At 63.9% G+C, this 57,179-nt stretch carries 49 protein-coding genes and 1 tRNA gene (1 of these 50 only partly in view); 18 read left to right on the top strand and 32 right to left on the bottom strand.

The genetic code is table 11. The annotated features are described in order from the left end of the window. The 4 genes from OVA12_RS02010 to OVA12_RS01995 form a co-directional block, all read left to right on the top strand. Window positions 1–1,229, top strand: partial view of a sigma-54-dependent transcriptional regulator gene (locus tag OVA12_RS02010; RefSeq protein WP_268134009.1) — the 3' portion only. 295 nt of this gene lie to the left of the window's left edge; 1,229 of the gene's 1,524 nt are visible here — the last part of the coding sequence; its start codon lies beyond the left edge, outside the window; it ends in the stop codon at window positions 1,227–1,229. Window positions 1,230–1,604: 375 nt separating this feature from the next. Continuing rightward, the gene (locus OVA12_RS02005; protein ID WP_268134007.1) at window positions 1,605–2,876 is read left to right on the top strand and encodes a DUF882 domain-containing protein; all 1,272 of its coding nucleotides are present in this window, start codon (window positions 1,605–1,607) and stop codon (window positions 2,874–2,876) included. Beyond that, a complete protein-coding gene (locus OVA12_RS02000; RefSeq protein WP_268134005.1) occupies window positions 2,855–3,331 on the top strand; it encodes a hypothetical protein in 477 nt (158 codons plus the stop codon). The genes OVA12_RS02005 and OVA12_RS02000 overlap by 22 nt, the downstream gene beginning before the upstream one ends. A gap of 465 nt (window positions 3,332–3,796) precedes the next feature. Next, on the top strand, window positions 3,797–4,756 hold the full coding sequence (locus tag OVA12_RS01995) for an IS110 family transposase (protein WP_268134003.1): 960 nt from the start codon (window positions 3,797–3,799) through the stop codon (window positions 4,754–4,756). 85 nt (window positions 4,757–4,841) lie between these two features. On the opposite strand, the gene OVA12_RS01990 is transcribed toward OVA12_RS01995, so the two are convergent. From OVA12_RS01990 to OVA12_RS01980, 3 genes are all read right to left on the bottom strand, one after another. Continuing rightward, window positions 4,842–5,108 (bottom strand): DUF2312 domain-containing protein, encoded by a 267-nt coding sequence (locus tag OVA12_RS01990; protein ID WP_106751470.1) that lies wholly within the window; start codon window positions 5,106–5,108, stop codon window positions 4,842–4,844. Window positions 5,109–5,227: 119 nt separating this feature from the next. Beyond that, complete coding sequence (locus OVA12_RS01985; protein ID WP_268134000.1) at window positions 5,228–5,530, bottom strand: DUF1244 domain-containing protein; 303 nt, start codon at window positions 5,528–5,530, stop codon at window positions 5,228–5,230. A 38-nt stretch (window positions 5,531–5,568) separates the two neighbouring features. Then, entirely contained in the window at window positions 5,569–6,363 is a 795-nt protein-coding gene (locus tag OVA12_RS01980; RefSeq protein WP_268133998.1) for an N-formylglutamate amidohydrolase, read from the bottom strand. Window positions 6,364–6,466: 103 nt separating this feature from the next. Here OVA12_RS01980 and OVA12_RS01975 point away from each other — a divergent pair, with 103 nt between their 5' ends. From OVA12_RS01975 to pyk, 3 genes are all read left to right on the top strand, one after another. Beyond that, window positions 6,467–7,768, top strand: coding sequence for a glycerate kinase type-2 family protein (locus OVA12_RS01975; protein WP_268133996.1), 1,302 nt, complete (start codon window positions 6,467–6,469; stop codon window positions 7,766–7,768). 136 nt (window positions 7,769–7,904) lie between these two features. Further along, entirely contained in the window at window positions 7,905–8,306 is a 402-nt protein-coding gene (locus tag OVA12_RS01970) for a DUF1036 domain-containing protein (RefSeq protein ID WP_268136964.1), read from the top strand. Then, window positions 8,303–9,739, top strand: a complete 1,437-nt coding sequence (gene pyk, locus OVA12_RS01965) for a pyruvate kinase (protein WP_268133994.1) — start codon at window positions 8,303–8,305, stop codon at window positions 9,737–9,739. Before OVA12_RS01970 ends, pyk begins: the two co-directional genes overlap by 4 nt. Before the next feature lie 135 nt (window positions 9,740–9,874). Here the strand turns inward: pyk and OVA12_RS01960 are convergent, their stop codons facing one another. The 5 genes from OVA12_RS01960 to cpdR form a co-directional block, all read right to left on the bottom strand. Continuing rightward, on the bottom strand, window positions 9,875–10,858 hold the full coding sequence (locus tag OVA12_RS01960) for an alpha/beta fold hydrolase (RefSeq protein ID WP_268133992.1): 984 nt from the start codon (window positions 10,856–10,858) through the stop codon (window positions 9,875–9,877). 187 nt (window positions 10,859–11,045) lie between these two features. Next, window positions 11,046–11,687 (bottom strand): tetratricopeptide repeat protein, encoded by a 642-nt coding sequence (locus OVA12_RS01955; RefSeq protein WP_268133990.1) that lies wholly within the window; start codon window positions 11,685–11,687, stop codon window positions 11,046–11,048. Window positions 11,688–11,769: 82 nt separating this feature from the next. Next, window positions 11,770–11,895, bottom strand: a complete 126-nt coding sequence (gene ykgO, locus OVA12_RS01950; protein WP_106751477.1) for a type B 50S ribosomal protein L36 — start codon at window positions 11,893–11,895, stop codon at window positions 11,770–11,772. 161 nt (window positions 11,896–12,056) lie between these two features. Then, window positions 12,057–12,131 (bottom strand) — tRNA-Val (locus tag OVA12_RS01945). A gap of 135 nt (window positions 12,132–12,266) precedes the next feature. Next, on the bottom strand, window positions 12,267–12,626 hold the full coding sequence (gene cpdR / locus OVA12_RS01940; RefSeq protein ID WP_019964837.1) for a cell cycle two-component system response regulator CpdR: 360 nt from the start codon (window positions 12,624–12,626) through the stop codon (window positions 12,267–12,269). Window positions 12,627–12,842: 216 nt separating this feature from the next. On the opposite strand from cpdR, the gene OVA12_RS01935 reads away from it, so the two are divergent. Beyond that, entirely contained in the window at window positions 12,843–13,733 is an 891-nt protein-coding gene (locus OVA12_RS01935) for an N-formylglutamate amidohydrolase (protein ID WP_268133984.1), read from the top strand. Window positions 13,734–14,074: 341 nt separating this feature from the next. Further along, window positions 14,075–14,884, top strand: a complete 810-nt coding sequence (hisN, locus tag OVA12_RS01930; protein WP_268133982.1) for a histidinol-phosphatase — start codon at window positions 14,075–14,077, stop codon at window positions 14,882–14,884. Window positions 14,885–14,905: 21 nt separating this feature from the next. Here the strand turns inward: hisN and OVA12_RS01925 are convergent, their stop codons facing one another. Together OVA12_RS01925 and OVA12_RS01920 are read right to left on the bottom strand one after the other, a co-directional pair. Then, window positions 14,906–15,844 (bottom strand): alpha/beta hydrolase, encoded by a 939-nt coding sequence (locus OVA12_RS01925; RefSeq protein WP_268133980.1) that lies wholly within the window; start codon window positions 15,842–15,844, stop codon window positions 14,906–14,908. Window positions 15,845–15,909: 65 nt separating this feature from the next. Further along, a complete protein-coding gene (locus tag OVA12_RS01920) occupies window positions 15,910–16,326 on the bottom strand; it encodes a hypothetical protein (protein ID WP_268133979.1) in 417 nt (138 codons plus the stop codon). A gap of 272 nt (window positions 16,327–16,598) precedes the next feature. Between OVA12_RS01920 and OVA12_RS01915 the strand changes: the two genes are divergently transcribed. Next, complete coding sequence (locus OVA12_RS01915) at window positions 16,599–17,045, top strand: Hsp20 family protein (RefSeq protein WP_268133978.1); 447 nt, start codon at window positions 16,599–16,601, stop codon at window positions 17,043–17,045. 120 nt (window positions 17,046–17,165) lie between these two features. Here OVA12_RS01915 and OVA12_RS01910 read toward each other — a convergent pair whose 3' ends face one another. The 6 genes from OVA12_RS01910 to OVA12_RS01885 form a co-directional block, all read right to left on the bottom strand. Next, window positions 17,166–18,200, bottom strand: coding sequence for a threonine aldolase family protein (locus OVA12_RS01910; protein WP_268133977.1), 1,035 nt, complete (start codon window positions 18,198–18,200; stop codon window positions 17,166–17,168). Between the two features lie 39 nt (window positions 18,201–18,239). Further along, a complete protein-coding gene (locus tag OVA12_RS01905; protein WP_268133975.1) occupies window positions 18,240–18,824 on the bottom strand; it encodes a DoxX family protein in 585 nt (194 codons plus the stop codon). Window positions 18,825–18,856: 32 nt separating this feature from the next. Beyond that, window positions 18,857–19,642 carry an HvfC/BufC N-terminal domain-containing protein gene (locus tag OVA12_RS01900; protein ID WP_268133973.1) on the bottom strand — a complete coding sequence of 262 codons (786 nt, stop codon included), beginning with the start codon at window positions 19,640–19,642 and terminating at the stop codon, window positions 18,857–18,859. Next, window positions 19,635–20,522 (bottom strand): MNIO family bufferin maturase, encoded by an 888-nt coding sequence (gene bufB / locus OVA12_RS01895; RefSeq protein WP_268133971.1) that lies wholly within the window; start codon window positions 20,520–20,522, stop codon window positions 19,635–19,637. Before bufB ends, OVA12_RS01900 begins: the two co-directional genes overlap by 8 nt. A 90-nt stretch (window positions 20,523–20,612) precedes the next feature. Next, window positions 20,613–20,909 carry a BufA1 family periplasmic bufferin-type metallophore gene (locus tag OVA12_RS01890; RefSeq protein WP_268133969.1) on the bottom strand — a complete coding sequence of 99 codons (297 nt, stop codon included), beginning with the start codon at window positions 20,907–20,909 and terminating at the stop codon, window positions 20,613–20,615. A 35-nt stretch (window positions 20,910–20,944) separates the two neighbouring features. Then, the gene (locus OVA12_RS01885; protein ID WP_268133967.1) at window positions 20,945–21,175 is read right to left on the bottom strand and encodes a hypothetical protein; all 231 of its coding nucleotides are present in this window, start codon (window positions 21,173–21,175) and stop codon (window positions 20,945–20,947) included. Between the two features lie 384 nt (window positions 21,176–21,559). Between OVA12_RS01885 and gltB the strand changes: the two genes are divergently transcribed. Both gltB and OVA12_RS01875 read left to right on the top strand, forming a co-directional pair. Next, a complete protein-coding gene (gene gltB / locus OVA12_RS01880) occupies window positions 21,560–26,296 on the top strand; it encodes a glutamate synthase large subunit (RefSeq protein ID WP_268133965.1) in 4,737 nt (1,578 codons plus the stop codon). A 118-nt stretch (window positions 26,297–26,414) separates the two neighbouring features. Then, a complete protein-coding gene (locus tag OVA12_RS01875) occupies window positions 26,415–27,845 on the top strand; it encodes a glutamate synthase subunit beta (RefSeq protein ID WP_268133963.1) in 1,431 nt (476 codons plus the stop codon). 183 nt (window positions 27,846–28,028) lie between these two features. Here OVA12_RS01875 and OVA12_RS01870 read toward each other — a convergent pair whose 3' ends face one another. From OVA12_RS01870 to OVA12_RS01855, 4 genes are all read right to left on the bottom strand, one after another. Then, a complete protein-coding gene (locus tag OVA12_RS01870; protein ID WP_268133961.1) occupies window positions 28,029–29,180 on the bottom strand; it encodes an SGNH/GDSL hydrolase family protein in 1,152 nt (383 codons plus the stop codon). A 64-nt stretch (window positions 29,181–29,244) separates the two neighbouring features. After that, on the bottom strand, window positions 29,245–30,495 hold the full coding sequence (locus tag OVA12_RS01865) for a lytic murein transglycosylase (RefSeq protein ID WP_268133959.1): 1,251 nt from the start codon (window positions 30,493–30,495) through the stop codon (window positions 29,245–29,247). A 65-nt stretch (window positions 30,496–30,560) separates the two neighbouring features. Further along, the gene (locus OVA12_RS01860; RefSeq protein WP_268133957.1) at window positions 30,561–32,036 is read right to left on the bottom strand and encodes an outer membrane beta-barrel protein; all 1,476 of its coding nucleotides are present in this window, start codon (window positions 32,034–32,036) and stop codon (window positions 30,561–30,563) included. 153 nt (window positions 32,037–32,189) lie between these two features. Continuing rightward, window positions 32,190–33,266: a Glu/Leu/Phe/Val dehydrogenase dimerization domain-containing protein gene (locus OVA12_RS01855; RefSeq protein WP_268133955.1), complete on the bottom strand. Its 1,077-nt coding sequence runs from the start codon at window positions 33,264–33,266 to the stop codon at window positions 32,190–32,192. A gap of 246 nt (window positions 33,267–33,512) precedes the next feature. On the opposite strand from OVA12_RS01855, the gene OVA12_RS01850 reads away from it, so the two are divergent. Beyond that, window positions 33,513–35,333 carry a HoxN/HupN/NixA family nickel/cobalt transporter gene (locus tag OVA12_RS01850; RefSeq protein WP_268133953.1) on the top strand — a complete coding sequence of 607 codons (1,821 nt, stop codon included), beginning with the start codon at window positions 33,513–33,515 and terminating at the stop codon, window positions 35,331–35,333. 4 nt (window positions 35,334–35,337) lie between these two features. On the opposite strand, the gene OVA12_RS01845 is transcribed toward OVA12_RS01850, so the two are convergent. The 3 genes from OVA12_RS01845 to OVA12_RS01835 all read right to left on the bottom strand — a co-directional run bounded on the left by OVA12_RS01845 (window position 35,338) and on the right by OVA12_RS01835 (window position 38,258). Then, complete coding sequence (locus OVA12_RS01845) at window positions 35,338–36,108, bottom strand: gamma-glutamyl-gamma-aminobutyrate hydrolase family protein (protein ID WP_268133951.1); 771 nt, start codon at window positions 36,106–36,108, stop codon at window positions 35,338–35,340. A gap of 109 nt (window positions 36,109–36,217) precedes the next feature. Then, entirely contained in the window at window positions 36,218–36,868 is a 651-nt protein-coding gene (locus tag OVA12_RS01840; protein ID WP_268133949.1) for a response regulator transcription factor, read from the bottom strand. A gap of 16 nt (window positions 36,869–36,884) precedes the next feature. After that, window positions 36,885–38,258: a cache domain-containing protein gene (locus OVA12_RS01835; protein WP_268133947.1), complete on the bottom strand. Its 1,374-nt coding sequence runs from the start codon at window positions 38,256–38,258 to the stop codon at window positions 36,885–36,887. A 200-nt stretch (window positions 38,259–38,458) separates the two neighbouring features. On the opposite strand from OVA12_RS01835, the gene OVA12_RS01830 reads away from it, so the two are divergent. The 5 genes from OVA12_RS01830 to OVA12_RS01810 all read left to right on the top strand — a co-directional run bounded on the left by OVA12_RS01830 (window position 38,459) and on the right by OVA12_RS01810 (window position 45,542). Next, window positions 38,459–39,559 (top strand): TRAP transporter substrate-binding protein, encoded by a 1,101-nt coding sequence (locus OVA12_RS01830; RefSeq protein ID WP_268133945.1) that lies wholly within the window; start codon window positions 38,459–38,461, stop codon window positions 39,557–39,559. 81 nt (window positions 39,560–39,640) lie between these two features. After that, window positions 39,641–40,654, top strand: a complete 1,014-nt coding sequence (locus tag OVA12_RS01825) for a TRAP transporter small permease subunit (protein WP_268133943.1) — start codon at window positions 39,641–39,643, stop codon at window positions 40,652–40,654. Window positions 40,655–40,673: 19 nt separating this feature from the next. Further along, a complete protein-coding gene (locus OVA12_RS01820; protein ID WP_268133941.1) occupies window positions 40,674–43,340 on the top strand; it encodes a TRAP transporter large permease subunit in 2,667 nt (888 codons plus the stop codon). An 80-nt stretch (window positions 43,341–43,420) separates the two neighbouring features. After that, on the top strand, window positions 43,421–43,954 hold the full coding sequence (locus OVA12_RS01815) for a TRAP transporter small permease subunit (RefSeq protein ID WP_268133939.1): 534 nt from the start codon (window positions 43,421–43,423) through the stop codon (window positions 43,952–43,954). Between the two features lie 10 nt (window positions 43,955–43,964). Continuing rightward, the gene (locus OVA12_RS01810) at window positions 43,965–45,542 is read left to right on the top strand and encodes a TRAP transporter large permease (RefSeq protein WP_268133937.1); all 1,578 of its coding nucleotides are present in this window, start codon (window positions 43,965–43,967) and stop codon (window positions 45,540–45,542) included. Window positions 45,543–45,548: 6 nt separating this feature from the next. On the opposite strand, the gene OVA12_RS01805 is transcribed toward OVA12_RS01810, so the two are convergent. The 9 genes from OVA12_RS01805 to OVA12_RS01765 form a co-directional block, all read right to left on the bottom strand. Continuing rightward, window positions 45,549–46,277: a response regulator transcription factor gene (locus tag OVA12_RS01805; RefSeq protein ID WP_268133935.1), complete on the bottom strand. Its 729-nt coding sequence runs from the start codon at window positions 46,275–46,277 to the stop codon at window positions 45,549–45,551. Continuing rightward, a complete protein-coding gene (locus OVA12_RS01800) occupies window positions 46,274–48,217 on the bottom strand; it encodes a PAS-domain containing protein (protein WP_268133933.1) in 1,944 nt (647 codons plus the stop codon). The genes OVA12_RS01805 and OVA12_RS01800 overlap by 4 nt, the downstream gene beginning before the upstream one ends. A gap of 226 nt (window positions 48,218–48,443) precedes the next feature. Beyond that, window positions 48,444–49,694 (bottom strand): phenylacetate--CoA ligase family protein, encoded by a 1,251-nt coding sequence (locus OVA12_RS01795; protein WP_268133931.1) that lies wholly within the window; start codon window positions 49,692–49,694, stop codon window positions 48,444–48,446. Between the two features lie 123 nt (window positions 49,695–49,817). Next, complete coding sequence (locus tag OVA12_RS01790) at window positions 49,818–50,660, bottom strand: ABC transporter ATP-binding protein (protein ID WP_268133929.1); 843 nt, start codon at window positions 50,658–50,660, stop codon at window positions 49,818–49,820. A gap of 129 nt (window positions 50,661–50,789) precedes the next feature. Next, the gene (locus OVA12_RS01785; RefSeq protein WP_268133927.1) at window positions 50,790–52,115 is read right to left on the bottom strand and encodes an ABC transporter substrate-binding protein; all 1,326 of its coding nucleotides are present in this window, start codon (window positions 52,113–52,115) and stop codon (window positions 50,790–50,792) included. A gap of 110 nt (window positions 52,116–52,225) precedes the next feature. Beyond that, window positions 52,226–53,302, bottom strand: a complete 1,077-nt coding sequence (locus OVA12_RS01780) for a branched-chain amino acid ABC transporter permease (protein ID WP_268133925.1) — start codon at window positions 53,300–53,302, stop codon at window positions 52,226–52,228. Window positions 53,303–53,313: 11 nt separating this feature from the next. After that, window positions 53,314–54,267, bottom strand: a complete 954-nt coding sequence (locus tag OVA12_RS01775) for a branched-chain amino acid ABC transporter permease (protein ID WP_268133923.1) — start codon at window positions 54,265–54,267, stop codon at window positions 53,314–53,316. Between the two features lie 13 nt (window positions 54,268–54,280). Beyond that, window positions 54,281–55,111 (bottom strand): ABC transporter ATP-binding protein, encoded by an 831-nt coding sequence (locus OVA12_RS01770; RefSeq protein WP_268133921.1) that lies wholly within the window; start codon window positions 55,109–55,111, stop codon window positions 54,281–54,283. Next, on the bottom strand, window positions 55,108–57,090 hold the full coding sequence (locus tag OVA12_RS01765) for an AMP-binding protein (RefSeq protein ID WP_268133919.1): 1,983 nt from the start codon (window positions 57,088–57,090) through the stop codon (window positions 55,108–55,110). The genes OVA12_RS01770 and OVA12_RS01765 overlap by 4 nt, the downstream gene beginning before the upstream one ends. Window positions 57,091–57,179: the final 89 nt, after the last annotated feature.

Here is a 57,179-nt window from a genome sequence, read left to right as displayed (position 1 = left end):
TGAGCGCCGGGGCGCAGGATTTCGTCGTGAAGCCGGTCGCGCCGGAGCGGCTCGAAGTCTCGATCCGGAACCTGATGAAGGTCTCCGCGCTTGAGGGCGAGCTGACCCGGATCCGCAAGCGGACCACCGGGACGCTGACCTTCAATGACATCATCACGAGGTCGCCGGCGATGGAGCGGGTGCTGCGCCTCGGCCAGCGAGCCGCCTCCTCCAACATTCCGATCCTCATCGAGGGCGAAAGCGGCGTCGGCAAGGAACTGATCGCCCGGGCGATCCAGGGCTCCGGCGAACGCAAATCCCGTCCTTTCGTCACGGTCAACTGCGGCGCGATCCCGGACAATCTGGTCGAGTCCATCCTGTTCGGCCACGAGAAGGGCGCCTTCACCGGTGCTGTCGACAAGCATGTCGGCAAGTTCCAGGAGGCCCATGGCGGCACGCTGTTCCTGGACGAGGTCGGCGAACTGCCGATGGACGTGCAGGTCAAGCTGCTGCGCGCGTTACAGGAAGGCGAGATTGACCCGATCGGTTCGCGCCGGCCGGTCAAGGTCGATTTCCGGCTGATTTCCGCGACCAATCGCCGGCTGATCGATCTCGTCAAGGAAGGCGGGTTCCGCGAGGATCTCTATTACCGTCTGAACGTGTTCCCGATCTGGATCCCGCCGCTGCGCGACCGCCGGGAGGACATCCCCGCCCTCGCCCGGCATTTCCTTGCCCGTTTTGCGGCGGAAGAAGGCAAGACCCAGGTCTCTGGCCTGAGCACCGATGCGCTGCAGATGCTGCAGGCCTATTCCTGGCCGGGCAACATCCGCCAGCTTGAGAACACCGTGTTCCGCGCTGTAGTCCTGTGCGACGGAGACCAGCTCGTTGCCGAGGACTTTCCCCAGGTCGCGGCCGCGATCGACCATCCGTTGCCGCCGCCCGAACTGGAACGCCCGGCTCGTGCCCCGGCCGTGTCTCCGTCGACCTCCACCGGTCCGGTCAGCGCCGAACCGACCTTCGGCGGCAACGGCACGACGGCTCCCTTCGGCTTCATGCGCAGCCTCGACGATGATGGCCACATGCGGACGCTGGCAGCAGTGGAAGAGGAAATGATCCGGTCCGCCATCAGTCACTACGGCGGCCGGATGACGGAAGTCTCCCGCCGTCTCGGCATCGGCCGCTCGACCCTGTACCGCAAACTCAAGGACTATGGCCTTGACGACGGAACGGCCCAGGACGCTGCAGAATAACGGACTTATTCACAGCTTTCTGATTTGACTGCGAAGTTGCCCCGGTTTTTTTGGGGCACTAACGCCCCTATCGACGATGCGCGCATCAGGCGGCGCAGCGCGAAAAATCCAAAGATCGATATTCTTCAGTGGTTTACCATTTTCAAGACCCTGAATATCACATACTGGACAGGTCGTTGCATTTCGGCCACTCTGCGGACCCAGATGAAAACACGGTAAAAAGTTTTTAACCTGAGGCGGCTAGTCTCATCCTTGTCACCGGGGGGTGGGTATTGGCTGCAAGGCCTTCAGACTGCGAGATGTGATTTGCGTGAACGGTTAGTCCGAAGCAGCGCCTTGGCCAGGGTAAAGCGGTTTGCTGCCCTGATGTGTGTCATGGGTGCGTTCTTCGTTGGGCCCTCGGTTGTGGCGCCGGATCAGTCGGCAGCCCAGGCCGAGACCCGTACCCTCAAGCTGTACAACACGCACACCAAGGAACGGGTGCAGATCACCTTCAAGAAGGATGGTCGCTACATTCCCTCGGGTCTGCGTGACGCCAACCGCTTCCTGCGCGACTGGCGCCGCAACGAGATCACCAACATCGATCCCAAGCTGCTCGACCTGGTCTGGGAAGTGTACCAGCAGGTGCGTGGCGGCGATTACATCCATGTTGTCTCCAGCTATCGCTCGCCGGCGACCAACAACATGCTGCGCTCCCGCTCGCGCGGCGTCGCGAAGAACAGCCAGCACTCGCTTGGCAAGGCGATGGATTTCTTTATTCCCGGTGTCAATCTGACCACCTTGCGCGCCACAGGCCTGCGCAAGCAGGTCGGCGGCGTCGGCTTCTATCCGACGTCCGGCTCGCCCTTCGTCCACATGGACACCGGCAGCGTGCGCCACTGGCCGAAGATGAGCCGGCAGCAGCTGGCGCAGGTCTTCCCGGACGGCAAGACTGTCCATATTCCGTCCGATGGCAAGCCGATGGCGGGCTATCAACTGGCGCTGGCCGACATCAAGTCTGGTCGCCGCGGCAACTCCAAGATTGTCATCGCCTCCGGTGGCGGCGAAGAGGAAGAAGGCGGCAGCTCGACCACCAGCGGCCAGATCCTGACCGCAGGCGACAACGGTGACCTCGTGCGCCCCGCAGCCGGCAATAGCCGCGGCTTCCTTGCCAGCCTGTTCTCGGGTGAAGACGACGACGTCGAACAGGCATCGGCGGATGGCGAATCCGCCCCGGTCAAACCGACGCCGCAGCGTCCGCAGCGCCCGGCAGCGACGGAACAGGCCCCTGGCGTGAAGACGCCGCCTCCATCGCCGTGGCCGCCCAGCAGAGCGCGCCGAAGCCGGCACCTGCTGCACCGGCAGAAGAAGTTATCGCCGCCGCCCCGCCGCGCAGCAAGCCGCGTGAGGCTGGCGAACCGGTCCCGACCTCGATCCCGTTCCAGGTGGCTGCCGCCGATCCGAATGCACGCACGGCTGAAGAGGCCGAGCCTGCGGCGACCAGCACTGGCCCGGCGCTGCTCCAGGCAGGCGCACCGGCTGCGGTCTCCGTGCCCTCCGCCAAGCCGAAGGACCTCGCGGTCGCTCTGGCTGCAGCAGCGGTCGCGACACCCCGCCCGGCGCCGATCGCACCGGCAACCGATCCGATGGCCGCAATTGCTGCCGTGACTGGCACCGAACCGGCCCGCAAGCCGCAGCTCGGCACCAGCACGCTCGCCTATGCCGCGCCGGCCGCGACCGCGCCCCAGCTGACGACGCAGCAGGTGCTGCAGGCCAAGGCAGCGGCCGCCGCCGCCAAGATGGCCAAGGACCGCAAGAAGCCAGCCAAGCCGGCAGCCACGGTCTCTGGTCTCGTACCGCCTCCGGTGATTGTCGATCCGCTGGCCGGCTTTGCCAGCCTTCCGGACAAGTCTGCACCGCAGCTGATCTCCGGCACTTCGACGCTGCGCAGCATGACCTTCGCCGACATGAGCCATCCGAACCAGCGCAAGATCGAGCCGCTGCTGCAGAGTGGCAACCGCTTCCTGAAGCATGGCTTCGCCGCGCAGCCCTATGACAACCTGCGTGCGGACAGCTTCACGGGCGCAGCGATCACGGTGCTCCCGGTGGTCTACTCCCGCTGATCCGGGCTTCGACAGAAAACAGTTCAAAGGGCGGCCACTGGCCGCCCTTTTTGTTTAAGAAATCCCGTCCTCACAGTCGTCACCCCGGCCAAGCGGAGCGCGAGCCGGGGCCAACTCGTTTCCAGAGCGGCAATGTGCACGTCACAAAGAGCCGTGGGGCGCTGGATGCTACCGACGCGGCATATGGCGCCGAGATCGCATTGGCTTGCTCTGCGAACGAGTAGTCCCCGGGTCTTCGCTGCGCTACGCCCGGGGTTGTTTGTTGTCCGAGGTGCTAGGGTAAAGGGGAAGCTGCGACCCTTAACCCGCAGCTTCAGCGTCAGGCGACCGTCCCGGGGTCGGGTTTTCACCCGCTGTCATCATGGCTCCCTGACGCTTCCCTTTTCCCGCTTGGAGAGTTGATTGGGCCTCTGGCTGACACCCACGCCCGCAAACAATCCGAAGCACGTCAAGGATAGCACGGCCATGCCCGCCCTGCAGCAGCCTCCCGCCCATGTCTGCGGCTTCGATGTCGCCAAGGACAGCATCACCGCCTTCGACACCGCCACCGGCCGTGTCACGACCTTCCCCAACCGCTCCGCCAGCATCCGCAAGGCGCTGACAGGCCTGTCGGCCGACTGCCTGTGCGTGTTGGAGCCGACCGGCGGCCACGAGCGCCTGCTGGTGGGCGAACTGACGGCAGCAGGCCTTGCCTGCCACCGGGCCGATACCGTTAAGGTCAAGGCATTCAGCCGGTCCTTCGGCCGTCTTGCCAAGACAGACGCCATCGATGCCCAGGCTCTGGCCCGCTATGGCGAGGAGCGCTGGAAGACACTCGCCCTGTTCACGCCGACCGATGAGACCCAGAGCACACTCGCCAGCCTCAATGCCCGCCGTCAGGAGCTTCTCGCCCTCAAGGTGGCCGAGCAGAACCGCTCAAAGATCCCCGGAGAGGGACCTGGCATCGCGATCATCCGCCGCTCCTGCCAGGTCATCCTGCGGGCGATCCTGCACGAGATCGAGGCCATCGACGCCGCCATCGAGGCGCTCGTCGACGCCTCGCCGCAGCTCGCCCGCCGGATCGAGGTCTGCTGCTCCCTGCCGGGCGTGGGCAAGCGCACCGCCATCACCCTCGCCGCAACCATGCCGGAACTGGGAACGATGGACCGGCGCCAGGCCGCAAGCCTCGCCGGGGTCGCCCCTCATCCCAAGGACAGCGGAACCCTCAAGGGATATCGCCGGATGCACGGCGGACGCTCCACCGTCAAGCCGGCCCTCTTCATGGCCGCCTTGTCCGCAAGCCGCGCAAACGGGCCATTAAAGGAGGTCTATCAAAGGCTTATCAACAACGGGAAGAAGCCAATCCTCGCAATCGCCGCCCTCATGCGAAAGATCATCGTCATCCTGAACGCAAGGATCAGGCAAAACGCACAACAACAGAGTTGATGACACCAATCGATTTTCTGCAGCCCCGAACAACAAAAAAGCGGCCACATGGGCCGCTTTCTGGTTACCTTCAAGGCGTTTCGGCTCACTCGTTGCCGATGTAGCCATGCATGCCGAGGGCCTGGAGATACAGGTCGAGGATCGCCTCTTCCTCTTCACGCTCATGCGGCTGCTTCTTGCGCAAGGAGATCACCTTGCGCAGGATCTTGACGTCAAACCCGTTGCCCTTGGCTTCGGCATAGACGTCCTTGATGTCATCGGAGATGACTTTCTTTTCTTCCTCGAGACGCTCGATGCGCTCGACGAAAGCCCGGAGCTGGTCCGCGGCGACGCCGCCCGGATCTGTGGTCATGGGATCGCTCTCCTATCGCTGAAGCTCATGGCCGGGCAATCCGGCCGGTGAAATCTGGGTGCACTGCCGTGCCAGTTTCTCACCCGACGGTCAAGCCGGTTCGGGTGACCGATGGCGGTTCAGTGCCCGGTTTCACGGGCGGCGAATGCCGCTTTCTGCTCGGCACTCGCCTCAGCCTGATGGAGGCGCTTCCAGTCCTCATAGGGCATGCCGTAGACAGCCTCGCGAGCGGCATCCTTGGTCATGTCGATCCCCCGCGCCTCGGCTTCCGCCTGCATCCAGTTGGACAGGCAGTTGCGGCAGAAACCGGCGAGATTCATCAGGTCGATGTTCTGCACATCCGTGCGCGCCTGCAGGTGGGCAACGAGGCGGCGAAATGCAGCGGCTTCGAGTTCGGTGCGGGTCGTGTCATCAAGGGCCATGACTAAGCTCCTGTCTTGAGGCAAGCGAGGCGAAGCGGTCAGTCGTCCGCCCGGGACGGAAAATGCTGGATCTGCCGAGCGTCAGCCCGAGCCGGCAAGGCCGCCAGAATCGGCTCCAGTCGATCTGCCCAGGCCATGACCCCGGCGTCGTCAGCGATGAGATCCTGCCGCACCTCGATCAGAACATGGGCGAGCCCACGCAGGGTTCCATGCCGGTACATGGTGTCGTTCTTCAAGGCGCCATCATAGGGCTCGTTGTCGCCCACAACGAGGCCCGGTTCAGCCCGCAGGCCTTCAAGCACGGGCGTCACCGCGCGCGGGTCACTGTCCCACAGCACAGCCGCATGCCAGGGCCGTGGTGTCCCGCGCCAGACAGGCGTGTAACTGTGCAGCGAGACGATCACCGGCGGCGCAGCAACAGCGAGCATCTCGTCCAGCGTTCGGGAAATCAGCTGGTGATAGGGCCGATGGAACCGTTCGATCCGCTCCTGGCGCCCTGCTGCATCGATCTTCGCATTGCCCGGAACGACGGCTCCGTCCGACAGGCGCATGACGATCGTCGGATCATCCTCGCCCCGGTTCGGGTCAATGAGCAGGCGCGAATAGGTTGTCAGCAAGGCGGGTGCCGCCAGCCGGCGCGCCAGCTCCAATGTCAGCGGACGCCCGCCGATGTCATAGGCAATGTGCCGCTCGAACTGCTCTGGCGGCACGCCCAGGTCGCCATACTCGGCCGGAATGCTGTTGCGGGCATGATCGCACAACAAAAGCAGGCCGCCGGCCATGTTGCCGGCAAAGGTCTCGAAGGGCTCGGACGCGGGAGGAAAACTCGGCATTGATCGGGGGACTTTACGAGCTGAGGATCGTTATTCAGGTGACGCAGAAGGCCACGTTGCGTAAGGAATAGAGCAACCCTGCGCATCAACCAACAGGCAAGGCATGGCCATAGATATCCGTTTTGCCCCACTGCTGCATACGCTTTTCGACACGGCAGTCGCAGCAGCCAAGGCCGAAACGGCCCTGCCACCGCATCTGCCGGACCCAGGTGCTTATGGCCGCATCATCCTGCTGGCCGCCGGCAAGGCTGCCGGTTCGATGATTGCGGTTGCCGAAGCGCATTACCTCGATACGGTCGGCGTTCCGAAGTCCCGGCTCACCGGTCTTGGTGTCACGCGCCATGGCTATGGCCGGCCCACCAGGCATCTGGAGTTGGTCGAAGCCGGTCATCCTGTGCCTGACGCGGCGGGAGTGGCTGCGACGCTGCGCTGTCTTGAAATGGCAGCCTCCGCAGGACCTGACGATCATGTGGTCGTGCTGCTGTCGGGCGGTGCTTCGGCCAACTGGATCGCCCCGGCGTCCGGCATCCCGCTCTCCGACAAGCAGGAACTGACGCGGCAGTTGCTGCGCTCCGGCGCGACGATCCGCGAGATGAACTGCATCCGCAAGCATCTCTCCCAGATCAAGGGCGGGCGGCTGGCGAGAGCGGTTCCGGACGGTGTCCGACTGACAACACTGGCCATCTCCGATGTGCCGCAGGATGATCCTGCTGTCATCGGCTCAGGCCCGACAGTGGGTGATCCCACCTCGCTCAGCGATGCCCGCGACATCTGCACGCGCCTTGGCATCACCTTGCCGCTCTCCATCGCCGCAGCGCTGGCCGACGAGAAGAACGAGACGCCGGGGCCTGATGATCCGGTGTTTGCCCGTGCCGTTTACACGCTCGTTGCCCGGCCTGCGCTGTCATTGGCCAATGCCGCCATTGTTGCAAAGGCTGCAGGCTATGAGGTTCATCTCCTCGGCGACAGTCTTGAAGGCGAAGCGCGCGAACGGGCGGGCGAACACGCATCGCTGGCCCGGCACCTTGCCGACAACGGCCGCCGCGCAGTGCTCCTCTCGGGCGGGGAACTTACCGTTACAATCCACGGCGATGGCACCGGCGGGCCAAATCAGGAATATGCGCTAGCCTTGGCGCTGGCCCTTGATGGCGCTGCGGACATTGCAGCTGTTGCTGGCGACACCGACGGAACGGATGGTGGCCGGGGCGATGCGTCTGACCCGGCCGGTGCGATGATCGATCCCGGCACGCTGGCCAGGGCGCGGGCGCTGGGTCTTGATGCTGCCGCATTTCTGGCCAGAAACGACAGCACAGGGTTCTTTTCGCGTCTGGGCGATCTGCTGACACCCGGACCAACCTTCACAAATGTCAACGACTTCAGGGCCGTGATCGTTGACAAGCGCTGATGAGCCCCGCAAAACGGGCAAGCTGAACGCCGCAAGACGAGCGAAACAGATGAAAAAAGAAGGGTATCGTCGATACGTGCGCGGGCAGGCCGAGCTTTGCCAGCTGATGAGCCGTATCCTGCCCTTCGTTTTTGGCATGGTTCTTCTGTCGCTGCTGACAAGCGAGGCCAAGGCTGACTTGCGCCTCTGTAACAAGACCGAGAGCAAGGTCGGCGTTGCGATCGGATACAAGGACAAGACAGACTGGGTGACGGAAGGCTGGTGGAACCTCGGGCCAAACAGCTGTGAGGTTCTGGTGCCAGGCGCACTCGTGTCACGCTTCTATTACATTTACGCTGTCGACTACGATCAGTTTGGCGAATGGGGTGGACGCGCGTACATGTGCACTCGCGAAAAGGAATTCACGATTCGCGGGATTGAAGACTGTGTTGCGCGCGGACATGAGCGCACTGGATTTTTCGAGATCGACACAGGTGAACAGAGCAACTGGACGGTTCAACTGACTGAACCGGTACAACAGGGGACAGGCGGGCGATGAGACGTAACCGGCGGGTAAAAATTCTTGCAACTCTAGGCCCGTCTTCTTCCGATCCGGAGATGATCGAGAAGCTGTTTCGTGCGGGCGCGGATGTTTTCCGCATCAACATGAGCCATTCGAGCCATGATCTGATGCGCGAACTGGTCGCGCGGATCCGCGCTGTGGAAGAGAAGGTCAAGCGCCCGATCGGCATTCTGGCCGACCTTCAGGGCCCGAAGCTTCGCGTTGGCAAGTTCGCCGATGGCCCGGTCATGCTGGTCGACGGCGCGAGCTTCGTGCTGGATGCCGACCCGACCCCGGGCGACGTCAACCGCGTGCACCTGCCGCATCCGGAAATCCTGAAGGCCCTGCAGCCGGGCCACCGCCTGCTGCTGGACGACGGCAAGATCCGTCTGATGGTGACGGAATGCACCGCGAGCCGCGCCCTCACCCGCGTGGAAGTCGGCGGCAAGCTCTCCGACAAGAAGGGCGTCAGCGTTCCCGACTCCGAAATCGCCCTCAGCGCGATGACCGAGAAGGACCACAAGGACGTTCTCGCCGTGCTCGACGCCAATGTCGACTGGATCGCCCTGTCCTTCGTGCAGCGTCCGGACGACATTGCCGAAGTGCGCAAGATCGTGCGTGGCCGCGCCGGCATTCTCGCCAAGATCGAGAAGCCGCAGGCCATTGACCGTCTTGCCGAGATCATTGAACTGTCCGACGCCCTCATGGTCGCCCGTGGCGATCTGGGCGTGGAAATGCCGCTGGAACAGGTTCCAGGCCTGCAGAAGCGCATCACCCGCGCCGCGCGCCGTGCCGGCAAGCCGGTGGTCGTGGCAACGCAGATGCTCGAATCGATGATCACCGCACCGGTTCCGACCCGCGCCGAAGTCTCCGACGTGGCAACCGCCGTGTTCGAAGGCGCCGATGCCATCATGCTGTCGGCCGAATCCGCCGCGGGCCAGTTCCCGGTGGAAGCGGTCAGCACCATGGACAAGATCGCCCAGCAGGTCGAGCAGGACAGCAACTTCCGCAGCATCATCCATGCGCAGCGCACGGATCCGGAAGCAACGGGCGCCGATGCCATTTCGGCCGCTGCCCGCCAGATCGCCGAGACGCTGAACCTTGCGGCTGTCGTCTGCTACACCTCCTCCGGTGCCACCGGCCTGCGTGCAGCCCGCGAACGCCCGTCGACGCCGGTTATCGCGCTGTCGCCGGTTGTCGGCACCGCCCGCCGCCTTGCGCTGGCCTGGGGCCTGCACTGCGTCGTCAGCGAGGATGCCAACGACGAAGAGGACATGGTCGACCGCGCCTGCCGCATCTCGCATCAGGAAGAGTTCGCCAAGCCCGGCCAGCGGATCATCATCACCGCCGGCGTTCCCTTCGGAACGCCCGGTTCGACCAACATGCTGCGCATCGCCTTCGTGGGCAGCGACGGCAAGTCGGGTCTCTGAGACCGAGCCGACACACCATTCAACGGCCCGCTTCGGCGGGCCGTCTCATTTCGTGCCGTGCTGCTGCGTGAACCGCGCCATCTCGGACGCAGCTATGCGATGGTCCGGGACAGGAGAGCCATCGGCTCTCCTAAATCAACTCATTGAAACATTGACATTGCGGCTCTCGGTTCCCGGCTCGGCGCTCGCCTTGGCAGGGATGAGATCGAGAATGAGTGCGGCAATTTCTGGCGCGTGGGCATGCTGCGGCATGTGCCCGGCTCCCGGCAGCTCGATCAACCGCGCAGCGCGCAGATCCCGCTTGAGCCCGCGTGAGTGAATGCTCGGCCAGACGACACTGTCCTGATCACCCGTGACAATGACCGCCGGCTGGGTGATCTGCGGATACTGCGCCGCCTGCTCCGCAAGATGGCCGTTGAAGGCTGCCAGATCACAGGAATTGGAGCGGAAACTCTCCGGCCGGAACAGGAGCGCGAGACCGATCTTTCTGTCGTAATCCTGCGGAACCGGATCAGGCGCAAAGACATGGCGCATCGAGGCCGGCGCAACCCTTTCCGCGACAGGCAGCGCAATCAGGCGGCAGAACAGCCAGCCGATGACAGGCGCAGCCGCCAGCCGGTAATACCACGCGACCTTGCCATTCCACGGATGCGTCGCCGGGGCCAGGAGCGCGAGGCCCGTAACGCGGCCAGGGGCCTCCAGCGCCATGGCAGCAGCAACAGCTGCGCCAAAGGAGTGTCCGACCACCGTGAAGGAGGCATGCCCAAGCTCGGTCATCGCCGCGAGCATGCGCCGGGCCTGGTCTCGCGGGCTCGCGCGCCTGTGCAAGCGGCGCTCGGAATGGCCAAGACCTGGTCGGTCCATGTAGACACACCGGATGTGCTGCGAAAACCGGCCGCGAAAGGCCAGGCGAAGATCCTGGAGGTTGCCGCTGGCGCCATGGACGAACAGCACCACAGGCGCGCCGGAAAGGCCCTCAGCGCCCTCTTCCAGAACATGCACCCGCGCGCCGTCCACTTCGATCAACCGGCCTGCCGGCGGATTGACGCGCTCATATTGCCGTCGCCGGAACTCGGTATAGAGCGCAAGGAAGACGAGGATCAGAAGCAAGAATTGCATGGAAAACTCAGGCCGGTGATGCGGGCAGACAGGAAAGAGCCATCACATTGGAACGGTTGGCGCGTGCGCTGCACCTGTTCTGTTACGCAGGAAGGGCTGCGAGGGTTCATCAGGAGCAGCCGGAAAATGACGGCACGTCCGCGCGGGCATGGCGAGAGACGGTTCAGGCTGGTGATGATTTCCGCTGTCAGGTCGGCTTCCCAGCCAGCTCTGTCTCGAGCTGTTCGACAGCCTTCTTTGCCGTGTCCAGCATCGGATAGACATCGAGCACAGCCTTGAACGTCGCCAACGCCCGCTTTTCCTGATCCAGCTGCCGCTGAATGATGCCAAGACCTGACAGAGCGCCCCAATGGCGCGGTTCAAGCGCCAGCACGCGCTCGATGTCCGCCAGCGAGCGGCCGAAGTCCTGACGCATGTAATAGACCGTGGCGCGGCGGTTCCAGCCCTCCGCATAGTCGGGCTTCAGGGTCACGACGGTGTCGAGGAGGTCCAGCGCCAGGGGATAGTTTTCCCCCTTCAAGGCGATCGCAGCGCGCTCCATCAGCAGGTCAACGGTGTCGCTGCCGGATTTCAGCCAGATGAGCTGGATCCGCCGCGCGATCCGCTTGGCCTCGTCCTCGCCGCTCGCCGCGGCAAGTTGCCGGTACAGGGTCTCGATCTGGGGTTCTTCGGCAGCGCGCGTCTTCGGCTCATCTGGAGCCGGCGCTTCGGGCAATGTGCCGAGGTCCTCGGCCTTGGGCTCGTCAGAGCCGGGCGGGACAGGCTGCGCCTCGCCGCCCACGGGCAGCAGGGACAGGCAAAAGAGGGTCAGAAACAAGAAAAGCCGCATGAGCCAAGTATCCTCAGCTTCACGCGGCGGTCAATCCTTGAAAGCAACAAGGCGGCTCACGAAACCGGGAGCCATCCCCAGCTCAGCCCTGGCGGGCCTTGTAGCGCGGGTTCTTCTTGTTGATGATGTAGACGCGGCCCTTGCGGCGAACCATGCGGTTTTCCCGGTGACGAGCCATCAGCGCCTTGAGCGAGTTCTTGATTTTCATCGTTCTGTCCCCGGAAGGGCCCTGCTGTTCTACTCAAAAGAAACGGGCGCTTAAGCGCCCGCATGGACTGGCGGTGGGATTTCCCCCGGCGCAAACCTTGCGCCATGAAGTCCTCCCGCTACCCGCTTCGGGGAAAGCTTTCGCTTTCCCGTCCGCAAGAATGGTGGGCGTGACAGGGATTGAACCTGTGACCCCTACGATGTCAACGTAGTGCTCTCCCGCTGAGCTACACGCCCGAAAACTTCGGAACCAAGCGCCTGAAGCGCTGCGGTGGAGGTGCGTATAACGGGTATCCGGGGACTGCGCAAGAGGCGTTTTTTCGAACCCGTCAAACTATTCGCAACAGACCCCCTGCCTGTGGAAACTTGCCCTCAGGCCGCCAGCATGCGCTCCACTTCCTGCACAAGGTCCTTGAGATGGAAGGGCTTGGACAGGACCTTGGCGTCTTTCGGCGCGTTGGAATCCGGATTGAGCGCCACGGCAGCGAAGCCCGTGATGAACATGACCTTGAGATCCGGATCGAGTTGCGTTGCCCGGCGGGCAAGCTCAATCCCGTCCATCTCCGGCATCACGATGTCGGTCAAAAGCAGCGCGAAGGGCTCTTCGCGCAGCCGCTCGTAAGCGCTCTTGCCGTTGTCGAAGGACACGACATCGTGGCCGGCATTTTCCAGCGCCTTGGCCAGAAAGCGGCGCATGTCATTGTCATCTTCCGCCAAAAGAATTCGCGACATGTGGGACAACCGTCAAACTCCGAATGATCGTTGACCATCCGTGCGGATGGCCGTTTCACTGCATTTTAGTGTTTCAGGTCGCCGTAAAGATAGAGTGAAGCGCAAGTTGGGTAACAAAGCCGCCTCAGGTGTGGACAGACTGGCCGATTCATTGGAAAGATATGAGCTTCAACAGTGCGTTGGGGAGAGCGAGGCACGCACACGCGAGGGGGAAGCATGAAGATCGTTACGGATTTCCGCGAGGAACCGCCTTTCGAAATTCTCGCGCCAGCCGAGCAGCGCCTGCCTTTCGTGTTCAACTCCCCACATTCCGGCGCCTCCTATCCACAGAGCTTCCTGGACGCCTCCAGACTGGACAGCCTGGCGATTCGCCGCTCGGAGGATGCGTTCGTCGATGACCTGTTCGCCGGCGTGGTGCCCATGGGTGCGCCGCTGCTGCGTGTCCGTTTCCCCCGCGCCTATCTCGACGTCAATCGCGAGCCCTATGAGCTTGATCCGAAAATGTTCGAGGGGCGGTTGCCGCCCTACGCCAACACCCGATCCCTGCGGGTTGCCGGCGGCCTTGGAACCATCGCCCGCATTGTCAGCGAATCTCAGGAAATCTACGCGCACCGGCTGACGGTCGACGAGGCGATGGAGCGGATCGAGACGCTCTACAAACCCTATCACAACACCCTGCGCCGCCTGCTGGCACAGACGCATGTGCGCTTCGGCTTTGCGGTGCTGATCGACTGCCACTCCATGCCCTCCAGCGTCAGATGCCAGACCACGGGCAACCGGCCTGATTTCATCCTGGGTGATCGCTACGGCACCAGCTGCCCGGTCGAACTGACGGATCTGGCCGCATCCTTGCTGAAGGCAAAGGGCTACACCGTCAGCCGCAACAAGCCCTACGCAGGCGGGTTCATCACGGAGCACTACGGCCGGCCTGCCAAGGGCCTGCACGCGCTGCAGCTTGAGATCAATCGCGGTCTCTACATGGACGAACGGCTGCATCAGCCGACAGTCGGGATGGACAGGCTGGCGCTTGATCTGATGGAAGTCCTGCAGGACCTTACCAGCATGCCGGACGCCCCCTTGCTTCCCCTGCGCATGGCCGCAGAGTAAGAATCCCCCTCTCGCATCTGCACAACGACAGAGCCCAGACGCGGCATAAAAAAAGGGCCGCTCAAAACGAGGCGGCCCGAGTCTAGGGAGGAAACGCCCAAGGAGGGCGGCGGCTACAACGAAGGATCGCTGTATCGCGCCGCAATAAGTTCGCACCGCACTGCACAAACGTCAAGACCTACGGCAGATTGCGTAGGCTTTGCCTTTGACGCCAAAGGAAGCAAAAGGGTAAACAGAGAATCGGCGGGCATTTTATTAGTGTGCTGAAATAAATAGGATTCCTGCCGCCGAACCCTCATAGATCCGCCGACTGACTGTCGCGCAGCCTTAGGTCATGCATTATGCGCAATACTGATATGCAGATCGAGCATACCCTGTATCCCTTCCTCGAGCGGCTGGCGGCGGCATCCGGGCAGGCAATCCTGCCTCACTTCCGGACCAACGGTGCCATCGACAACAAGCTCGATGGCGGATTTGACCCCGTGACGGCAGGTGACCGCGCCGGCGAAGCGGCGATGCGCGCCTTGATCAACGCAGAGCATCCCGATCACGGCATCCTTGGCGAGGAATATGGCCTTGAGCGCGCCGATGCAGAACACGTCTGGGTTCTCGATCCGATCGATGGCACCCGCTCCTTCATCACCGGCCTGCCGACCTGGGGAACGTTGATCGGCCTGAAATCAGGCAACCAGCCGAGCCTCGGCATGATGGCGCAGCCCTATGTCAACGAGGCCTATGCTGGCGACGGCAAGAGCGCGTGGTACAGCGGCCCACTGGGCACGCGCCAGCTGCGCACCCGGCCTTGCGCGTCACTGGCCGACGCAGTGCTGTTCACCACCACCCCTCGCATCCTGAAGCCGCTGGAGCTGGCTGCCTATGACCGCATCGAAGCCCAGACCAGGCTCGCGCGCTACGGCACCGACTGCTACGCCTATTGCATGGTCGCGGCCGGGTTTGCCGATCTCGTGATCGAAAGCGGGTTGCAGGCTTATGACATCGTCGCCCTGATCCCGATCATCGAAGGTGCGGGCGGTGTCGTGACCAGCTGGACGGGTGGATCGGCAACCGATGGCGGTCGCGTTGTTGCCAGCGGCGATCCACGCCTGCACGAGATCGTGCTCCGGCAGCTGTCGGCGGTGCCGGCGAACTGACGGGACGCTGCGATCCGCTGATCAATCGCTGCCGGGAATGAAGGCGTCGAATGCGGCCCAGAACTGGTCGCGGTAGACGTCCGCTTCCATCAGGATTTCATGGCGCGCGCCGGGAACGACCACGAACCCGGCGGCGACCATCCGGGTGGCAAGCTCTTCCGAGGCCCGCGTTGAAACGATCCGGTCGGCGCCCGACGCAATCATCAGCATCGGCAGGTGAACCGAGGGGCCAAAGTCGATCTCACGGAACGACAGGAGCGTGTCTCCGGCGGCGGCGAGCCAGGCGTTGGTTGGCGACCCAACTCCAAGTTCAGGTCTCCGGTTGACCACCGCATTCATCCGCAGGAAGCGCGTCTGGTCGCTTGTCTGGCGATTGTCGGCATAGTCGGGGGTGAGCAAGGCATTGCCGCCGGGGATGAACATCCGGCCAAGCCCGAGCCGGCACAGCCAGCGTGCGGCCTGGAACGCCAGCATTTCTCGCCACCCGGTATCCAGAAGACCGATCAGCGGCGACGACAGCACGGCGCGCGAAAACCGCGTCCTGAGCCTTGCCGTGTCCGACAGCAGCACCGCGCCGCCGGTGGAATGTGCCAGCGCGAAATGCGGGCCGGGACATTCGGCCAGGACGATCTGCTTCAGGATCGTATCGAGATCGCGGCGAAATTCCGCAAAGTCTCGAACATGACCGCGCAGCGCATTGCCGCCATGCCGCGACGAACCGCCCTGGCCGCGCCAGTCGAATGTCACCACATGGAACCCGCGGGCCTGCAGCTCGCCGATCACCTCGAAGTATTTTTCAATGAATTCAGCCCGCCCCTGCAACAGGGTGACGGTTCCCTTCAAGGGGCTGCCGGTGGCTGGAAATCTTGCGTAGCGAAGACGCGCCCCATCGGGCGTATCGATCATGCCGGCGACGGCCCCTTGAGGAACCGGATTGCCGGGAACTTCTATCAGCAGCATGGAATCGCCTCCGGCGGACCGGCCCTGTCCTGAGGAATACAGGGCCGGCTTCCGGGGTCAACTGCTTACCAGCGGCGCAGACGTTCGCGCTCAAGAACCTCGCCGGAAAAGGCATCGACAACCAGCTTCACAGGCGCACCGCGCCGACCGGTGGCGATCACGACATAGGTGCGGCCACGGGCATCGCGAACATCAATGTCCTCATAGCCCTGGTGACGCAGGACGCGGCGAACCTCACGTGGGCTGAGACGGTTTTGCTGGTAGTGGCCGTAGTTGGGCTGACCGTAACGGCCGCCACGCTCTCCCCAGCCCGGCTGGCTCCAGCGCGGGTCCGGGTACTGGCCGTTCCAGCCATCCTGAACCTGATAGTAGCCGCCACCATTGGCGAATTCCACGACCAGGCGGCCATCCGCATTGGCGGCAGAGGGTGCGGCGAGGGTGGAGATGGCGAGAGCAACGGCAAGAAGCGAGGACTTGATCATGACACTCTTCCTTTCACATCGACCGGCGGGACGAACCGTGTGCGCCGGTTGTTGAGAGGAAGATGCCGCTTCAGCGTTGAACCAAACCGGAAGGGACTGTTCATGCGGCATTCATGTTGCAGGACAGGCTCATCCCCCTTGAAAGGGAAAAGATCGCAACCCACCTATCTTGAGCGGGCGCCAGTTGGGCCTGCAGAGAAGACCTGTCTTCCGCCAATCCGGGGAAGTGAAAGGTCGGAAAATCAATGTTGCTCAAAAGAGGACATCAGATCATGCGTCATTTTGACTTCAGCCCCCTCTATCGCTCCACCGTCGGCTTCGACAAGTTGCTGTCGATGCTTGACACGATGAACGCCGATACTCCGAGCTACCCGCCCTACAACATCGAGCGCACCGGCGAGAACGCCTATCGCATCACCATGGCCGTGGCCGGGTTTGGCGAAAAAGAACTCTCGCTTGAAGCCAAGGAACACGTGCTGACCGTGAAGGGCGAGAAGCAGGCAGACGAGGGCACCGGCGAAGTGCTCTATCGCGGCATCGCATCACGCGCCTTTGAACGCCGCTTCCAGCTGGCCGAGTATGTGCGCGTCAACGGTGCACATCTGGAGAACGGCCTTCTGCATATCGATCTCGTGCGCGAGATCCCGGAAGCCATGAAGCCGCGCAAGATCGAGATCGCGGCTGGGCAGACCAGGCAGATCGAGGCCAACACCCACTGACTTCCCGCTGACGTTCCCTCCCCTCCCGTCAGCAAAAAAAGCGCCCGGTCATTTTGGCCGGGCGCTTTGTTTTTCAATGACTTCGGATCTCGGCACCGGGCGCGGCAGCGGACCTGCTACTCAACCGGCTGCGACCTCGACAAAGCGGGCGACGTCGGCGGGATCGGTGGCGAAGGAGGTGACGAGGCGGACAGCCGAATGGTCCTGTTCCACGCCGTCTGCCGGCCATTCGTAGAAGAGCGCGCCGGCAGCGCGCAAGGCTGCGATGGTCTTGTGCGGCAGGACAGGAAACACCTCGTTCGCCTCAACTGGCCAGACCAGCCGGTGCCCCTTGGCAACAAGTCCTTCGCCCAGCTGCCGCGCCATGGAATTGGCATGGGAGGCATTGGCAAGCCAGTGGCCCTCTGCAAGGTAGCCTTCAAACTGGGCAGCGGCAAAACGGCTCTTGGAGAACAGGTGGCCGGCCCGCTTGCGCAGGTAGGCAAACTGCAACGCGTTGTCCGGATTGAAGAAAATGACCGCTTCCGCGCACCAGCAGCCGTTTTTGGTCGCCCCGAAGGACAGAACATCCACACCGGCTTTCCAGGTCACTTCGGCCGGGCTCAGACCCAGAAAGGCAACTGCGTTGGCAAAGCGCGCGCCATCCATATGCAGCGGTATGCCCCTGGCGTGGGCCGCCGCTGCGAGCGCACGGATTTCATCGGGGCGATAGACGGTGCCGCATTCGGTGGCCTGCGAGATCGAGACGGCGCTCACCTGACCATGCATCGGATTGCCGTCCGGATGCTCGCCCATCAGCCGGATCAGGTCGTCCGGGCTGATCTTGCCGTTTGCCCCGGGCAATCCGCGCAGCTTGCCGCCGCCGGTGAAAAACTCGGGTGCGCCGCATTCATCGACCTGGATATGGGCCGACTGGTGGCTGAAGATGACCCCGCCCGGACGGGCATAGGCCGACAGGGCAAGGGCGTTGGCAGCCGTACCGGTCGCGACGAAGAAAACAGCGACATCCCGTTCAAATATATCGGAAAATCGCCGCGTCACCGCGTCGGTCAGAGGGTCGTTGCCATAGGCGGGAACGAAGCCTGAGGCGTGCCGCGTCAGGGCTTCGGAGACCGGAGCGCTGGCTCCGGCCCAATTGTCGCTTGAAAAGATCATGCCTCTTTAAAGCAGCCCCTTGCCGGCGCCGCAAGCGGCTCAGTAATAGCGCGCGCGGCGGGCGTAGAGCTTGCCCAGCACCCAGTCGAGCGAGATCTTGCCCGGACCGTTAAGCACCAGAACAGTCAGGAGAAAACACCACAGCAGCCGCTGGTCGGAGATCATCGCCGAGGGATTGCCGTCGAACAGGGCACCGATGGCGGTGGCGTCAGCGCCGAGGCCGTTGATGTCGACATAGCTCATGACGACAATGAAGCCGATCATGCCAAGGCTGGCAAAGCGGGTAAAAAGACCGAGAACGACCATCGCCGGCAGCACGAATTCGGCCCAGGTCCCTGCAATAACAATGACATGGTAGGGGAAGAACGGAATTTGCGTCTGGTCGTAGCTCACCGCCTGCATCATCTGCGGCAGGATCTGCGCGAAGGCGCCGGTGGAGGGGGTGAGGAAGCCAAGAGGGCCGGAACTGATCTTGGTCAGCGCCGAATTCCAGAAATACATCAACAGGATACCAGCGAAGGCAAAGCGGGCGAAGGCACCGATGAACCAGCCGCGGGTCAGCTGCTCCAGCGCGCTGAAGACGGCGACATACAGTCGAACAAAGAAATCAATCACGGCAGACATTTTCGTTTCCCCCATCCCGTTGCGCGGAAAATTCAGGCCGCGCGCCCATCAAGACCGCCGAAGATGCCGGCGGCGAGCAGGACCGAAAGTCCTTGCGAAAAATCGAAGGCCGGATCCGCTTCAAATGCCTGTTCTGCTGCATTTCCAAGGGCTTGCCCATCCAGAAGTGCAGCCGCCAGCGCGGCGGTTCCAGCCGGAATCACGCGAAACATCACATCGATGTCCGGGCGAGAGAAAAGCACGGTCTGGCTTTCCGAAAGATCAACAGAACCAGAGGCTTCCGGCTCGAAGCGGTTGGCAATGACAAGATCGAAGACAGGGAAAGCGGAAACCAGGACGCTGGCAGCGGGATGGGCCGTCAGGATCGTGCCCGCCAGCGCCTCGGGCGGTACGGCGGCGAGGTCTGCGGCAGCCAGTACGGGCGCATCGGCAGCATGATAGCTCTGCAGCCAGGCCCATTCGAAGCGGGCGACATCAGCCAGATAAGGATAGGCAGCCAGAGGAGCGAATGTCGCGACAAACTCCGACAATTCAGCGCCATAGCGCGACAAGATCGGAGACTGTGGCGGATGCGCGTTGATGTAGAGCCGGGCAAGCGCTGAAAAATACTCCTCGCCGAGGAGCGCCGTCACCGCCGGATAGGTTGCCTTCAGGCTTTCGGTGAGACTGACGACCACATTGTTGCGGTAGACGGCAAAGCGCTTGCCGGCCGGACGACCATCCCGCCCGACCACGCCCTCCGGGACCGGCAGGTCGGGTGCGAGCAGCGCGGCGGCGAAAGCCTTGCGCCCCGGGACAGGAGACGGATGGTCAACCATGCGCGCGGCGAAGCTCCCGGCTGGCGGCGCCCGAGAGGATGCGGTCGGCCGACCGGGCTTCATCCAGAAGAACCGGCCAGGCCGGAACGTCATTGTCCCATTCGATCAGGGTCGGCAGCGGACCAACCCTGTTGGCGACGAGCGCAAAGAGGCGCCAGACTTCCTGGTCGACGGCCCGGTCGTGGGCATCGATCAGAAGCGGCAGGCCGTCATCGTCGATGTCGGGCGCATGGCCGCCGAGATGGATTTCCTGAACTTGGTCCAGCGGAAACTCGGAGAGATAAGTCTCGGCCGACCAGCCGTGATTGGTCGCCGAGACATGGACGTTGTTGACGTCAAGCAGCAGGCCGCAACCCGTGCGCTGGACGATTTCCCGCAGGAAGGCGGTTTCGGACAGCGTGCTTTCGGCAAAGGCGACATAGGTGGAAGGATTTTCCAGCAGCATCTGCCGGCCCATCGCGTCCTGAACCTGATTGATGTGGGACACGACATGCGCCAGCGTGGCCTCCGTGTAGGGCAGCGGCAGCAGGTCGTTGTAATAGGTGGTGTCGTGGGTCGACCAGGCCAGGTGCTCGGAGAAGAGACCCGGCTCATAGCGGTCGGCAACCTTGCGCAGGCGGGTCAGATGATCCCGGTCCAGCGGTCCGGCCCCACCGATCGACAGGCCAACCCCGTGTAGCGACAGGGGATAGTCGCGGCGGATGGTCTCCAGATGGCGATGCGGCGCACCGCCCACTTCCATGTAATTTTCGGCGTGGATCTCGAAAAACCCGATGTCCGGCCTGTTCGCCAGGATTTCCGGCACGTGCTCGCCCTTGAGGCCGACACCGGCGCGCTGAGGCAAGGCGGCGTCAATTCGAGACGGGAACGCGGCAGTCATGGCATTGTCCGGGGTGCGGGAACGGAAAAATCCAGTCAAATGAATGCGGCTGGCAGGAGGTTCATTCCGGCCAGCCGCGAAGCTGTGAAATCAGGACTTCGGCAGATCGCGGGTCAGCGGCTCCAACGAGCCCATGCGGCCATCCGGAACGCTCATGGACACGCAAGTGCCTTTCGGGACGAGCGTCCAGGCATTGCCCTGATAGTCGACGGTGGAAGACCCGGCGCAGGTCGTGCCCGGACCAGCCTTGCAGTCATTCTTGCCGGCGAGCGACACGCCGTAGCACTTTTCCTTGGCATCCTGGGCAACGGCGGCAGTCGAAAGGCCCGAGACGGCGGTGGCAACCGCACCTGCAACAAATGCTGCGGAAAGGATCATCTTGCTCATATGGATCTCCCAGAAAGGATCTGACTGACAGGCGTTCATTGCACCTGGCGCAGTTCCAGAGTGGCCGGACGGCCAATCAATAGGAAATCAAACGCCTGTGACAAACTGACCACCGTCAGCCCAACACTAATTGAACGAGAAGTGTGAAATTTTCTTTCCCTATGAGCGCGGAAGTGAAGCGAAAAATCAAAATCCGCTCGATGGGCGAAACAAACAGGATTTTCGACCCCAGAAACGGTCTTGCTCACCCGGTTGAAATCTGGCATGTTCGCGCGGCTTGGAAATAGGGCAGGAATGCTGTCCCTTTTCAAGGCAGAGGGGAAGACCTGAGGAGCCGTGGGCGAACCGCGGCAAGGCGCTGGAAAACCGGAACGGCACCACCGGCCGGCGCAGAAGAAACAGGGTCCCCGCCCGACTGGCCATGCCACGGGCGCGCCGCACGGCCGCACCGGCAGAAGTCAGGCGGAAACAGCCTGGCGGACATCCGCCACAGCGCGACGATTCGCTTTCGACGAGCGACGCGTTAAATTAAGACAGAGCCGCGGCAGAGGCTGAGGGGGGTCGCATGCGCCTGGTCCAGGGTGGACGGACGCGCGTGCTCATTTTCCCGACGTCACGCGGCGCCACTGCCAACACAGTGAGGGCGCATAATGATGAAGAGTGAGCTGACGGCGAGCACAGCCATGGTCATGGTCGAGCGCGAGGCGGGTGTGAAAACCCAGACCGCGACTACCATCACCACGCGTCTGCGCGAGGCGGCAGACAAAGGGCTCTACAATCCTTCTCGCGAACACGACGCCTGCGGCGTCGGCTTCATTGCGCATCTCAAAGGCCAGAAATCGCACAAGGTCGTGCAGGATGGCCTGAACATTCTTGAAAACCTGACCCACCGCGGCGCGGTTGGCGCTGACCCGCTGATGGGCGACGGCGCCGGCATGCTGGTGCAGATCCCGCATGCCTTCTTTGCTGCCGAACTGGCCGCTCAGGGCGTGACCCTGCCAGAGCCCGGCAAGTATGGCGTCGGTTTCCTGTTCATGCCGCAGGACGCGGCCCTTCGCGCGAAGTGCGAGGAGATCGTCGAACGCGTCGTTGCTGCAGAGGGCCAGCAGGTCATCGGCTGGCGCGACGTGCCGGTCGACAACTCCTCGCTGTCGAAGGCACCGGACATTGCCGCGACCGAGCCGGTTTCGCGCCAGGTGTTCATTGCTGCCGCTGCCGGCACCGACCAGACGACCTTCGAGCGTCGCCTCTTCGTGCTGCGCAAGGTGATCTCGAACACCGTGCGCGCAGAAAGCGACGCGGTGAAGCACGGCTTCTATGTGGTCTCCATGTCGAGCCGCACCGTCGTCTACAAGGGCATGTTCCTGGCCTACCAGCTGGGCGCCTACTACAAGGACCTGAAGGACGAGCGTTTCACCTCGGCCCTGGCCCTCGTGCACCAGCGGTTCTCGACCAACACGTTCCCGTCCTGGGATCTGGCGCATCCGTACCGCATGGTCGCGCACAACGGCGAGATCAACACGCTGCGCGGCAACGTCAACTGGATGGCGGCCCGTCAGGCGTCGGTTTCCTCGCCGCAGTTCGGCGACGACATCACCAAGCTGTGGCCGATTTCCTATGAAGGCCAGTCGGACACTGCCTGCTTCGACAACGCGCTCGAGTTCCTCGTCATGGGCGGCTATTCGCTGGCCCACGCCGCGATGATGCTGATCCCGGAAGCCTGGGCCGGCAACCCGCTGATGGACGAGAACCGCCGCGCCTTCTACGCCTATCACGCTGCAATCATGGAGCCGTGGGACGGCCCGGCCGCCGTGGCCTTCACGGATGGACGCCAGATCGGCGCGACGCTGGACCGCAACGGCCTGCGTCCGGCCCGCTACATCGTCACCGACGACGACTATGTGATCATGTCGTCGGAAGTCGGCGTGCTGCCGATCCCAGACGAAAAGATCGTCAAGAAGTGGCGCCTGCAGCCGGGCAAGATGCTGCTCATCGACCTGGAAGAAGGCCGCATCGTCTCGGACGACGAGATCAAGCGCCAGCTGTCCACGGCGAACCCTTACAAGGACTGGCTGCACCGGTCGCAGATCGTGCTGGAAGACATGCCGGGCGTGCGTGAGCGCGCCCCTGTCGCCGGCGAGAGCCTGCTCGACCGCCAGCAGGCCTTTGGCTACACCCAGGAAGACATCAAGCTCCTGATGCAGCCGATGGCGACAATCGGCCAGGAAGCCGTTGGCTCGATGGGCACGGATACCCCGATTTCCGCGCTCTCGGACAAGTCCAAGCTGCTCTACACCTACTTCAAGCAGAACTTCGCCCAGGTGACGAACCCGCCGATCGACCCGATCCGCGAGGAACTGGTGATGAGCCTTGTCTCGTTCATCGGTCCGCGTCCGAACCTGTTTGACCTGAAGGGCCTGTCGCACCGCAAGCGTCTGGAAGTCCGCCAGCCGATCCTCACCAACGAGGACCTGGAAAAGATCCGCCGCATTGGCGACATCGCCGACAATCATTTCTCGGCCAAGACGCTCGACATGACCTACATCGCCACCAAGGGCGCTGCAGGCATGGAAGATGCGCTGGAAGAGCTGTGCCAGCGCGCTGAAAAGGCCGTGCGGGACGGATACAACATCATCATCCTGTCTGACCGGATGATCAGCCGGGCCCGCATCGCTATTCCCGCGCTGCTGGCCACTGCCGCCGTGCACCATCACCTGATCCGCAAGGGCCTGCGCACCTCTGTGGGCCTGGTCGTGGAGACCGGCGAAGCGCGCGAGATCCATCATTTCTGCGTGCTCGCCGGCTATGGCGCCGAGGCAATCAACCCTTATCTGGCCTTCGAGACCCTGCTCTCGATGCACCACGAGATGGACTTCCCCGAGGAAGTCGACGCCGATGAAGTGGTTCACCGCTACATCAAGTCGATCGACAAGGGCATTCTCAAGGTCATGTCCAAGATGGGCATCTCGACCTACCAGTCCTATTGCGGCGCGCAGATCTTCGACGCGATCGGCCTGTCATCGGCCTTTGTCGAGAAGTTCTTCTTCGGCACCGCCACGACCATCGAAGGCATCGGCCTGAAGGAAGTGGCGGAAGAAACGGTGATGCGTCACCGCGAGGCCTTCCAGGATGTCGCCATCCTGCGCCGTTCGCTCGAAGTCGGCGGTGAATATGCCTACCGCATCCGTGGCGAGAGCCACATGTGGACGCCGGATTCCATCGCGACGCTGCAGCACGCCGTGCGTGGCAACCTGCCGGACAAGTACCGGGAGTTTGCCGAAATGGCGAACCGGGAGACCGGCCGCTTCTCGATCCGTGGCATGTTCCGCATCAAGGACGCGGCAGAACTCGGCCGCAAGCCGATCCCGCTCGACGAGGTGGAATCGGCCGAGAAGCTGGTGCGCCGCTTCGTGACGGGTGCCATGTCCTTCGGCTCGATCAGCCGCGAGGCGCACACGTCGCTGGCCATCGCGATGAACCAGATCGGCGGCAAGTCGAACACCGGTGAGGGCGGCGAGGAAGCCGAACGCTTCAACCCGCTGCCGGACGGCTCGATGAACCCGCAGCGGTCCGCGATCAAGCAGGTCGCCTCTGGCCGTTTCGGTGTCACCACCGAGTATCTGGTCAATGCCGACATGCTGCAGATCAAGGTGGCGCAGGGTGCCAAGCCCGGCGAAGGCGGCCAGCTGCCCGGCCACAAGGTGGACGCGGTCATCGCCAAGGTGCGTCACTCGACCCCGGGCGTCGGCCTGATCTCGCCCCCGCCGCACCATGACATCTACTCGATCGAAGATCTGGCGCAGCTGATCTACGACCTGAAGAACGTGAACCCGGAAGCCGACATCTCCGTCAAGCTGGTGTCGGAAGTGGGCGTGGGCACGGTGGCCGCCGGCGTTGCCAAGGCACGTGCCGACCACATCACGGTCTCCGGTTATGACGGCGGCACCGGCGCTTCGCCGCTGACCTCGATCAAGCATGCCGGCAGCCCCTGGGAAATCGGCCTGGCCGAAACCCAGCAGACGCTGGTGCTGAACGGCCTGCGCTCCCGCGTGGCGCTGCAGGTTGACGGCGGCCTGAAGACCGGCCGTGACGTGCTGATCGGCGCCCTGCTGGGTGCTGACGAGTTCGGCTTTGCCACCGCACCGCTGATCGCGGCGGGCTGCCTGATGATGCGCAAGTGCCACCTGAACACCTGCCCGGTTGGCATTGCCACCCAGGATCCGGTGCTGCGCAAGCGCTTCAAGGGCACGCCGGAGCATGTGATCAACTACTTCTTCTTCGTCGCCGAAGAACTGCGCGAACTGATGGCCTCGCTTGGCGTTGCCAAGCTGGACGAAATCATCGGCCGCGCCGACTTCCTCGACAAGGACAGTGCGATTGACCACTGGAAGGCTCGCGGGCTCGACTTCGGCCGCATCTTCTACCAGCCGGAAGCCGCACCTGAAGACACCCGCTGGACGATGCGCCAGGAGCATCCGATCGTCGACATCCTCGACCGCCGCCTGATCGCTGCCGCCAAGCCGGCGCTGGACGACAAGGCGCCGACCATCGTGGAAGAGACGATCTGCTCGGTCGACCGTTCGGCCGGCGCGATGCTCTCCGGCGAGATTGCCAAGCGCTATGGCCACAAGGGCCTGCCGGCCGACACGCTGAAGATCAACCTGAAGGGCACTGCCGGCCAGGCCTTCGGCGCGTTCCTGGCACGCGGCATCAAGCTGACCCTGACGGGCGACGCCAACGACTACGTTGGCAAGGGCCTGTCGGGTGGCAAGATCATCGTGCGGCCGTCGGACAAGTCCAAGATCCCGGCGGAAGAGGCGATCATCGTCGGCAACACCGTGCTTTATGGTGCGACCGAGGGCGAGTGCTACTTCCGTGGCGTGGCCGGTGAGCGGTTCGCCGTGCGCAACTCGGGTGCCGTGGCGGTTGTCGAGGGCGTGGGGGACCACGGCTGCGAATACATGACCGGCGGCATTGTCGTGGTCATCGGCCAGACGGGACGCAACTTCGCGGCCGGCATGTCGGGCGGCATCGCCTATGTGCTGGACGAGGACGGCTCGTTCCCCTCGCGCTGCAACCTGGCTATGGTCGACATCGAGCCGGTCAGCGAGGAGGACGACCTCCTGGAGAAGCTGCATCACCACGGCGGCGACCTGGAGCACAAGGGACGCGTGGACGTGACCGGCGACATGACCCGGCACGACGACGAGCGCCTGCGCCAGCTGTTGTCGAACCACGTGGCCTACACCGGTTCGGCCAAGGCCAAGGCGATCCTCGACGCATGGGACGTGTACCGTCCGAAGTTCGTCAAGGTGATGCCGGTCGAGTACCGCCGCGCGCTGCGTGAGATGGAAGAGAAACGGCTGGGCATGGTGGCGGCCGAGTAAGCCGCCCCTTCCCCCGCCCCTCCGGCAAGCCGGCGGGGCGGGTGCCAACGCCAAGCCGCCGCCTCCCGATGATGGTCGAGGCGGCCCGTCACAGACAGGATTTTTCAAGGAGGTTACCTTGGGCAAGGTTACCGGATTTCTCGAGATCGACCGGCAGGACCAGAAGTATCAGCCGGCTTCCGACCGCATTCGCCACTTCCGCGAGTTCACGCTGCCGCTGAACGAAGGGGACGTGGAACGCCAGGCCGCGCGCTGCATGGACTGTGGCATTCCCTATTGCCATGGCCCCGCCGGCTGCCCGGTGCACAACCAGATCCCGGACTGGAACGACCTGGTCTACCAGGGCGACTGGGAACTGGCCGTGCGCAACCTGCATTCGACCAACAACTTCCCGGAATTCACCGGCCGCGTCTGCCCCGCCCCTTGCGAGGAAGCCTGCACGCTGAACCTGGAAGACATGCCGGTCAACATCAAGACCATCGAGCAGGCGCTGGCCGACAAGGGCTGGGCCGAAGGCTGGATCGTTCCTGAACCCTCCGCCACCAAGACCGGCCAGACCGTCGCCATCGTCGGCTCGGGCCCGGCAGGCATGGCCGCAGCACAGCAGCTGGCCCGCGCCGGCCACACGGTGCATGTCTACGAGCGCGAGCCGCGCGCCGGTGGCCTGCTGCGTTACGGCATCCCGGACTTCAAGATGGAGAAGCGGCACATCGACCGCCGCGTCACCCAGATGGAAGCCGAAGGCGTCACCTTCCACTATGGCGTCAACGTCGGCGTCACCGTGACCATGGAAGAGCTGTCCGAGCGCCATGACGCGGTGCTGCTGGCCGCTGGCGCCGAGCGTCCGCGCGATCCGGGCATCGGCAGCATGGACCTTGAAGGCGTGCATTGGGCGATGGACTACCTGGTGCAGCAGAACCGCCGCGTTGGCGGGGAAGACGTGTCGGGTGAAGCGCCGATCTGGGCCGGTGGCAAGCATGTCGTCGTCATCGGCGGCGGTGACACGGCCTCGGACTGCGTCGGCACCGCCTTCCGCCAGGGCGCCCTGTCAGTGACCCAGCTCGACATCCGCCCGATCCCGCCGCTGCGCGAGGACAAGCTGACCGTCTGGCCCTATTGGCCAACCAAGTTCCGCACCTCGTCGTCGCAGGCAGAAGGCGCGGAGCGCGAGTTTGCAGCCGCAACGCTGGGCCTCGTGTCGGAAGACGGCCGCGTTACCGGCGTCAAGTGCGCCCGTGTCGACGAAAAGCGCAAGCCGATCCCGGGCACGGAATTCATCCTGCGTGCCGACCTCGTCATGGCCGCCATCGGCTTTGCGGGCCCGCGCGCCGACACGTTCATCGCGGAAGCCGGCGACAAGCTAGCGCTGGACCCGCGCGGCAACGTCAAGGCCAACACCGAGGACTACAAGACCAGCATCGACAACGTCTTTGCCGCCGGTGACGTGCGCCGTGGCCAGTCGCTGGTGGTCTGGGCGATCCGCGAAGGCCGCCAGGCCGCCCGCGCCATCGACGAGTACCTGACCGGCTCCAGCCTGCTGCCGCGTTGAGGCGCTGAGACAGTGAAATCATGAGGGCGGCCCATTGGCCGCCCTTCGTTTTTTTGCGGACTGCCGGTATTTCATTGCCTTCCGCTGGAAAACAGGCTTTTGCAGCGCCGCCACCATCTTTCCCGCTCTGCGAACGAGTAGGCCCCGGGTCTCGCGTTGCTCGCCCGGGGTGACATCGGTGGATCAGCGCGTTTCGAGCAGGGTGGCGTCGACGCGGCCGGGGACGGAGGCGGGGGCGTCGCCGAGGACAAGGAAGCGCTGTGCTGCCTGGACCGAGGCGGCGGGTTCGGGGGCGAATTCATCGACCACTTCAGGGCCGCCGGCGAGCGTGTCATCGGCAGGAACGGTGCGGCCGGTCAGGACGATGAAGCCCGGGTCATCGGCAACACCCTCGAAAGCCTGGCTGCCGTAGCCGCCGAGCACACGGGCAAGCTCCCGCTCGACGAAGAAGGCGACCTTGCGGTAGCCGGCCCAGGTGAAGCCGATGCCGTCATTGGCGCGCAGCCGGCGGCGCTGGCCTTCCACGTCCGGACCGAACACGGCATAGGCTTCGTTGTCGTCAAGGAAGACCGACCAGATGTCGACATAGGTTGAGCGAGCGCCTTCGGCCGTCAGTTTCAGCACATCGTTGATGACCTGGAAATTCTGGCTGATGTCCGGGGATTCGGCTGGCGGCAGACCGACCACGATGAATGGCTTGCGCTCGCGCCGGACGACCTGAATGATCGCGCCCAGCCGCTGGCGATAGGTCTCGCGCCAGGCCGGCGTGCCGAAGCTGTTCGTGGCGGCGGGTTCGACCACCGCTGGATCGACAGGCGCCGCGGCGGACGGCACGGGCGGCAGATCGCCAGACCCCAGCATCATCACGACAGCCCGGACGTTGCCACCCGCGATGCGCGCGGCAATCCGGTCAGCCCAGGCAACGGGCGGCTCGCCGAGCAGACCGGCTTTCGGCTCACTGATCTTCTCGACGCGGACGGAGGGTTTCTGCGCCAGGATGAAGGACATGCCCTCCATCAGCCCATCCGCCATGCCATCGCCGACAACGAGAATGACACCGGCGTCCTCGTCCTTCGGCGCGGCGGTGAAGGCGGGCGGACCACTCGGCTGCTTGGCCGGGCGGACGGCGGCGGGTGCCTTTTCCTTCACCGGACGCTCCCGCTCGGTGACGCCAAACAGCCGCAACAGCGGGCCGAAAGGGTTGAAGCCGTCTTCGGACGGAGGCGGCGTGATCGGCCCGTTCTGGGCATGCGCAGGCGAGCCCCAGAGCCCGCCAGAAAGGGCAAGCCCGAGGCACAACAGGATCATCGGCAAGAAACCCGGGCTGCGCGGCACGGCGGTGGCCTCCATCTGTGCGAAGCGCACTATAGGCCGGGGCATCGCAGACCGGAAGGCGGGATCAACCGCCCTTCTGCATCTGTGCCAGCAGAAGCACGGACGCGTAGCCATCCGGAATGAGCCCGCGCGACTTCTGGAAGGCGCGGATGGCCTTGCGGGTGGTCGGTCCGGCCAGACCGTCCGGATTGCCGACGTTGAAGCCCTTGCGGTTGAGCGCCGCCTGGAGCTGCATCGTCTGTTCCTTGTTGAGCGGCAGGTGCTCCCGCTTCCAGTCGCCAACGAGCGCATCGCCGCCCCGGATGCGATCCGCCAGATGACCGACGGCCAGCGCATAGGCGGTGGCGTTGTTATAGCGCTTGATGACGAAGAAGTTGCGCAGCATCAGGAAGCCGGGTCCAGCGGCACCCGCCGGAAGGACAAGAACGGCCTTGTCGTCGGCCCGCGGGAAGTCCTTGCCGTTAGCGCGCACGACGCCGAGGCGGGCCCATTCGGCCATGGTCTTGGTGGTGCTGTCATCGGCCAGCGAATAGTCGAAGCCGCGCGGCAGCTTGATCTCGTAGCCCCAGGTCTTGCCAGTCTGCCAGCCATGTTCCTTGAGGTAGTTGGCCGTCGAGGCCAGCGCGTCCGGCACGCTTGTCCAGATGTCGCGCTTGCCATCGCCGTTGTAGTCGGCGGCATAGCGCTTCCAGCTGGTCGGCATGAACTGGGTATGGCCCATCGCGCCAGCCCAGGAACCGATCATCTGGTCATTGCGCACATGCCCGGCCTGCACGATGGCCAGCGCGGTGATCAGCTCACCCTTCCAGAAATCCTGGCGGCGCGGTGCGCCATAGGCGAGCGTTGCCAGCGCGCGGATGACATTGTGCTTGCCCATGAAGCCACCGTAGTTGGTCTCCATGCCCCAGACCGCGAGCACAGCCGCCCGGTCGACACCGTAGCGCGCCTCGATCTGACGCAGCACGGCGCCATGTTCCTGCAGCATCTTGCGGCCGGTCTCGATCCGGTTCTCCGACACGGCGCTGCCGAGGTAGTCCCACACCGGCTTGACGAATTCGGACTGCGTCGACATGAGCCGCACGGTGTCCGGATCGGGCGTCATGTCAGTGAAGATGGCATTGTAGGTATCGGGCGAAATGCCGGCGGCCTTCGCTTCCGGCCACATGCCGCGAATGAAGGCATCAAACCGTTCGTCCGCACGCGCGGACCCGGCCCAGACAAGCGCCGCCAGCGACAAGGCGGCGGCGGCGCTGCGCTGCCAGCCAAGGCCTTGCGGCCGGGATGTATGGTCGCCGGTCACACCGAACTTCTTCATCTAGGCCTCCTTACGCCTGGAATGCCCCCGCACTCGCCAAAACCCGAAAGTCACTGCCGCAGCCGTTACCGGCGGATGCGGACGCCGGCCTGAATCCGGCTTTCGTTGTAGTTCGCCCCGGCCTGACTGCTGTCAAAGGCACGGAAGGTATAGTTGCCGGTGACGGCGACATTGCGCGTCACGGCGAAGGTCAGCCCGGCCAGCGCGCTGGCCGTGCGTTCCTCGATGTTGGTGCCCTCGTAGCGGCGGATCTGGTAGCCGACGCCAGTCTCGGCCGCGAGGCGGTCCGAGAAGGCATGTGCCAGACGAAGGTCACCGGAATAGAGGATCGATCCGGTTGCCGTTGGCAGATAGGAGGGCGCGAAGGTGGTTCCAACACCCGCCGTGACGGTTGTCAGGCGCGACGGCGACCAGACGAGCGAGGCATCGACCACAAGACCGGCCAAATCGCCGAGACGTTTGGTGTCGAGCTTCTCCACGCGCCAGCCCGCCCCGATCTCGCCGGCAAGCTTTGGCCCGGCGGCAATCGTGGTTCCGGCGCGAAGCTGGTAGCCCGTGGCATCTCGTTTGACGCAGGCCGCGTTGCAGGTGTTGTCGAATGCGCGGCGCAGCACCGTTGCCTCGACAAAGGGCTGCAGCGTTGCCCCGGTCAGCGCATCAACACGGGCCGTTGCAGACAGCAGCGTGTTGTTGCGATTGTTGGCAGCACCAGTCTGTTCCAGCGTGTAGGCCGTGCGTTCGATGTCACCGCGCAGGGTGAGGCCGGCAAGCCCGGCGGCATGGGTGACGCCGACGGACCCGGTCATGCCATAGACATCGCCCTCACCCGAGGGGTTTTCCGCCGTGGACTGGTCCTCGCGGGAATAGGTGATGCCGGCGCTCGTATTGATTTCCGTCGTGTCGCTGAGATCGAGCCGCAGGGCCGATGCGGCCGACAAGGACGGATCGGTGCGCAGCTTGCTGCCGGGGAAACCGGAATAGCTGCCGCGCAGCGACAGGGTCAGCTCATGCCGCGACCAGTTGGACGTTGCCGAAATATCGGGAGAGATCGCATATAGGGCATTGCCGCTGCCGGTGGACGAACCGGCCGCATTGGTGGACCAGCCGCCGCTGACGGTCAGCTGCGGGACGATGGTGAAGGTGCCGACCCTGAGACCGGTTGGCGCATCGTAAGTCGTGTCGCCGGCATAGACATCATCAGCAAGCCCGCCGCCACTGCCGCCAAGCGCCGGGCTGCGCTGCACGGCGGACAGACGGTCGGCAAAGGGCCGAACCCGATCCTGACGCCCGCCGGAGACAAGGCCGGACGAACCACGCTGCGCCGTGGCACTGAGGCCACCGGTCGGCGTGGTGCCGATGGACCCGGTGTTGGCCGGGGCCGAGGAATCCACATCCCCAAGTCCTGTCGTCGCTGATCCCGTATCCTGGGCGGCATCGCCGAACAGGCCGCCATCCGACGAGCCGCGCAGACCGCCCGCCCCTGTTTCCTGCGCGGCGGCGGGCACAATGCCGGCCACGGCAAGCAGGAAAAGAGCGGACATTCGGCGCAACATTGAGGTCACCACGGCAGGAATGGATACGAATAACCCCTGCATGGTGGCCAAACATGGTTAATACCGCGTTGCCACGAACGACTTCTTAACCACCCGGACTGGGGCACGAGGCCTTCAGTCCGGGGGCTTGTCAGACCGGTTTCAGCGGCCGGCGGCAGCCAGGCGCTCTTCGGCGATCTGGTTGGCGACCCGTTCCGGGGTCACGTTTTCAGCCGTGGCGCGTTCGAAGATGCGGGTCAGCGTCGTGGCGATGGCCAGCGTCTTTTCGCGGACAAGCACATCATCGCCGCCAGGCTGTGCCAGGGCGATGGAAATGACACCCCCGGCGTTGATCGCATAGTCCGGCGCATAGAGAATGCCGCGCGCCTTCAGCGCCTCACCATCCGCCGGGGTGGCGAGCTGGTTGTTGGCGGCACCTGCAACGATGCAGGCCCGGATGGCGGGAATGGTCGTGGCATTGAGACCGGCGCCCAGCGCACAAGGGGCAAAGACGTCGGCATTGACTGCATGCGCCTCGCCCGGATCAACCGCAATCGCATCAAAGGCTGCAACTGCCCGCTCCACGGCCGGGGCGTGAATGTCGGAGACAATCAGCCTTGCGCCGGCAGCATGAAGCTGGCCGGCAAGATCGAAGCCGACATGGCCCAGGCCTTGCACGGACACCGTGCGGCCAGCAAGGTCACCGGAACCAAAGACATGCTGCAAGGCCGCGCGAATGCCAACGAAGACGCCGAGCGCGGTGTAGGGCGAGGGATCGCCAAGGCCAGTGCGGGACGTGCCGCGCACATGGCTGGTGCATTCGGCCACCGCTTCCATGTCGGCCGGTGACACGCCGACATCCTCGGCCGTGATGTAGGACCCGTTCATCCGCTCGACGTGACGGCCGAAGGCGCGCATCAGGCCGGCGGTTTTGGTCTGGCGCGGATCGGCGATGATGACGGCCTTGCCGCCACCCAGATCCAGCCCGGCCAGCGCATTCTTGTAGGTCATGCCGCGTGACAGGCGCAGGGCGTCCGTCAGGGCGTCAGCGGCGCTGGCGTATGGCCAGACCCGGCAACCGCCGAGGGCAGGCCCGAGGCGCTTGTCATGCACGCAAAGAATGGCCTTCAGGCCGGTTTCCCGGTCATGGGCGAAGACCACCTGTTCATGGGCGTCGAATTCCGGATGATCAAAGGCCGCGCCAACCGAATGGGCTGCGGGACGGGTCAGGGCATTCATGGGCACACTCGCGTCCAGAGAAGAAATGCGCGCCAAAAATTGCCGGTTCCTGGAGGAATTTGGTCTTTGATCTTCCGGAATTTTGCGTGAACTCGAGAATTTTATCCCTTAGGGGTTAAAACTCAGAAAGAAAATGGCAGCCGCATCTGTTGCGTTGCGAAACCGGGCCGCGACAGCCATTTTGCTGCCGCGTTCTGGCATCATTGCCAGACAGGCTCGAATCACTTCACCGGGGCAGCCATCCTGATGCGCGCAGTGTCCTCTCCCGCTTTGCGGGATCTGTTCAACCTCCGCCTGCCGCTGTTCCGCCTCCGGCGCCTTGCAGGCCACGCGCTTGCGGTGCCGGCTTTGCTGCTGATGCTGGCAGCGCCGGTGCTTGCCCATCCGCACATCTTTGTCGAAGCCCGGTCGAAGCTTGTCATCGACGCCTCCGGCCAGGCAACGGCCGTCGAGCATGTGTTCCGCTTCGATGATGCCTACACGGCCTTCGCCGTGCAGGGCTTTGACGCCAACAACGACGGCGTCTTCAGCCGGGAGGAACTGGCGGAGCTGGCCAAGGTCAATGTCGAGAGCATGGAAGAGTTCGGCTTCTTCACCTTCGGCGACAACGGCCGGGTGGAGCTGGATTTTACCCAGCCGAAGACCTACTGGCTGGAAGTCGTCGACGTGCCGCTCAATGACTATTGGGCGATGAAGGCCGAGGACATCGAGGCCATCCGGCAGGACAGTGTCCGCCTTGGCAAGCCCATGCCCCAGACTGCGCAGCTGCTGGAGCTGCATTTCGTGCTGCCGCTCAAGGATCCGAGCGACCTCAGCGGCGCCATCACGCTGGACGTCTATGATCCGACCTACTACGTCGACTTCCGCTTTTCCCGCGCCGAGGGCGCGCTGGGGGTGATTGGCGGACCGGACAACTGCAAGGTGGAGCGGCGCGATCCACCAACACTTGATGCGCAGACCGCCGCCGCACTGGCCTCCATTGGCCCGGAGCAACGCGATCTGCCGCCGGAACTGGAAGAAGCCGCCGCGCAGCTGGTCAACCAGATGATCGTGACCTGCGGCGATGCGGTTGCTGCCGCCCCTGCTGCCCCCTTCCCGCCCGTGACGCCGCTGAACCGGCAGGACTCAGGATCCGCCGCAGAGGCCCCGGGCCTTGCCATAGGCACCGAGCCGGCTGCTGTCTCGGCACCCTCGGGTGGCGCAGCCTCACTGGTGTCCGGGTTCTTTGGCCAGATCGCGCTGTGGCAGACCGAGTTTTACCAGAAGCTGGTGGCGGCGCTGCGCGCCTTCCGCACCAATCCCGAGGCCGCGTGGCTACTGGCCGGGATCTCGTTCCTGTATGGCGTGTTCCATGCGGTAGGCCCGGGCCATGGCAAGGCCATCATCTCATCCTACGTGCTGGCAAGCGGCGACACGCTGCGCAAGGGTGTCGTCTTGTCCTTCGTGTCGGCCTTTGCCCAGGCCGTGACGGCCATCCTGCTGGTTGGCGGCGCGGCGTGGATCTTCAATCTGACCTCGCTGGCGCTGCAGGAAACGGTGAAGAGCTTCGAGACCCTGTCCTTCGCGCTCGTCACGGCACTCGGGGTCTGGCTGGTGTGGCTGAAGGCGATCCGCCCCTATCTGCCCGGCAGCCAGGTGGCAGCGCATGGCGCAGCTGGACATGTGCATGTGGCCGGCGAAGAGGCGAATTGCGACGCCTGCGGCCATGTCCATGCGCCGAGCCCGGCGATGCTGGCCGAGCCGCTGACGCCCGCCCGCGCCGCCTCCATCATCCTGGCCATCGGCCTCCGGCCCTGCTCGGGTGCGCTGATCGTGCTGGTGTTTGCGCTGTCGCAGGGCATGATCCTCGCCGGCATCGCCTCGACCTTCGCGATGGCCTTGGGAACCGGCATCACGGTGGCGCTGCTGGCCTTCATCGCTGTCGGGGCCAAGGGCCTGGCGGCACGGCTGGCCGGCAGCGAGGGCGTGTGGCCGGACCGCATCCACCGCGGCATCGAGATCGCCGCGGCGGTGACAGTGTTCGTCGTCGGTGCGACGCTGCTTGTTGCCAATCTGGGCTGGCGCTGACGATCTACTCGGCCGCGATGGCCCGCTGCCGGGCGTCGCGGTAGCGGGCGACATCGGCACCGAAGGCGGCGAAGATCTGCTGCGAGGGCACGTCGCAGGAGACCCAGTATTCCGGATGCCACTGGGTGCCGAGGGCAAAGGCCTTGGCACCCTCCACCGACACGGCCTCGATGGTGCCATCCTCGGCCACCGCCTCGACCACGAGCCGGTTGCCGAGATCGCCGAGGGCCTGACGGTGCAAGGAGTTCACCTCGAAGGTGGTGTTGCCGACGGCCTTGTGCAGCTCTCCGCCTTCGCGCACGTCGATCGGGTGGGCGATGGCAAAGCGCTCCTCCTGGCGCTCGGACATGGGAGCGCGGTGATCCTTGCGGCCCTCCAGCTCCTGGATTTCCGTCAGCAGCGTGCCGCCGAGGGCGACATTCAGCTCCTGCATGCCGCGGCAGATGGCCAAGACCGGAATGCCGCGCTCCAGCGCCCTGCGCAGCAAGGGCAGCGAGGTGGCGTCGCGGTCGGGGTCATAGGGACCGTTGGCCTCGGTGGCCTCTGCGCCGTAGAGATCCGGATTGACGTTCGAGCGCGATCCGGTCGCCAGCACGCCGTCGACCCGGTCCAGCACGGCATCAAGGTCAATGGCGCCGCCAAGCGAAGGCAGGATCAACGGGATGGCATTGGCACCATTCAGCGCCGCTTCGAGATAGGTGGACGGGGCAGCGTGCCAGCGGTAGCCGTCAATCGGCTTGACGTCGGCGGTAACGAGAACAACGGACTTCGACATGGATCGGGTCTTAACTCTTGGCAGGGGCGCCAGCCTGACTGGCGCAACTGATGTGACCCTGCCACGATCCGTCGCGCGCGCCAAGAGGAGGCGGCGGCAAGGTCAAACCTCAGATGAGCCGGAGCTCCTGGGCGATGCGGTAGAGGTGGGCGGCGTTGCCGCTGCCGGCCTTGTCGCGGATGTTGAGGCGGTGCGATTCCACCGTGCGCACGCTGATGCCGAGCGCCTGCGCGATTTCCTTGTTGGTCTGGCCGCGGGCGACGCCCTGCAACACCTCGCGCTCGCGCTCCGTCAGGCCGTAAGGGTCGCTGGGCGGCGGGGCCGGCCGGTTTTCCATGAGGCTCGGACCGACGCGGGAGGAGAAATAATAGCCGCCATTGGCAACGGCCAGGATCGCGTTGATCATCTCCTTGGCCGAAATGTCCTTGAGGAGATACCCGCGCGCGCCGGCCTGCATGACACCGCGGACATATTCCGGATTGTCGTAGATCGACAGGATCAGCACGTTGATCTTCGGAAAGCGACGGCGGATTTCCGAAGTGGCCTGCAGGCCGTTCATCTCCGGCATGGAGATGTCCATCAGGAGAATGTCCGGCTGCAACGCCTCCGCCATCTCCAGAGCCTGGCGGCCGTCCGTTGCCTCGCCGACGATCTCCAGCGGCGCCACGCCCTCGAGCCGCGCCCGGATGCCGGCACGGACAAGTTCATGATCGTCGGCCAGAAGCAGACGGACAGGCTTGTTCGGATCCCGTTCAATCAATTGGCCTGTCTCCTGGTCATGCTGCGGTTTCCGTAACCGTATCTTCGATGGGCGAAAGCGGCATGGACACCCGGATCAGGGTGCCGCGCAAGGCAAGACGCGACATCACCATCGTGCCGCCATGCGCCTCGATGCGCTCCAGCATGTTGCGAATGCCAAGCCCGCCGCCTGCATTGACGGGCAAGGCAATGCCAACGCCATCGTCCTGGATGGTCAGTGTCAACGTATCGGCACCGGCCTTCAGATCAATGGCAACCTCGTCCGCATGAGCATGGCGGGCAACGTTGGTCAGCGCTTCCTGGACCACGCGGTAGAGGGCCGTCTTGGCCTTCTCGCTCAGCCGCTTGCGGCACCGGTCGGCGGAAATGCGAACGCGGATGCCGGTCTGGGACTCGAAATCCTTGCCGAGGCTGACCAGCGCCGCCGACAGACCCATGTCATCGAGAACACTCGGCCTGAGATCCTTGGAGATCCGCCGCACTTCGGAAATGGCGTCATCCAGGATGCGCAGGCATTTTTCTGCCTGCTGCTGCAAGGGCACCAGTGTCGCCGCACGCGAATGGATCATCTCGATGCCATAGCGGACCGAGACCAGAAGCTGCGAAATGCTGTCATGCAGTTCGCTCGACACACGCTTGCGCTCCTGTTCCTGGATGTCGACGATGCGGTTGGTCAGATCCTTCAGCTTGCTGTCGGCGAATTTCTGTTCCGAGAAGCTGACCGTTGCGACCGCAGTCAGGCTGAGCAGGATCGCGATCATGGTGATAAGGAAGATCACGAGCAGCGTCTGGCGGACGTTCTCGGTGAAATCGGCCCTGACCATCGCGACCTCGCGGGCGATATCGTCAATGTAGACGCCGGTGCCGAGCATCCAGCCCCATTTCTCCAGCATCACGGCATAGCCGAGCTTTTCGGCATCGCCGCTGGCACTGGGCTTGTTCCAGACATAGCGATGAAACGCCCCGCCCGCTTCCGCCGCAGCCATCAGGTTGCGAATGACGTAATCGCCCTCCGGATCCTGCAGGTCCCACCATTTCTTGCCGATGAGATGCGGCAGCTTGGGATGAACCAGATTGGTGCCATCGCGGCTGTAGACGAAGAAATAGCCGTCCTCGCCGAAATTGATGTCGGTCAGGATCCGCTTCACTTCCGTCTGGGCCGCCTCGCGTCCGCCCGGTTCCTGCTCGATCAGGCTGCTGATGGTGGTCAGCGTGAGGCCGACGATGTTCTGGATCTCCTGACGTTTGGAGGCCAGGATCCGCTCCTCGACCGCTCGCGTCTGCTCCTCGATCAGGCGTGAGGCCTGAAGAAAAGTGATGCCGCCGATGAGCAGCGAGACCGCAACCAGCGGCAGCACCGTGATCAGGAACAATTTGGTCTTGAATGGCACGTTTTTACCGCTTTCCCTTGCCGTTCTTTACCTTGTTACGCTGTCTAAGCGATCATTTTGTGCGCAGTTTCCGTACTACTACTGAGAGACTGCGCAGAAACACGACTAGCGCCTCCCACAAAGGATCACCTAGACACATGTCTGGATCGGTGCAACTGTTGGCTCCGATGTACCAAGGTCCATATCTGGGAGGATAAAGCATGGATCGTCGTAAGTTTATCAAGACTGCTGGCCTGGGCGCTGGTGGTGTCGTTGCTGCGTCTGCCCTCGCAGCTCCGGCCATTGCCCAGTCGACCACCGACATGGTGATCGTGTCGACCTGGCCGCGTGACATGCCGGGTCTCGGCGTGTCTGCACAGCGTCTTGCAGCGCGCATCGAAGCTCTCACCGAAGGCCGCATCAAGGTTCAGTACTTTGCAGCCGGCGAGCGCGTCGGCGCATTCGACGCCTTTGACGAAGTCGCTTCCGGCAACGCTCAGGCCTATATCGGCGCTGACTACTACTGGAAGGGCAAGCACCCGGCCTGGGCCTATTTCACGGCGGTTCCGTTCGGCCTGACCTATGCCGAAATCGACGCCTGGATCAAGGTTGGCGGTGGCCAGCAGCTTTGGGACGAACTGGCTGACGGCTTCGGCGTCAAGAACTTCAACGCTGGCAACACCGGCGTGCAGATGGGCGGCTGGTTCAACAAGGAAATCGAGACCGCTGACGACCTTAAGGGTCTGAAGATGCGCATCCCGGGCCTCGGCGGCGACGTCATGGCCAAGCTGGGTGCTTCGCCGGTGGCTCTGCCGGGTGGCCAGATCTACGAAAACCTGGTCTCCGGTGCTGTTGACGCAACCGAGTGGGTTGGCCCGTGGAACGACTATTTCATGAAGTTCTACGAAGCTGCCAAGTACTACTACTACCCGGGCATGCACGAGCCGGGCGCGATGCTGGCACTGGGCTGCAACAAGGCCTGGTTCTCCAAGCTGTCGAAGATCGACCAGATGATCATCGAAGCCGCCTGCAACGAAGAGAACGCCGTGTCGATGGCAGAAGCCAACGGCAACAACGGTGCATACCTCGACAAACTCATCAACGAGCATGGCGTGGTGCTGAAGCAGTTCTCCGATGAAGTCTATGACGCCTTCGGTGATGCATCGGCTGCGGTGTTCGAGGAAACAATTCAGCACTCCGATCTGGCGCGCCGCGTTCACGAGAGCTTCGTGAAGGCCCGCTCGGAAGTTGGCCGCTGGATGCTGCTCGCCGACACCGGCTACACCGTTCAGCGCAACCGCGTGCTCGGCATCAAGGTCTGACCAGATAAAAGCGGTCTGCACGACCGGGGACGGGTTCACCCCCGTCCCCTTTTGACAATTAAAACGATAACGACGGGGCGCATGACGATGACGGCCTTGAACCCGGTTCAAGGCGCCGCGCCTGTGGCTGCGCGCGCGCTTGAAGCCCAGACCGGTGGCGTATTGGCCATCCGGCTGTTTGGTTGGATCAATCTGGCCGCAATGGCGGCATTTCTGATCAACAATTATTTGACGTTCTGGCAAGGCTTGCCCGGCGCCGGCACAGGCAGCACGCTCGCCCTTGCGCAGAGCGGCCTCTATGCGGTGCTGATCGTGCTCGCAGTGCTGTTCGTGCTGCAGGGCAAGTCGATGACCTTGCGCGCAGACAGTGCCCGGGTCACGCAGATCAACGCCTTCCTGATCCGCTGGGCATTCTGGTCTGTGCTGCTGGTCGGCTGTGTTGACAGCGCGATCTCGTTTCTTCGAGTGGAAGGCCTGCTTGAAGGCGTCGTGGGCACGCAGATGGCAGGCGATCTTGGCCGCTCGCAGTTTCGCGGCGCCTATGTGCACATGCCGCTGCTTGGCCTGTCGATCCTGATCGCAGCCTTCACGCGGACGCTCGGGTTCCACTGGCTCGGTCTGCTGGTGGTTGTTGCCGAACTGCTCATCGTGCTCGGCCGGTTCGTGTTTTCCTATGAACAGGCGTTCCTGTCGGACCTGGTGCGCTTCTGGTATGCAGCCCTGTTCCTGTTTGCCTCGGCCTATACACTGTTGGAAGAAGGCCATGTCCGCGTCGACGTGCTCTACGCAAGTTTCGGGCAGACGGCGAAGGGCTTTGCCAACGCGTTCGGCGCGATCTTCTTCGGCCTGATCTTCTGCTGGACCATCCTGTTTGTTGGCATGGGCTCTGCACAGTCGATCATCAACAGCCCGATCCTAGCGTATGAGACGACGCAGGCCGGGTTCGGTCTTTTCGTCAAGTATCTGATGGCCGGATTCCTCGGCGTTTTCGCCGTTTCGATGATGATCCAGTTCGTCAGCTACCTTTTCGATGCCGTGGCAGACATGCGCGGTGACGAGGGTGGACGCGATCAATCCGGTATCATCCAGCACTGACGCAGCAGGACACTCACTCATGGAACTGTTCTTTCTCATCCTGCTGATCGTCCTGATGGCAGCGGCGTTGGGGTCGGGTTTCCCCGTCGCTTTCGCCCTGCCCGGCGCAGCAATCATCTCCATCGGCCTGGCGGCTGGCGCCGGCTATTTCTTTGCCGGCAATGTCGATGCCTATTTTGCCCATGGCGGGCCGGGGCAATGGCTCAGTGCCGGCGTGACCAACTTCCGAGGAGTCTACTGGGAAGCTGAACGCGATACGCTGATCGCGATCCCGCTCTTCATCTTCATGGGCATCATGCTGCAGCGGTCGAAGATTGCGGAAGACCTGCTCATCACGATGGCGCGGCTGTTCGGGCCGGTTCCCGGCGGTCTCGGCATTTCGGTCATCCTCGTCGGCGCCCTGCTGGCAGCGACCACCGGCATTGTCGGCGCGACCGTCGTGGCCATGGGCCTGATCTCGCTGCCCGCGATGATGCGCAACAATTACTCCGTGCCGCTGGCGACCGGAACGATTGCTGCCTCCGGTACGCTCGGCCAGATCATCCCGCCCTCCATCGTGCTGATCATTCTGGCTGACCAGCTGGCTGGCGGCGTCGACCAGGCTGGCAACATCCGTCAAGCGCTCTACAAGGAGACCACCGGACAGGGCCAGATGCCCTCCGATTTCGCCATTGCCTCGACAAGCGCCGGCGAACTGTTCCTCGGCGCGATCCTGCCTGGCCTGCTGCTTGTCGGCCTGTATGTCCTGTTCATGCTCGGCTTCGCCCTGATCAACCCGAAGGCCGCGCCTGCCGTGCGTCAGGAAGGCAAGATGGACGGGCGTTTCCTGTTCCAGGTCTTCATCACGCTGGTGCCGCCTCTTTCCCTGATCGTGCTGGTGCTCGGATCGATCATGGCCGGCGTTGCCACCGTGAACCAGGCGGGTGCGGTCGGTGCGATCGGTGCGATGATCATGGCTGGCTACCGGCTGCGCGAAGGTCAGGGCAAGGGCACCTACAGCCCGGCGATCCTGGCCATTCTCGCCCTGCTTGGCCTCGGCGTGGTGCTCGGCTTCTATGATGTGAACATCAAGCGCATCAACACCCCGGAAGACGTTACCGGCGTGATCCTGGCGTCCATCGCCGTCTCGTTGTTGCTGGTTGCCACGCTGTGGAGCGGCTGGCGTACGCTGAAGATGGAGAACACGCTGCGCGAAGTGATGATGGAGACCGCCAAGTCCTCGTGCCTGGTGTTCATCATCCTGATCGGCGCCGCCATGCTGACCTCGGCCTTCCGTGCCTTCGGTGGTGAAGAGCTGGTCAAGCACTTCCTGCAAGGCCTGCCGGGCGGGTTCTGGGCCCAGTTCTTCATGGTCATGCTGGTGGTGTTCATCCTCGGCTTCTTCCTCGATTTCATCGAGATCGCCGTGGTTGTGGTGCCGATCGTTGCGCCGATCCTGCTGGCAGACCCGTCTGCCAACATCACCGCCGTCTGGCTGGGCGTCATGTTGGGCCTGAACCTGCAGACGTCGTTCCTGACGCCGCCTTTCGGCTTTGCACTGTTCTATCTGCGCGGCGTTGCCCCTGCGACGGTGAAGACGATCCAGATCTACAAGGGCGTCGTTGCCTTCATCAGCATCCAGATCCTCGCCCTTGTCATCGTCGGCTTCTATCCGCAGATCGTGAACTATCTGCCGAACCGGACGTCGCTGCTGGCAGAGACGGCTCCGCCGCCGAAGAACCCGCGGCTGCAGTACTGCATGGAAGGCTATGTCAGCGACCGCTTCGCCCGTGACGGTGCCTCGATCCTCTCCGCGATTGATGCAACGTCCAAGCTCGACGTGTCCTACCTGCCGGCTGACCTGCAGAAGGAGCTGAAGGCTGGCCTGACCGCCGCTGCAAAGGCTGTTCCGCTGATGCAGGACATCGATGCGACACAGGCGGCCGTCACTGCAGCTGCCGCGGACTACCGTCCGCTGCACGTTCAGGTCCGAGCGCTGGAGCGCGATGCCCGCCGGTTGAACGAAGAGCTGAAAGATCTCGAGGTCGTCGTCCAGCGCGCTGGCCCGACCGGGATCTACTCCGAGGCGCGCGGCGAAGCGGCGAAAGCCCGGATCGAAGAGCTCAAGGCTGAACAGGCAGCGCTTCTGTCCGGCATTCCGGCAGACTGGCAGGCCAAGCACGACGCCTTCGCCAAGGTTCAGGACGCGGAAAACAAGGCCCGCAACCTGTACCGCCGCACGGTCGACCAGGCTGGCGATCCAGTGACCAAGGTCCGTGCTGTGCTCGCCGGTGCAGCACCGCTGGCCGCAATGGAAGCCCGCATGAACGACTTCAAGGATGCCATCCTGTCCATGGACAACGCCAAGGTTCAGGAACAGCTTGAAGTTCTGCGTGCCGACGTGACCGCAATCGAGGGGACGTCCGAGATCCGCAAGGGCCTCAACGAAGCCCGCAAGATCCTGCGCACGGCAACGCCGGATTCACAGGCCGCCGTCGCCGAGATCGACAAGTCGATCGCGGCCCTCAAGGCGGACCTCGCATGGCGCCAGAAGGGTGCGACCGAACTGCTGCCGCAGCTGGACGCCTATGACAAGGCAACGGGCGACACGATCGGGCTGCGCCAGCTGACCCGGTTGCCGGAACACGTTGCCGCCGACCTAGTTAGCTGCCTGTCGAACCATCGGGATATTTCCCTGAACTTCTGATGCACGGCACTTGACCTGACAGCGGCGGGCGGGACTGATGGTCTCCCCGCCGTTTTCATTTGACCGAAGGGATAACGTCCATGCTGAGGGTCGCGCGTGCCCTGTCGGGCCTCAACCAGACTGTCGGCCAGTCCGTCTCCTGGCTGATGCTGGCCATCGTGCTGGTGCAGTTCGCCGTCGTGATCCTGCGCTATGTCTTCGGCACCGGGTCGATCTGGGTGCAGGAAGCGATCATCTACATGTTCGGCTTCCTGTTCCTCCTGTCCGCCGGCTATGCGCTGGCGCTCGATGGACACGTGCGGGTGGACATCTTTTACCGCGATGCCGCCCCCCGGACGAAGGCTCTGGTCGATCTGGCGGGATCGATCCTGTTCCTGCTTCCGATGTGCATCGTCATCCTGTGGCAATCCTGGCCCTTCGTGCTGATGTCCTGGATGATCGGTGAAGGCTCGCGAGAAACCTCGGGCCTGCCGGCGCTCTACGTGCTCAAGGCGGCCATCCTCATTTACGCCGGGCTGCTGGCACTGCAGGGTGTTGCGCTGATCCTGCGCGCGCTCAGCGCGCTTCTCGGCGACCGCGAGGCACTGGCCTCGTTCCCCTCCCACAAAGGCTGACCGACTGGCCATGGATCTCGTCTCGCTACTCGATGTGCTGATGTTCGCCGCTGCCGTCGCCTGCCTCATGGCAGGGTTTCCGGTCGCTTTCACGCTGGCAGGCGTAGCCCTTGTCTTTGCGCTCCTGGGCTCCCTTGCCGGCGCGTCCTTGTCGCTGGGCGCGATCCCCTTGCGCATCTTCGGCATCATGGGCAACGAGACGCTGCTGGCCGTGCCGCTGTTCGTGTTCATGGGCGTGATGCTGGAACGCTCGCGCGTGGCGGAAGATCTTCTGGAGACCATGGCCAAGCTGTTCGGCAAGATGCCGGGCGGGCTGGGCCTGTCGGTGTTCATCGTCGGCGGCCTGCTCGCCGCCTCGACCGGTATTGTCGGGGCGACCGTGGTGACCATGGGTCTCCTGTCACTGCCGACGATGCTGCGCAACGGCTACAATCCGCGCCTTGCCACCGGCTCCATTGCGGCCTCCGGCACCCTTGGGCAGATCATTCCGCCGTCGATCGTATTGGTGTTCCTGGCCGATCAGCTCTCGAACGCCTACCAGACGGCCCAGCGTGCGCTTGGCAACTGGTCACCGGATCCCTTCTCCGTTGGAGACCTGTTCGCCGCAGCACTGTTCCCCGGGCTGGGGCTGGTCGGGCTGTACATCGTCTACCAGCTGGCCATTGCCGTGCTGCGGCCGCAGGATGCGCCGCCGATGAAGATGGCGGAAGGCGAACGCGTGCCGCTCTCGGCCGTGATCCGGGTTCTGCTGCCGCCGCTGGCCCTGATTGTTGCTGTGCTTGGCTCGATCCTGGGCGGGATCGCCACACCGACCGAGGCCGCTGCCGTCGGCGCAGTGGGGGCGGCGCTGCTGGCAGCGCAGCGCGTGGACACTGCACGGCCGTGGCCCGTCTATCTCGCGGCACTGTCGCTCCTGGCAGCGCTTGTGCTGTCCCGCCTGTTCGACCTGCGCGTGGCCCGGCTGCAAATCCCGGCAAGCGACTGGATAGCCATTGGCGTTGCCGCTGCCCTGGCGCTTGCCGGGACAATCGGACTGCTGGTCTCGCTGCGCCGGGTTGCCCGGGGCGGCGTGCTCACGGACGTGCTGCGCTCATCAACGCAGATCACCGCGATGGTCTTCACGATCATGATCGGCGCCACCTTCTTCTCGCTCGTCTTCCGTGATCTGGGAGGCGACGAGCTGGTGCATTCGCTGCTGAAGGACCTGCCGGGCGGCGCGGTTGGCGCGATCCTGGTGGTGATGGCCGTCATGTTCGTGATGGGCTTTTTCCTGGATTTCCTGGAAATCGTCTTCATCGTCGTGCCGCTGGTGGCACCGGTGTTGCTGCAGCTGCCGATGCCGGACGGCTCGGCCATGCACCCGGCCTGGCTCGGCGTGATGATGGCCGTGAACCTGCAGACCTCGTTCCTGACGCCGCCGTTCGGCTTTGCCCTGTTCTACCTGCGTGGGGTCGCGCCGCCGGAAGTGAAAAGCTCCGACATCTACCGGGGCATCATCCCCTTCGTGCTGCTTCAGATCATGATGCTGGTCATTCTCTGGTTCTTCCCCGCCCTCGCCACCTGGCTGCCCAAGGCGATCTACGGCTGAAGCAACTCAGCTCCAGTCGACGGACGAGGTCAGCATGTAGCCGGAGCCGTAGATGGTACGGATCAGTGGCGTTCCGCCCTCCCCGGCGAGCTTCTTGCGCAGGCGCGAAACGCGGACATCGATGGAGCGGTCGAGGCTCTCGTCGCGCCCGCCGTGCTCCAGCAGGTAATCGCGCGACAGGACGCGCTTGGGCGCCTTGAGCAGGGCTTCCAGCAGGGTGGCCTCACCGGTCGAGAGAAAACTCTCGTCGCCGGCCGGGCCAACGAGGCGGTGCGACGAGGGATCGAAGACATGCCCGGAGAAGCGTGCGACGCGGACGGCATCCGCCGGTTTCGGCCGGTCTGCCGCCCGGCGCAACACCGAGCGCAGCCGTGCCACGACCTCGCGCGGATCAAACGGCTTCACCACATAGTCATCCGCGCCCAGTTCCAGCCCCATCACCCGGTCGGAAGAATGGCTGCGGGCAGAGAGCACAAGGATGGGCACGAAGGTGCGGCGGCGGATCTCGTTGATGAGAACCATGCCTTCCATGTCAGGCAGGCCAAGATCGATCAGGCAGGCCTCCGGCACCTGACGGTCCAGCGCCTTCAGCATGTCATCGGCGCGGGCAAAACTCTCGGTCCGGAAGCCGAACTGCGCCAGTGTCTCGGCAAGAAGCTGGCAGATCGCCGCCTCGTCATCGACGACATACACAAGACCGGCGGTCGGAGCGGCGCTGCCTCTGGACTGGGTCATGGGCTTACGATGGCCTTCAGGGTTTCCGCCAGACGGCGACTGTCGAAGGGTTTTGCCAGCACAGGAAGCGCGATGTCCTGCCCGCTGTCGCCCATGTCCGCGTAGCCGGTCATCAGCGCAATGCCGAGATCGGGCCGAAGCTGCCCGACTGCCCGCGCCAGCGCCAGTCCGTTCATCTGCCCGGGCATCACGATGTCACTCAGCATGGCCCGAATTTCACCGACCTCCCGCGCCAGATCAAGCGCGTCGCTGGCCCCTTCCGCCGTCAGCACCGCGTAGCCAAGATCGCCGATCTGCCGTGCGACGGTTTCAGCCACCGCCGGATCATCCTCCACCAGCAGGATCAGTTCACCGGAGCCCAGCGGAAGCGGGCCATGCGCCGGCAGGTCGCCGGGCCTGGCTGACGCGGGCCCAAGCCTTGCCGGAAGAAGCAGGATGACGCTGGTGCCGGCACCCGGCGCAGATTCCACCTTGACCGATCCATGCGCCTGCCGTGCCAGCCCATAGACCATGGACAGCCCGAGCCCCGACCCGGTGCCGAAGGGCTTGGTGGTGAAGAAAGGCTCGAACACCCGGAGCAGCGTTGCCTCGTCCATGCCGACACCGCTGTCGCGCACCGCGATGCGGGCATAGATGCCCGGCTTCACGCCTGCTGCTGCGGCATGCTTGCTGGTCATCGTCTGGACATCGAGACTGACCGTGATGTCGCCGCCATCCGGCATGGCATCGCGGGCGTTGAACACCAGATTGACCAGGGCCGTTTCCAGCTGCGAGGGATCAAGCCGCGCCGTCAGTGCATCGCGGCAGGGATGAAACGCGAGGCGTATGCCCGGCGGCAGGGAGCCGGACAGAAGCGTCGCGGTGTTCTGCAGCACGGTGTTGAGCGATGTGTCGATGACATCCTGCGCCTTGCCCCGGCTGAAGGCGAGGAGGCGCTGGGTCAGGTCCGCGCCGCGCTGCGCCGCCTGCAGCATCGGCGCCAGATGCGCCTCGACATCCTGCGCGGTGACGCTGTCGCCCTTGCGCTTCAGACTGAGCAGGTTGCCCATCAGGATGGCGAGCAGATTGTTGAAATCATGCGCCAGCCCGCCGGTGAGCTGCCCGACCGCGTCCATGCGCTGCGACTGGACCAGCGCGGCCTCGCTACGCTTCTGGTCGCTGGCGTCTAGCGACAGGACGAAGATGCCGAGCGTGCGGCCATCGGCGGTCATGTCAGGGATCAGGGTGGACCGCATGAAGGCGAGCTCGCCATCCGGCTTGGCGCGGCTGTACTCATAGGAGACGGCATTGCCCTCGAAGGCCCATTCGATATAGGGCCTGAGCTCGGAGTAAAGCTCAGGGCCGAGCACCTCTCCGACCGAACGGCCGACAATGGACGCAACGGACTGGCCGAACCAGTCGGCATAGCGGCGGTTGGCAAACCGGAAGACAGGGCCGGAGCCGACATAGGCAATGAGCGCCGGCACGTTGTCCGTGACGAGACGCAGCCAGTCCTCGCTCTGGCGCAGGGCGCGGGTGCGTTCCTCGACCGTGCGCTCCAGCTTCTCCTGCCGGCGCCGTTCGGCGGTGATGTCCGTGTAGGTGGTGACGAAGCCGCCTTGCGGCAACGGTGTGCCGCTGACGGCGATCACCTGCCCGTTCGGCCGGACGCGCTCGAAGTAATGCGGCTCGAATTTGGCCGCCCGCTCCAGCCGGCGCTGGATCTTGCCTTCGATGTCGCCCGGCCCGTACTCGCCGCGTTCGGCGTTGATGCGCAGGAAGGCCTCAAGATGCGTGCCGCGCTGCGCTAGGGAATGAGGCAGATCCAGCATCTCGTAGAGGCCGCGATTCCACGCCGCGAGCCGCAGATCAGCGTCGAACACGGAGAAGCCCTGACTGACGTGGTCGAGGGCTGCCTGCATCAGATCAATCAGGGCCTGCTGGGACGAGGGCTCGCTCATGTCATGACTTTAGCAAGCACGGCGGGAAGCGCCAGTCACCCATCAGGAGGATTGAAGCGAAAACACAGCGCGGGACAGGGGCAGCGCCCCTGCCAGCCGGGAGCCTGCGAAGTGCATCAGCCCGAGCGTGTCATGCCAAGGCACTGAGGCATCGCGCCTTGAAAATGCTCAAGCGCCGCTCGGGCTTGATCAGCTCTCGGTGAGCCAAGTTCACCGAGAGCTGGTCTCAGGCGGGCGCTGCCGCGTAGTCGCGCTCGTCGACGATGACCTTGCCGTCATTCGGCAGGCTGCCGACGGCGACAAGGGTGACGGCGCCTTTCATCTTGGTGACATCGCGCAAGGTATCGGCAACGCGGGCGGCCAGGCCATCATCCTGCGACGGGGCCTCGGCGAAGAGGGACATGACGTCCTGCTCGTCGCGCCGGGTGACCGTGAGGCGCGCGCGCACCAGTTCCGGGTGGCGTGCGGTGATTTCGGCGATCTGGACCGGATCGACGAACATACCCTTGATCTTGGTGCGCTGGTCGGCACGGCCGAGCCAGCCGGCCAGCCGCATGTTGGTCCGCCCGCAGGCCGACTGTCCCGGCAGGATGGCTGACAGGTCACCGGTGCCGAAGCGCAGCATCGGATAGGCGCGCTTGAAGGTGGTGACCACGAGTTCGCCCACCTCGCCATCAGCCACCGGTGTGCCGGTTCCGGGCCGAACGATTTCAACGATGCAGTCCTCGTTGACGATCATTCCGTCCGCCACCTCGGATTCGTAGGCGATGACGCCGAGTTCGGCAGTGGCATAGCATTGGCGCACGGTGACGCCGCGCGCCGCGTAGTCGGCCCGCAGGGACGGGAACAGGGCGCCGCCGGAGACTAGGGCGCGCTTGATCGACGAGGCATCACGGCCAAGGTCGCGGGCCTTGTCGAGGATCACTTTCAGGAAGTCCGGTGTGCCGACATAGGCGTCCGGCTGCAGGATGGCGACGGCCTCGACCAGCATTTCGGTGTTGCCGACGCCGGCCGGGAAGACGGTGCAGCCGAGCGCCCGAGCGCCATGATCAAGCAGGAAACCGCCCGGCGTCAGGTGGTAGGAGAAGGTGTTGAACACAACGTCGCCCGGCTTGAACCCGGCCGCAGCCAGGGCACGGGCAGCGTTCCACGGGTCCTCCCCTTCCGGTTGCGGTTCGAAGATCGGGCCAGGGGACATGTAGACACGGGGCGCGCCCGCAATCTCGCCGGACAGGAAGCCGCCGAAGGGGGGATGCTGCTTCTGCAGCGCCAGAAGATCCGATTTGCGCAGCACCGGCATGCCGGCGAGGGCCGCCCGGGAGGAAATCGACGCCGGGTCGATGCCGGCCAGATGCCGGGCCCAGCCGGGCGCGGTGCGAACGGCATGGGCAATTGCATCCGGCAGCCGGGCAAAAAGCTCCGCTTCGCGCTGCGCCGGCGGCAGCCGGTCACGCGCCTCGAATTGTTCACCGGTCATGGCTCTGTCCTCGCTCACCAGATCCGTTGCGGGCCTTGCAGCCCCGCAACGGCGCTCACTCTCTGTTCCAGTCACCCGCACGGCCGGACATTCTCGGGTCTCCCGGCCCTGCGGCGGTCGTTGTCACGCAAGCCAGCGCTTGCGGCGCTTGTAATGCTTCACATTGCGGAAGGACTTGCGCCCTTCCCCACCGACGCCGAGGTAGAATTCCTTCACGTCCTCGTTCTCGCGCAGCGACTTGGCATCGCCGTCCAGCACGATGCGGCCGGATTCGACGATGTAGCCGTAGGTGGCGTAGCGCAGGGCGATGTTGGTGTTCTGCTCGGCAAGCAGGAACGACACGCCCTGCTGCTCGTTGAGCTGCTTCACGATCTCGAAGATTTCCTCGACGAGCTGCGGCGCAAGACCCATGGACGGCTCGTCCAGGAGGATCATGCGCGGCCGGCTCATCATGGCGCGGCCAATGGCGCACATCTGCTGTTCGCCGCCCGAGGTGTAGCCGGCCTGGCTGTGCCGGCGTTCCTTGAGACGCGGGAAATACTCGTAGATCATCTCCAGATCGGCCTTGATCGCACCCGAGCCGTCACGGCGGGTGTAAGCACCGGTCAGGAGGTTTTCCTCGATGCTGAGGTGGCCGAAGCAATGGCGGCCCTCCATCACCTGGATGCAGCCGCGGCGCACCAGATCATTGGGCGACAGGTCCTGGACGTGCTCGCCCTTGAACTGGATGTTGCCCTTGGTGACATCGCCGCGCTCGGCGCCCAGCAGATTGGAAATGGCCTTCAGCGTCGTGGTCTTGCCGGCGCCATTGGCGCCCAGCAAGGCCACGATGCCGCCTTCCGGAACCGTGAGGGACACGCCCTTGAGCACGAGGATGACGTGATCATAGATCACCTCGATGTTGTTCACCGACAGGATGGGGCTGCTGCCGGTCGGGCCTGACGTGGTCTCTGCATGTGCGGACATGGAACTCGTCTCCGGTCTCGCGTCTCTGGTGTCCGGGAAGGACCCCGCCGCACGGCGCGGCGGGATCTGTCGTGTCTGGCTGAGGTCAAGCCGGGCTCAGTTCGGGCCCGGCCCGGCCATCGGCCGGGCTCAGTTCGGGCAGGCTTCCGTGCGGGCCGGCCAGGGTGCGTTCTTTTCCGCGTAGTCCTTGGCAGCGGCTTCCAGGAGCGGGCGAACCTGCTCCTTCATCGGCTCGATCCAGTCGGTGGCCTTGACCCACTTCTTGCCGTCCCACTCCTGGATGAACACCGGATGCGAACCGGCGTGATCCTCGCAGGTGACCTTCATCGGATGGGCAAAGCCGGCGAGGCCGATTTCCTGCAAACGGGCTTCGGTGAGGTTCAGCGCCTCAAGGCCGATGCGCATGTCTTCGCCGGTCAGGACCTTCTTGCCGGTCTTTTCCTGCGCCGTGCGGATCGCCTCGGCGATGATCACCGAGTTGAGGACGCCGCGGTTGTAGAGCGCACCGCCGAAGGTTTCCGGGTTGGTCTGCGACTTGCCGGCATCAACGACGAGCTTCTTGATGTCGCCAAGTGCCTTGAAGTCGGTTCCGACGCCCGAGAAGTTGAGGGTCTTGAAGCCCTTGGCCGCTTCGCCGCCGGCACCGGCGTCTTCCTCACCGGCCGACCACCAGGCCGCAATGAACTTCTCCATCGGGAAGCGCGTCTTGACGGCTTCCTTGACGGCGGTCGGGTTCATCGCACCCCAGCCCCACATGACCATGTAGTCCGGACGGTCGCGGCGGATGTTGAGCCACTGCGACGACTGGTTCTGCATTTCCTTGGCCGGGACCGGGTACTGCACCAGCTCGAAGCCATAGTCCTTGGCGAGCTGCTCCAGGAGCGGGATCGGCTCGCGGCCGAAGCCGGCGTCGAGGAAGATGTAGCCGATCTTCTTGCCCTTCAGCTTGTCGAGGCCACCTTCCTGCTCGGCGATGTACTTGATGATGACCGAGGCGCCGTCCCAGTAGGTGACCGGCACGTTGTAGACCCAGGGGAAGGTGTTGCCGACGGCAGCGGCCGAGAGGCCGTAGCCCATGGACAGGACCGGGATCTTGTCGACGGCGGCTTTCGGGATGACCTGCAGCGTGATGCCGGTCGAATACGGGTTATAGACGAGCGCGCCCTTGCCCTTGGTGGCTTCGTAGCACTCGATGCCCTTCTGGCTGTCGTAGCCGGTTTCGCATTCCTCGATGGCGATCTTCACGCCGCCGATGCCACCGTCGCGCTCGTTGAGCATCTTCAGGTAGTCGTTCATGCCGTTGGCGATGTGAATGCCGGAGCCGGCGAAGGCGCCCGTGCGGTAGGTGAGCAGCGGGACGTAGTTGCTGTCCTCGGCCTGCGCCACGCCAGCCCCGAAGGGCGCGGCGAGGGTGAGCGACAATGCTGTTCCCAGTGCAATTGCTCTGAAGTTCATCTTGTTTCCTCCCAAATGACGGCAGGGATGTCCCGCGTCATCGAACCGACATCAGGCCTCCTCCCCCGGGTCGGTTCGCTTCCCCGGTTGGCCAAGCGTGGATGGGCCCGTCAGTACGGGAAGGGCCACACCCTGAGCTTCTGCTTGCCGATCTGCCACAGCCGGGCGAGCCCGTGCGGTTCGACGATCAGGAAGAAGATGATCAGCGCACCGACGATCATGAACGTCACGTGCTGGATCGATTCTGCGGCCACCTCGACGCCGAACAGGCCCGGCAGGAAGCGCAGGAACACCGGCAGGATCCAGATGAAGGCCGCGCCAAGGAACGAACCGGCGATGCTGCCGAGACCGCCCAGGATGACCATGAACAGGATCTGGAACGACAGGGTGATCGAGTAGGACGATGGTTCCGCCGCGTTGAGCCAGAAGAACACCATCATCGCGCCGGCGACGCCGCAGATGTAGGACGACACGGCAAAGGCGAGCAGCTTGGTCTGCAGCGGCCGCACGCCCATCAGCTCGGCGGCGATGTCCATGTCGCGGATCATCATCCAGGAGCGGCCGATGCGGCCACGGATAATGTTGGAGACGAGGATCGCCAGACCGACCGTGATGGCGAGCACGACGAAGTAGCGGGTCAGCGGGGTTGCCTCGGCACCGGTGACGATGACGCCGAAGACTTCGCGCTGCGGGATCTCGATCGCACCCGAGGCATTGTAGTTGTAGAGCCACGGAATGCGGATGAAACACCATTCCAGGAAGAACTGCGCCGCCAGCGTGGTGACGGCAAGGTACAGGCCCTTGATGCGCAGCGACGGCAGGCCGAAGACCGCGCCGATGCCGGCCGAGAACACACCCGAGACCAGCACCAGGACGATGACATTGGCATCGGGGAAGATCGAGGTCAGCTTGTAGGCCGCATAGGCACCAACGCCCATGAAGGCGCCCGAGCCCAGGGACAGCTGGCCGGCAAAACCGGTCAGGATGTTGAGGCCGATGGCGGCCAGGGAAAACACCAGGAACGGGATCATGATCGAGGTGAGGAAGAAATCATTCGCCAGCAAGGGGATGGCGACGAAGGCCACGGCCAGGATGATCCCCATGGCGATCCGGTCCTGCCGGATCGGAAAGAGGGCCTGATCTGCCTCGTAGGTCGCCTTGAACTGGCCTGCTTCACGGTAAAACATGGGTCAGGTCCTCACACGCGCTCGATGATGCGTTCGCCGAACAGGCCCTGCGGACGGAACAGCAGGAAGATCAGCGCGATGATGTAGGCAAGCCAGCTCTCGATGCCGCCGCCGACGAGCGGGCCCCAGTAGATCTCGCCCAGCTTCTCGCCGAAGCCGATGATGAGACCGCCGATGATGGCACCGGGAACCGAGGTGAACCCGCCGAGGATCAGCACCGGCAGAGCCTTGAAGGCGACGATCTCGAGGGCGAAGGACACGTCGGAGCGGGCGCCCCACATGATGCCCGTGGCCAGCGCCACGATGCCGGCGGCGAACCACACGATGGCCCAGATCTGGTTCAGCGAGATGCCGACCGACAGGGCCGCCTGGTGGTCATCGGCCACGGCGCGCAGGGCCCGGCCGATCCGCGTCTTGTTGAAGAACAGCGCCAGACCCGACACCATCAGGATGGCGATGACCGCCGCAGCGATGTCGATGTGCTGCAGCACGACAAGGCCACGCTCACCGAATTCGAAGGCGGTGGAGCCGGTCGGCAGCCACAGCTCTTCGGTGATCATGCGCTTGGGCTCACCGCCGAAGACGAATTCGCCAAAGCCGATGAGGAAATACGTCAGGCCGATGGTCGCCATCAGCAGGATGATGTCCGGCTGGTTGACCAGCGGCCGCATCACCACCCGTTCGATGCCATAGGCCAGAACGCCCATGACGCCGATGGTCAGGATCAGGGCCACGAAGGCCGGAATGCCCTGTTCGTGCAGGCCGACCAGCGTCAGGCCGGCGAACACCACCATGATGCCCTGCGCAAAGTTGAAGACGCCGGACGCCTTGAAGATCAGCACGAAGCCCAGCGCGATCAGCGCGTAGAGAATGCCGGAGACGAACCCTTCCCAGAGCACCTGGATCAGGAAATCCGGCTGCTCCGCCATCTGGACGAAGGGACTGACAAGAATATCGTAGAGCATGCTCCTGCCCCCCTTAATGCGACACGCCGAGATAGGCGTCGATGACTTCCTGGCTGGCCTGCACTTCGGCCGGGGGGCCGTCAGCGATCTTCTTGCCGTAGTCGAGCACGACAACGCGGTCGGACAGATCCATCACGACACCCATGTCATGTTCGATGAGGGCGATGGTGGTGCCGAACTCCTGGTTCACGTCGAGGATGAAGCGGCTCATGTCCTCTTTTTCCTCGAGGTTCATGCCGGCCATCGGCTCGTCCAGAAGCAGCAGCTCCGGCTCCATGGCCAGTGCCCGGCCCAGCTCGACGCGCTTCTGCAGGCCGTAGGGCAGCTTGCCGACCGGCGTCTTGCGGATCGCCTGGATCTCGAGGAAGTCGATGATGTCCTCGACCTTGCGGCGGTGGGCGATTTCCTCATCGCGCGCCGGGCCGTAATGCAGCACCTGCCAGAAGAAGTTGCGGTGCATCTTGAGGGTGCGGCCGGACATGATGTTGTCCAGCGTGGTCATGCCCTTGAACAGCGCCACGTTCTGGAAGGTGCGGGCGATGCCCTGGCTGGCAGCCTCATAGGGCCGCATCTTGCGGCGAACCTCGCCGCGCCAGGTGATGGTGCCTTCCTGCGGATGATAGAAGCCATTGATGACGTTGAGCATCGACGTCTTGCCCGCGCCATTCGGCCCGATGATGGCGCGGATCTCGCCCTTGCGGATGTCGAAGGAGATGTTGGTGATCGCCTTCACGCCGCCAAACGACAGCGACACGTTGTCGACCTTGAGCAGGACCTCGCGCTGGGGCTCTGGCGCCGCCACCGGTTCGGCCGGAATGACCTTGGCTGCAGTCACGGCGTTCATTCGGCGGCCTCCCGGAGCTGGTGTCGCGGTGCGTGGGGTGTCATGTCGCGGATTTCCACCGTGCCTTCGATGATGCCGGTGCGGCCGTCCTCGAAGGTCACCTCGGTACGCACATGGCGCGAGGTGGAGCCGTCGTAGAGCGCCTCGATCAGCGGGGCGTAGCGGTCGGCAATGAAGGAGCGGCGGACCTTCTGCGTGCGCGTCAGCTCGCCGTCATCGGCATCCAGTTCCTTGTGCAGGATCAGGAAGCGGCGGATCTGCGACCCGGCCATCATCGGCTCACCCGCCAGGTCCCGGTTCACCTGGTCAACGTGATCCTGGATCATGTTGTAGACCTCGGGATTGGCGGCGAGTTCCTGATAAGAGGCGTAGTTGACGTTGTTACGCTCGGCCCAGCTTCCCACGGAGGTCAGATCGATGTTGATGAAGACGGTGGCGAAGTCCTGCCCGTTGCCGAAGGCCACCGCCTCCTTGATGTTGGGGAAGAACTTCAGCTTGTTCTCGATGTATTTCGGCGCGAACAGCGCGCCGTCATTGAGCTTGCCGACGTCCTTGGCGCGGTCGATGATCTTGAGGTGGCCATTGTCCGCGATGAAGCCGGCGTCGCCGGTCAGCACCCAGCCATCCTCGGTCTTGGTCGCGCGGGTGGCCTCATCGTTCTTGTAGTAGGCGACGAAAACGCCGGGCGAGCGGTACAGCACCTCGCCATTGTCGGCGATCTTCAGCTCGACCTGCGGTGCCGGCTTGCCGACCGTGTCGCCATAGATCTCCCCGTCGGGCTGCAGCGTGATGTAGACGCTGGCTTCCGTCTGGCCGTAGAGCTGCTTCAAATTGAGCCCGAGCGAACGGTAGAAGCGGAAGATTTCCGGCCCGATGGCCTCGCCGGCGGTGTAGCCGACCTTGAGCCGGGTGAAGCCGATGCGGTTCTTCAGCGGACCGTAGACCATGATCTCGCCGAGGCTGTAGAGCAGCCGGTCGGTAAAGGGCACGCTCTCGCCGTTGAGGATCTTTTCGCCAGAGCGGCGGGCGACGTCCATGAAGAAGTCGAACATCTTCTTCTTCAGCCGGCCGGCATCCTCCATGCGGACCATGATGCGGGTCAGCATGCCTTCGAACACACGCGGTGGGGCGAAGAAATAAGTCGGCGCGATCTCGAGACGGTCGAGATCGACGGTCTCGAGGCTCTCCGGGCAGTTGACGCAATAGCCGGCAGTGTAGGCCTGGGCGAGCGAGAAGACGTGATCACCGATCCAGGCCATCGGCAGGTAGGCGAGTACTTCCTCGGTCTCGTCGAGCCGGTCGAAGGCATTGCCGTTGCGCGCCGAGATGACGAGATTGTCGAAGGACAGCATGACGCCCTTCGGCCGGCCGGTGGTGCCCGAGGTATAGAGCATCACCGCGATGTCCGAGCCCTTATGGCCGGCAAAGCCGTTTTCCCAGGCGGCGGCGGCATCTGCGTCCTTGTCAAGGACGGCGCGGCCCATGTCCTGGACGGCGGAAAAATGGCTGAGATGGGTGTGATCGTAATCGCGCAGGCCGCGCGGCTCGTCATAGACGATGTGCTTGAGGCTGGTCAGGTCCTCCATCGACAGGAGCTTGTCGACCTGTTCCTGATCCTCGACGATGGCAAAGCGCACTTCGGCATGGCTGAGGACATAGGACATCTCTTCAGCGACCGAGTCTGCGTAGACCGGCACCGGGATGGCCCCCAGAGCCTGCGCGGCGACCATCGACCAGTAGAGATGCGGCCGGTTGGCACCGACGATGGCGACCTTGTCACCCGCGGTGAGCCCGAGTTGACGAAGCCCGAGGGAAAAGGCGCGGGTCTCTTCAAGAACTCCGGCCCAGGTCCAGCTTTGCCAGATGCCGAAATCCTTTTCCCGCATTGCGGTCCGCTCCCCGAGATCCCGCGCATTGCGCAAAAGAATCTTCGGGAAGGTGTCCACGTCGCCTCCCGCGACGTTGGCCAGCCTTGCCATAGCGTGTTCCACCCTTGATGTGCGCCCCGTTCATCGGAGTCGCGCTTATGTTCGTATGGAACGACGGCTCCTCCCCGCTGTACAGCCCC

Origin of the sequence: Pannonibacter sp. SL95 (assembly GCF_026672425.1) — a bacterium.
GTDB lineage: Bacteria > Pseudomonadota > Alphaproteobacteria > Rhizobiales > Stappiaceae > Pannonibacter.
Note: the sequence above shows the minus strand (reverse complement) of the source record. Positions and strands in the feature narration are given on the sequence as shown.

Excerpts from the sequence above, each read along its gene's own strand:
- OVA12_RS02005 (WP_268134007.1), top strand. The coding sequence starts at position 1,605 with ATGGGTGCGTTCTTCGTTGGGCCCTCGGTTGTGGCGCCGGATCAGTCG.
- OVA12_RS02000 (WP_268134005.1), top strand. The coding sequence starts at position 2,855 with ATGGCCGCAATTGCTGCCGTGACTGGCACCGAACCGGCCCGCAAGCCG.
- OVA12_RS01995 (WP_268134003.1), top strand. The coding sequence starts at position 3,797 with ATGCCCGCCCTGCAGCAGCCTCCCGCCCATGTCTGCGGCTTCGATGTC.
- OVA12_RS01990 (WP_106751470.1), bottom strand. The coding sequence starts at position 5,108 with ATGACCACAGATCCGGGCGGCGTCGCCGCGGACCAGCTCCGGGCTTTC.
- OVA12_RS01985 (WP_268134000.1), bottom strand. The coding sequence starts at position 5,530 with ATGGCCCTTGATGACACGACCCGCACCGAACTCGAAGCCGCTGCATTT.
- OVA12_RS01980 (WP_268133998.1), bottom strand. The coding sequence starts at position 6,363 with ATGCCGAGTTTTCCTCCCGCGTCCGAGCCCTTCGAGACCTTTGCCGGC.
- OVA12_RS01975 (WP_268133996.1), top strand. The coding sequence starts at position 6,467 with ATGGCCATAGATATCCGTTTTGCCCCACTGCTGCATACGCTTTTCGAC.
- OVA12_RS01970 (WP_268136964.1), top strand. The coding sequence starts at position 7,905 with ATGGTTCTTCTGTCGCTGCTGACAAGCGAGGCCAAGGCTGACTTGCGC.
- pyk (WP_268133994.1), top strand. The coding sequence starts at position 8,303 with ATGAGACGTAACCGGCGGGTAAAAATTCTTGCAACTCTAGGCCCGTCT.
- OVA12_RS01960 (WP_268133992.1), bottom strand. The coding sequence starts at position 10,858 with ATGCAATTCTTGCTTCTGATCCTCGTCTTCCTTGCGCTCTATACCGAG.
- OVA12_RS01955 (WP_268133990.1), bottom strand. The coding sequence starts at position 11,687 with ATGCGGCTTTTCTTGTTTCTGACCCTCTTTTGCCTGTCCCTGCTGCCC.
- ykgO (WP_106751477.1), bottom strand. The coding sequence starts at position 11,895 with ATGAAAATCAAGAACTCGCTCAAGGCGCTGATGGCTCGTCACCGGGAA.
- cpdR (WP_019964837.1), bottom strand. The coding sequence starts at position 12,626 with ATGTCGCGAATTCTTTTGGCGGAAGATGACAATGACATGCGCCGCTTT.
- OVA12_RS01935 (WP_268133984.1), top strand. The coding sequence starts at position 12,843 with ATGAAGATCGTTACGGATTTCCGCGAGGAACCGCCTTTCGAAATTCTC.
- hisN (WP_268133982.1), top strand. The coding sequence starts at position 14,075 with ATGCGCAATACTGATATGCAGATCGAGCATACCCTGTATCCCTTCCTC.
- OVA12_RS01925 (WP_268133980.1), bottom strand. The coding sequence starts at position 15,844 with ATGCTGCTGATAGAAGTTCCCGGCAATCCGGTTCCTCAAGGGGCCGTC.
- OVA12_RS01920 (WP_268133979.1), bottom strand. The coding sequence starts at position 16,326 with ATGATCAAGTCCTCGCTTCTTGCCGTTGCTCTCGCCATCTCCACCCTC.
- OVA12_RS01915 (WP_268133978.1), top strand. The coding sequence starts at position 16,599 with ATGCGTCATTTTGACTTCAGCCCCCTCTATCGCTCCACCGTCGGCTTC.
- OVA12_RS01910 (WP_268133977.1), bottom strand. The coding sequence starts at position 18,200 with ATGATCTTTTCAAGCGACAATTGGGCCGGAGCCAGCGCTCCGGTCTCC.
- OVA12_RS01905 (WP_268133975.1), bottom strand. The coding sequence starts at position 18,824 with ATGTCTGCCGTGATTGATTTCTTTGTTCGACTGTATGTCGCCGTCTTC.
- OVA12_RS01900 (WP_268133973.1), bottom strand. The coding sequence starts at position 19,642 with ATGGTTGACCATCCGTCTCCTGTCCCGGGGCGCAAGGCTTTCGCCGCC.
- bufB (WP_268133971.1), bottom strand. The coding sequence starts at position 20,522 with ATGACTGCCGCGTTCCCGTCTCGAATTGACGCCGCCTTGCCTCAGCGC.
- OVA12_RS01890 (WP_268133969.1), bottom strand. The coding sequence starts at position 20,909 with ATGAGCAAGATGATCCTTTCCGCAGCATTTGTTGCAGGTGCGGTTGCC.
- OVA12_RS01885 (WP_268133967.1), bottom strand. The coding sequence starts at position 21,175 with ATGCCAGATTTCAACCGGGTGAGCAAGACCGTTTCTGGGGTCGAAAAT.
- gltB (WP_268133965.1), top strand. The coding sequence starts at position 21,560 with ATGATGAAGAGTGAGCTGACGGCGAGCACAGCCATGGTCATGGTCGAG.
- OVA12_RS01865 (WP_268133959.1), bottom strand. The coding sequence starts at position 30,495 with ATGAAGAAGTTCGGTGTGACCGGCGACCATACATCCCGGCCGCAAGGC.
- OVA12_RS01860 (WP_268133957.1), bottom strand. The coding sequence starts at position 32,036 with ATGTCCGCTCTTTTCCTGCTTGCCGTGGCCGGCATTGTGCCCGCCGCC.
- OVA12_RS01855 (WP_268133955.1), bottom strand. The coding sequence starts at position 33,266 with ATGAATGCCCTGACCCGTCCCGCAGCCCATTCGGTTGGCGCGGCCTTT.
- OVA12_RS01850 (WP_268133953.1), top strand. The coding sequence starts at position 33,513 with ATGCGCGCAGTGTCCTCTCCCGCTTTGCGGGATCTGTTCAACCTCCGC.
- OVA12_RS01845 (WP_268133951.1), bottom strand. The coding sequence starts at position 36,108 with ATGTCGAAGTCCGTTGTTCTCGTTACCGCCGACGTCAAGCCGATTGAC.
- OVA12_RS01830 (WP_268133945.1), top strand. The coding sequence starts at position 38,459 with ATGGATCGTCGTAAGTTTATCAAGACTGCTGGCCTGGGCGCTGGTGGT.
- OVA12_RS01825 (WP_268133943.1), top strand. The coding sequence starts at position 39,641 with ATGACGATGACGGCCTTGAACCCGGTTCAAGGCGCCGCGCCTGTGGCT.
- OVA12_RS01820 (WP_268133941.1), top strand. The coding sequence starts at position 40,674 with ATGGAACTGTTCTTTCTCATCCTGCTGATCGTCCTGATGGCAGCGGCG.
- OVA12_RS01815 (WP_268133939.1), top strand. The coding sequence starts at position 43,421 with ATGCTGAGGGTCGCGCGTGCCCTGTCGGGCCTCAACCAGACTGTCGGC.
- OVA12_RS01810 (WP_268133937.1), top strand. The coding sequence starts at position 43,965 with ATGGATCTCGTCTCGCTACTCGATGTGCTGATGTTCGCCGCTGCCGTC.
- OVA12_RS01805 (WP_268133935.1), bottom strand. The coding sequence starts at position 46,277 with ATGACCCAGTCCAGAGGCAGCGCCGCTCCGACCGCCGGTCTTGTGTAT.
- OVA12_RS01800 (WP_268133933.1), bottom strand. The coding sequence starts at position 48,217 with ATGAGCGAGCCCTCGTCCCAGCAGGCCCTGATTGATCTGATGCAGGCA.
- OVA12_RS01795 (WP_268133931.1), bottom strand. The coding sequence starts at position 49,694 with ATGACCGGTGAACAATTCGAGGCGCGTGACCGGCTGCCGCCGGCGCAG.
- OVA12_RS01790 (WP_268133929.1), bottom strand. The coding sequence starts at position 50,660 with ATGTCCGCACATGCAGAGACCACGTCAGGCCCGACCGGCAGCAGCCCC.
- OVA12_RS01785 (WP_268133927.1), bottom strand. The coding sequence starts at position 52,115 with ATGAACTTCAGAGCAATTGCACTGGGAACAGCATTGTCGCTCACCCTC.
- OVA12_RS01780 (WP_268133925.1), bottom strand. The coding sequence starts at position 53,302 with ATGTTTTACCGTGAAGCAGGCCAGTTCAAGGCGACCTACGAGGCAGAT.
- OVA12_RS01775 (WP_268133923.1), bottom strand. The coding sequence starts at position 54,267 with ATGCTCTACGATATTCTTGTCAGTCCCTTCGTCCAGATGGCGGAGCAG.
- OVA12_RS01770 (WP_268133921.1), bottom strand. The coding sequence starts at position 55,111 with ATGAACGCCGTGACTGCAGCCAAGGTCATTCCGGCCGAACCGGTGGCG.
- OVA12_RS01765 (WP_268133919.1), bottom strand. The coding sequence starts at position 57,090 with ATGGCAAGGCTGGCCAACGTCGCGGGAGGCGACGTGGACACCTTCCCG.